The sequence below is a fragment of the Vibrio sp. Y58_MX_L22 genome (assembly GCF_024181865.1).
Taxonomy (GTDB): Bacteria; Pseudomonadota; Gammaproteobacteria; order Enterobacterales; family Vibrionaceae; genus Vibrio; species Vibrio alginolyticus.
The window spans coordinates 57,672-100,164 of the sequence record NZ_JAMZAN010000012.1; the positions used below are offsets into that span (position 1 = coordinate 57,672).

Genomic DNA, 42,493 nt, shown 5'->3' on the forward strand with positions numbered 1-42,493 from the left:
TCCGCGTCTTCACGAATAACGTCAACCACGTCATCGATGGTGATACGACCGACCAAATGCAAGTTTTCATCAACAACAGGTGCAGATACCCAATTACGGCGTTCGAACAGACTCGCAACATCTGAGTCGCTAGTATCGACGGTGATGGCCTCGTCCGCGTCTTCCATTACATCAATGATTTTTACGTCTGGCTGAGTGGTAATAAGCGTCGTGATCGGCAGTTCACCGATGAGCTTACTCTCTTCATCGATCACATACAGGGCATCCGTAGCTTCTGGAAGCTCGCCTTTCATACGTAGATAACGCAAAACTACGTCCACATCGACGTCACCACGAATTGTGATGACGTCGGTGTTCATCAGTCCACCCGCAGTGTCTTCTGGGTAGGATAGGGCGGTTTCGACCCGTAGACGGTCAGAGGAGTCCATTTGCGACAGGACTTCGCGTGACAGGTTGTCAGGCAAGCTACGCAGTACGTAAGCCACGTCATCGGTATCCATGCCTTCTGTCGCTTCTGCAAGCGCTTCTGGTGCCATTTTGGATACGAGGCTGTCTTTGACGTCTTCGTTCAGCTCGTCAAGGATTTCACCATAATCTTCAGGGTCGGTGAGTTGCCAAAGAACTTCACGGCTCTTACGTGGGGAGGCTTCTAAAAGGTGAGCGATATCCTCAGGTTCCATGTCCTGTAATTGACGACGAACATGGACGAAGCGGCCATTTTCTAGCGCTTCTGTGACTTCTTGGAGGGCTTGGTGAGCTTGGTCGAATTCAATTTGCTCTGCCATTCATTCCTCCCAATTCCTGATATTTACAATGCGTTGAATAATAACTTAATTCTAGGCGCCTTTTAATAACAACTTATGATACTAAGCAAATTTATTTATTAGGTCAGGGAAGAGAAAGATAATGGGAGGTAAGAAAAAAGCGAGTAAACTACTCGCCTTCATCAAATTTATCTTCGATCAAGTGGCAAACGGCATCCAGTGCTTCTTCCGCTTGCCCACCCGTTGCGTGGATCGTGACGTATTGTCCTTGAGCGGACTCTAGCATTAACAGGCCCATTACGCTGTCTGCTGTGGCGGTTTTGTCTTCTTCATTGTCGATGGTGATGACCGCTTCAAAGCTCTGTGCCAGTTCGACCAGTTTGACTGCTGCACGAGCATGTAAGCCAAGGCGGTTTTGAATCAATACTTTACGACTTAACTCCACGGCTACTCCTTAGCGTTTTTCTCTAGTGAGGTATGGCGAATTTGTACTTGGTGTCCTTTGTTGGCGAAGTATTCACCGATTTGCTGAGTTAAGTACACCGAGCGGTGCTTACCACCAGTACAACCGATTGCAACGGTCAGGTAGCTGCGGTTGTTTTTCTCAAGCAGAGGTAACCAATTCTCTATAAAACTTTCAATTTGATATTTCAAACTTAACACCGATTGGTGTTGCTCTAAAAATGCGGCGATAGGAGCATCCAGACCTGTAAGCGGGCGTAGTGCTGGTTCCCAATGTGGGTTAGGTAAGAAGCGAACGTCGAATACGTAATCGGCATCGGAAGGCAGGCCGTATTTAAAACCAAAAGACTCAAATACCATAACGAGCCCTTTGCGATCTCTGCCTTCAACGCGCATACGCACGGTTTCACTCAATTCATGCAAAGACTGCCCACTACTATTTAGGACCAGATCTGCATGCGCTTTGAGTGGCGTCAAAATTTGCTTCTCACGCTCGATGGCTTGATCGAGCGAGAGGGAGGTGCCACCTAAAGATAACGGGTGAATTCGGCGTGTTTCACTGTAGCGTTTGAGTAGCGTTTCTTTATTAGCGTCCAAGAAAAGCACGGTCACATCAAGCTCAGTTTTTAACTGTTCTAGTGTACTCGTCAGTTCTTTTAGCTTTTTAGGAATATTGCGAATATCAATGCTGACTGCAACATTCTGTTTGCTGTCAGCAACAGAATGAACAAATGCGTCTAGCAAGTTAACTGGCAGGTTATCAACACAGTAGTAACCTAAGTCTTCCAGTACACGAAGCGCAATACTTTTACCGGCACCTGAGTGCCCGCTAACAACGATTAGTCGCATGGAGTTAGTCCTGCTTATTGGTGAATCATGATGTCGTAAAGTTCTTCATCACTCTGAGCATTACGCAGTAGTTTTAATACTTGCTTATCGCTCAGACGTTCTGCCATAGAGGATAGAGTCTTGAGGTGCTCTTTGCACTGTTCTTCTGGTACAAGGAGCGCAAAAAGAAGATCGACAGGTCGATTGTCAATCGCATCAAATTCGATTGCTTCATCACATTGCAGTAAGACAGCAATGGCCTTGTCGCTTGATTGCATTCTCGCGTGAGGGATCGCAATACCGTTTCCGATACCGGTACTGCCCATTTTTTCTCTATTGAGCATGCATTCGAACAGCTCGGTAGAATCTTGGCCCGTTTGATCAGCCACGATACGGCTGATCATTTCAAGGGCGCGTTTTTTACTCGTGCAGTGGACCGCACTTTTGGTGCAGTCCAATGACAGTATTTCGCTCAGTTGCATGATTAATGACTGTTTAGTTTTTCTTTGTGCTTATTAAGTTGGCGAACCAATTTATCTACCAGCGAATCGATCGCGGCATACATATTTTCGTCATCGGCTGATGCGTGGATTTCGCCTTGATTTATGTGAAGCGTAGCTTCCGCGATTTGAGTAATTTTTTCAACTTTTAGTACAACATGCACTTGATTGATGTGGTCGAAGAACCTTTCGAGCTTCTGAAACTTAGAATTTACATAGTCTTGCATTGAATCGGTAAGATCAACGTGATGGCCTTGAATATTGATTTGCATAGACTTTCCTTTTCAGTTAGTGCCTTATAATAGGCGTTTACGCTGACTTGAAGGGGCAATTCCCAAGGATTCGCGATATTTGGCTATCGTACGTCTTGCGACCTGAATCCCTTGGTCAGCCAGAAGAGCAGCAATCTTGCTATCACTCAGTGGTTTGGCAGTATTCTCTGCTGCGACCAGTTTTTTAATGAGTGCACGAATTGCTGTTGACGAACATTCTCCGCCGTTGTCAGTACTAACATGGCTAGAGAAGAAGTACTTCAATTCAAAAATACCACGTGGTGTATGCATAAATTTTTGCGTTGTTACACGAGAAATCGTGGATTCATGCATGTCCACAGCCAAAGCGACATCATTGAGCACCATTGGCTTCATGGCTTCCTCACCATACTCGAAGAAATCTTGTTGATGTTCAACAATACATCTTGCAACTTTGAGTAGCGTCTCGTTTCTACTCTCTAAGCTCTTAATTAACCATTTGGCCTCTTGCAAATTGCTGCGGATGTACTGGCTATCCGCGCTATTACCTTTGCCTAATTGAGCATATTGTTGATTTACTTTTAATTTTGGCACGCTATCCGGGTTTATAGAAACGGTCCATTTGCCATTGTCTTTAAAAACGGATACGTCTGGAATTACGTACTCGGTATCATCAGGAGTGATGCGACTACCTGGACGAGGATCTAACTGTTGGATAAGCTTTAAGACTTCACGAAGATCGGCTTCTTTCAGCTTAGTCTCTTTGATGACGAGCTTGTAGTCTCGGTTGCCTAGGTGATCAATATGATCCGCAAGTATCATTTTGGCTTCAGCAAGCCACGGCGTGTCTTCTGGGAAGGTCGTCAGTTGCAGTAACAAACATTCTTGTAAGTTACGCGATGCAACGCCAAGAGGATCGAATTGTTGAATGCGTTTACGAACAGCTTCTACTTCGTCTAACTCTATCTCTTCATTATCGAAGCTCTCATGAATCTCTTCAGGCGACAAAGTTAAATAGCCGTAGTCGTCAACAGCGTCAATAATCGCTAATGCAATCGTGCGGTCGGTTTCACTGAATGGTGTTAGGTCAAGCTGCCACATGAGGTAATCATGTAATGATTCAGTGGTTTCGCCCTGGTAGACGGGCATATCATCATCAAGAGCTAAGCCAGTGCTACCAGTATTCGCGCTGTAGACGTCATCCCAAGTCGTGTCGATTTCAAGTTCAGAGCTAATTTCTGATTTCTCTATCACATCGGAGCTATCTGGAACGTCAATTTCTGTTGGTTCGCTAGCACTGTTGCTATCAGCAGCCTCGACCGCTGACTTATCTTCACCGTTTGCTAGAGGCTCGTCTTGGCCTTCTTCAACTTCCAATAATGGGTTTGAGTCCAACGCTTCTTGGATTTCTTGTTGAAGATCGAGTGTCGACAATTGCAATAAGCGAATCGCTTGCTGCAACTGTGGCGTCATGGCTAACTGCTGACCTAGCTTGAGTTGTAATGAAGGTTTCATTCAGTGTTACTTACCTTGTAATGCTCAGAATCTTACCGTTCCTAATATAATCATAGACGGAATTGTTCGCCGAGATAAACTTGTTTCACCTGTTCATTATTGAGAACTTCTGCCGGAGTTCCCGATGCAATTAGGTGCCCTTGGCTCACGATATAGGCTTTTTCACATACGTCCAGTGTTTCACGTACATTATGGTCAGTGATTAACACTCCGAGACCACGATCGCGCAGATGCTCAATGATTTTCTTGATGTCATTAACCGAAATTGGGTCAACACCAGCGAAAGGTTCATCCAATAAAATGAACTGAGGGTTAGCCGCTAAAGCTCGAGCGATTTCCACCCTGCGTCGTTCACCCCCTGATAGTGCCATACCAGCACTGGTTCTGATGTGCTGGATGTGGAATTCTTCCAACAAATCTTCCAGTTTATCTTGGCGCTCTTCCCTCGTCATTTCTTGACGAGTTTCAAGTACGGCCATGATGTTATCTTCTACTGAAAGCTTACGGAAAATCGACGCTTCTTGCGGAAGATAGCCAATGCCAAGGCGTGAACGGCTATGCATCGGTAAAATACTGATGTCATTGTCGTCAATGGTAATGGTGCCCTCATCACGAGGTACTAAGCCGACAATCATGTAAAACGAGGTGGTTTTACCCGCACCGTTTGGACCGAGTAGCCCAACAATCTGACCAGATTCAACTTCTAAGCTAACATCAGTGACGACTTTGCGTTTTTTGTAGCTTTTCGCCAAGTTTTTCGCACTCAGTACTGCCATATTAGTTCTCTATCTGATTGGGTTGCAAAATGGTCGTAACGCGCTCTTCCTTAGAGCTATCTGCGACTAGCTTTTGTTTACCAATTTGGTAACGAATCGAAGAACCTTTGATGGTGTTGTTGTCTTGTGCCAGCTGCGCTTGACCTTTCATGGTCAGTTCGTCTGTAGAAATACGGTAATCCAACTCCGTAGCTTGACCACTAAGTGTTTTACCATCGTCCATCAGCTGAGAAAACTTCGCAGGTTTACCAAATGCTTGAATCTGTTTAATTGCTTCGGTTTTAGGATCGCGAGTTACCACGATTCTATCAGCATCGATATTGATGCTCCCTTGCTTAAGAGATACATCGCCTTCAAAAACAACCTGGTTACTCTTCATATCAACCTGTTGGGTGTCAGAGTTTATGTAAACCGGCTGTTGAGTATCCGACTTGAGTGCCAGCGCTTGAGGCGCCGCCAATACCAGTGCCAGTAGGCTAAGGTGTAACGGTTTCATATCGACCTTGAACTTCATCTGTCAGAGTCGCAGTATGCTGTTTTAGGTTACCTTGCATTGCGCCTCCAGTAGTTTCAAATTGTGGTCCAACCAACATTACTTGTTGGTCAGCTTTAAAATCACGATTGGTTAGATTAATGACCAATTTGTCTGTTGCCATGGTATCAAAACTCGCACCAGGCAGAAGATTTTGCATTAAGACTTTGTCATATAAAGTCAAAACTTGGTCTTCATCTAACACTGCTCTTGTGGCAGTCACCTTCCATTCAATGACGCTTCCTTCACGGTAAACCATCAAAGTCGGGTTATTAAAAATAGTATCTCCACTCTTAGCATAATGGTCTAAGTTAGTGGAGCGAATGATGTAACTGCGGACACCATCTTCACCGTAGGTGATGTTTTCTAATCCAGAACCACTGAACATGGGCAGTTCAGAATCTGGTGCTACTTGAATTGCGTCGTTGCCTTTAGGGGTTAGTAGGTAATAACCGCACCACGCTACAACGAAGATCAAGAGCAAATAAATAAGGCGAGTAAAACTCATATAATGAAGGCCTATCGTTTAGCTCAGTACTTCCCTGACCATTGCCTTTATTCGTCTAATAAATGATTTAAATGTTTGTGCTGATATTACATCACGCCAGCTTTTAGTAAATCGTGCATGTTCAGTGCACCCACAATTTTTTCGTCTTTACATAAAATCAGAGCGTTAATGTTTTTATTCTGCATCAAGTTCAAACCTTCAACCGCCAGCATATCAGGGTGTGCTGTGGTTGGGTTTGTCGTCATGACCTCGCCAATTGCCGTCGTATGAATATCGATACGCTTGTCTAAGGTACGACGTAAATCACCATCGGTGAATATACCAAGCATAGCATCGTGCTCATCGACGATGGCTGTCATGCCTAACCCCTTTTCTGAAATTTCAAGCAGGGCATCGCGAATTAATGCGTCAGGAGAAACTTTAGGTAACGCTTCTCCAAAGTGCATAATATCAGACAACTTAAGTAGCAGTTTTCTCCCCAGTGCACCACCTGGGTGAGATAGGGCAAAATCTTCGGCAGAAAAACCACGAGCTTGAAGCAGAGCTACGGCTAATGCATCTCCCATCACTAATGTGGCAGTCGTACTGCTAGTTGGCGCCAGGCCTAACGGACAAGCTTCTTGAGGTACCGTAATTTGCAGGTGTAAGTCAGACAGCTTGGCCATATTTGATTCTGGCTTACCTGTCATGCTGATGATCTTAATATTCAGGCGCTTTAATACTGGAAATAGAGACAGAATTTCGTTTGATTCACCAGAGTTAGAAATTGCCAGCACAATGTCACCAGGGCTAATCATACCCAAGTCACCATGTGCGGCTTCGCCTGGATGAACGAAAAACGCCGAAGTCCCAGTGCTTGCCAGAGTGGCGGCAATCTTGTTACCAATATGGCCTGACTTGCCAATACCCATAACGACAACTTTGCCGTTGTTGGAAAGGATAAGTTCACACGCTTTTTCAAATTGATCATCAAAGTAGGTATCTAGCTCTTGCAGAGCAGCAACTTCGATATCAAGAACTTGTTTAGCAGCAGCGCGAAAATCAAATTGATTGGACATATCAGATCTCTACTTATTGATCGTGGTAATTAAGCGGTCATGTTTGCGAATAAGTACACTTGGTAACCTAAGAAGCACACAAACAAGATGGCACCTTCAATACGGTTAATACTGCGTGATTTACCCAAACACATCGCGACAAGTAACAATGAAACGCCTAACATGACCCAGAAGTCACGTCCCATCGCGTACTCACTGAGCACCGATGGATTAATGATGCCAGGAATCCCCATTACCGCCAGAATGTTAAACACATTCGAACCGATAATGTTACCGACAGCCATGTCGTCTTCACCCTTTAAAACTCCGGCAAGTGATGCGGCCAGTTCAGGCAGGCTAGTGCCAATGGCGATAATAGTTAGACCGATAACAAGGTCGCTCATACCAAAGTGTTTAGCAATAATTACCGCGTTATCAACCAGCATGCTGGCTGCCAAAGGAAGCAGTATCAAGCCAATAACCACCCACATGATTGCTTTAGGGTTACTGACGCCTTCAGGGATCTCTGACTCTTGGTCATCAAGAAAAACATCACCTGATTTTTGCTCTTTGCGGCTGATTTGCAACATAGCAAATAAAAATGCCCCAAAGAGTACAAACAATAAGACACCCTCATAAAAACCGAGATGGCTATTCCAAAGCAGAATACCAGCGAGTACGGTTACGGCTATCATGAGTGGAAGTTCTCGGCGGATGACGGCGGAGCTAATCGACAAAGGCTTGATCAGCGCTGTAATACCTAGGATTAACGCAATGTTCGCTATGTTTGAGCCTAATACGTTACCCACCGCTGTATCTGTTTTACCATCCCAAGCAGCGGTTGCAGATACCATCATCTCAGGGGCAGATGAGCCCATCGCAAGGATTGTCATGCCGATGACAAGCGGGGAAATACCGACGTTGCGGGCTATCGCTGCAGAGCCAAAAACAAGTTTATCTGCACTCCAAACAAGCAAAACAAGACCGACTATAAGCAACGCAACGGCTTCGAGCATGAGAATTCCTAAGTATTAAATAAGTAAAATGAATAACCGCTAATTTTGACCTTTTGCGGCCTAAAATGGAAGATAAACGAAGAATAAATTAAAGGTTAGTAACGAAAATGTATGTAAATCTCACTCATTTAAATGAGCAATTCTGGTCTAGGATTTAAACACTTCGTGCTAATTAGGTCATAAACCATGAGAAATTGCAGGGATATAGTCGACTTTATTTAATTGAACAGTGCTTTAAATTCAACGCCAATGTGCTTATGATTGCAGCCTAATAAATGTACCGACGTTACTTTATTAAACGTAGAATTCAACTCCGATGAGTATCTGCTTGATGATTCCGTGAGTTGCAACGCTCCTACAGTAGAAGAGATGATATGTCGAACAACGATTTAGTCACCGTGAACAACCTCACTTTTTCACGGGGAGAACGCATGATCTTTGATGATATTGATCTGCATGTTCCTGAGGGCAAAGTGACGGCCATTATGGGACCATCGGGAATTGGTAAAACAACACTGCTGCGTTTGATTGGTGGTCAGTTGTATCCCGAGCAAGGAGAGATCTGGTTTGATGGCGACAATATTCCCTCTCTCTCGCGTAAAAAACTCTACCATGCTCGAAAGAAAATGAGCATGTTGTTCCAGTCAGGGGCTTTATTCACTGATTTGAATGTTTTTGATAATGTCGCCTTTCCATTGAGAGAGCATACCGATTTATCGGAAGATTTGATTCGCACCATGGTGTTACTCAAGCTCGAAGCTGTCGGTCTGCGCGGCGCGGCGCAATTAATGCCGAGTGAGCTTTCAGGTGGTATGGCAAGACGCGCTGCTTTGGCTCGTGCAATCGCACTTGATCCTGACCTGATCATGTACGATGAGCCGTTTGTGGGGCAAGACCCAATCACTATGGGCGTTTTGGTTGAGCTAATTAGCAATCTAAACCAAGCGTTAGGTTTGACCTCTATTGTGGTTTCTCACGACGTACCTGAAGTCATGAGTATTGCTGACTGGGTATACCTGATGGCCGATGGAAAAATCATCGCCTATGGTACGCCAGAAGAGCTGACTCAAAACTCTGATCCTCGTGTCCAGCAGTTCTTACAAGGTGATGCCGACGGTCCTGTACCGTTTCGTTTCCCTTCTCAAAGTATCGAAAAGGACTTATTTGATGGTCGATAACTTCATTCACTTTGTCGCCTCGCTGGGTCGACGCACGCTTTCTATTTGCGGAGCATTTGGTCGTGCGACTTTCATGTTGATTGGGGCGCTATTTTCTAAGCCACAACCGATCAGAAGCTTTCCTCTGCTTGTTAAGCAACTTTATTCTGTTGGTGTTCAGTCGCTGGCGATCATCGTCGTATCTGGTCTGTTCATTGGAATGGTTTTGAGTCTACAAGGCTATGTTGTGTTGGTGGATTACGGCGCAGAAGGCAGTTTGGGGCAAATGGTAGCGCTTTCGTTACTCCGTGAATTAGGACCCGTTGTTACTGCACTTTTGTTTGCTGGTCGTGCCGGTTCTGCGTTAACCGCAGAGATAGGTCTAATGAAAGCAACGGAACAACTGTCTAGCCTTGAAATGATGGCGGTAGACCCATTGAAACGAGTGATTGCACCACGGTTTTGGGCTGGGGTTATCTCAATGCCTTTACTGGCTATGATTTTCATGGCTGTGGGAATTTGGGGCGCTCAGCTTGTTGGTGTTGACTGGAAAGGCGTTGATCACGGCAGTTTTTGGTCAGCGATGCAGTCCTCTGTTGAGCTAGGGCAAGACATTGGTAACAGTATGATCAAATGTTTTGCGTTTGCAATTACGGTTACTTGGGTCGCTCTATTTAACGGTTATGATGCTATTCCAACATCGGAAGGGATCAGCCGAGCAACTACGCGCACTGTTGTGCATTCTTCTTTAGCAGTACTAGGATTAGACTTTGTACTGACCGCATTGATGTTTGGGAATTAATCATGCAACAAACACGTAAAACTGAATTATGGGTTGGCAGCTTTGTATTAGCGGGAATTTGCGCGATTCTTGTGATGATTTTTCAAGTTGCTGACGTAAAAAGCATTGGCTCTGGTGATACTTATACCCTCAAAGCCGAGTTCGATAATATTGGCAGTTTAAAAGTTCGTTCGCCCGTAAAAGTGGGGGGCGTTGTGATTGGTCGAGTAAGTAGTATTTCGCTTAACCCAGACAACTTATTGCCAGTTGTAACACTATCTATCAATAGTAAATACAATCAGTTCCCAGAAACGTCGAGCGTACAAATTTTGACATCTGGCCTGATTGGTGAGCAATACATTGGTTTAGTACCTGGCTTCGTTTTTGATGATGAAGTCATGCTGGTGGATGGTGATACCATCGAAGACACCAAATCGGCGCTTGTGCTTGAAGACTTAATTGGTCAAGTACTATACAGCGTAGGTGGTTCAGACGACTCAAGTAAGGAATAACTATGTTAGCGAGATTACTACTTTCAGTTTGTGCTGTGTTTAGCGTATTTGGAGCAACAGCAGCAGAGGTGGATAAAACTGAACCTTATAAGATGATGAAGCAGGTAGCTGAAGTCACGTTCGAAAGATTGAAAGCCGAACAGCCGAAAATCAAACAAGATCCAAATTTACTTAAAGTGATCGTTGAAGAAGAGCTAATGCCTTACGTCAACTACCGCTATGCAGGGTTAAAACTTCTTGGTCCAAACTTAAAAGGTGCTAAGCGTGAAGATGTACTTGAGTTTATCGATGCATTTCGTGCTTACCTGATTGCGTCTTATGCACAAGTGTTGACGCAATACTCTGACCAAAAAATTGAGTTTGGTCCTGAGCCTAGCATTGATGACTCTAAGCGTATTACAAGCATTAAAGTTGATATCATCGATACTCCGCGTCCAAACATCAAACTTGAGTTTAAACTGCGTAAAGACAACCAGTCTGGTGAGTGGGAAGCATTCGATATGATTGCAGAGGGCATTAGTTTGCTTTCTAGTAAACAATCCGAATGGAACAGTAAAATTCGTCAAGAAGGCATTCTATCTGTTGCTAAAGACTTAGAAAAATTGGCCGCAGAACCGATCCGCTTCGAGGCGAAGAAATAATGGCCCAGACTCCCGCTCAGTGGCAATTGGATCAAAACATTCTTAAGCTAACAGGGGCACTTGATAGAGACACAGTGCCTTCATTGTGGGCCTATGCACAGCAATGGCAACCTGCTCAATCGGAGCTGGAATGCTCGCTAAAAGAGATAGAGCGCGTCGACTCTGCAGGAATGGTGATGTTAATCCACTTATTAGAGCATGCAAAAAAGCAAAACTGTCATATAATGCTCAGTTTCGTGCCGGCGCAACTGCGCACTTTGTTTCAACTGAGCAATGTTGAATCTTTAGTGGCCAAACACATACAGAATTATCAGGGGTAAATTGTGGATAGCGCAAAAGTACAACAGTTATTAGAAGAAGCACTAAACCTTCAAGAAGTGCATGTGAAAGGTGAAGGTAGCCACTATGAAGTGGTTGCTGTTGATGCTTGTTTCGATGGAATGAGCCGCGTTAAGAAGCAGCAGCTAATTTATGCTCCTCTGATGGAATACATCCAGCGTAACGACATTCACGCATTATCAATCAAAGCGTTCACACCAGAAGAGTGGGCTCGTGATAAGAAATTGATGTCGCTTTAAGGTTTATTGATGGAAAAGTTTCGAGTTATTGGGTCAGATAAACCACTAGTTGGTGAAGTGACCATTTCAGGTGCAAAAAACGCAGCACTGCCGATTTTATTTGCGTCTATCTTGGCGGAAGAGCCAGTAGAAGTGGCAAACGTACCACACCTTCGTGATATCGATACAACCATGGAATTGCTTAAGCGTTTAGGCGCGAAAGTAAGCCGCAATGGCTCTGTTCATGTTGACCCAAGCAGTATTACAGAATACTGCGCGCCTTATGATTTGGTGAAAACCATGCGTGCTTCTATTTGGGCTTTGGGTCCTTTGGTGGCGCGCTTTGGTCAAGGTCAGGTTTCTTTACCAGGCGGTTGTGCCATCGGTGCCCGTCCTGTGGATCTGCATATTTCTGGTTTAGAGCAGCTTGGCGCAACCATTACATTAGAAGATGGTTATGTGAAAGCAGAAGTGGATGGTCGTCTAAAAGGCGCGCACATCGTGATGGATAAAGTCAGCGTAGGCGCGACGATCACCATCATGTGTGCGGCAGCGCTGGCGGAAGGCACAACAACACTAGATAACGCTGCGCGTGAGCCTGAAATCGTCGATACCGCTGATTTCCTAAATAAGCTTGGCGCAAAAATCTCTGGCGCTGGCACAGATACCATTACGATTGAAGGTGTTGAGCGCCTAGGCGGTTGTAAACACAACGTGGTTGCTGACCGTATTGAGACGGGAACATTCCTTGTCGCAGCAGCAGTATCTGGCGGTAAAGTGGTATGTCGCAACACTAATGCTCATTTGCTTGAAGCGGTTCTCGCCAAGCTGGAAGAAGCTGGCGCGCTTGTCGAAACGGGTGAAGATTGGATCTCCGTTGATATGACCGACCGCGAGCTAAAAGCGGTAAGTGTACGTACTGCGCCACATCCTGGTTTCCCGACGGATATGCAAGCTCAATTTACGCTTCTGAACATGATGGCGAAAGGTGGCGGCGTGATCACAGAGACTATCTTTGAAAACCGCTTTATGCACGTACCAGAACTCATGCGTATGGGCGCTAAAGCTGAGATCGAAGGCAATACGGTTATCTGTGGTGATGTTGAGTCACTCAGCGGTGCGCAAGTGATGGCAACCGATCTACGAGCTTCGGCTAGTTTGGTTATTGCAGGTTGCATTGCTAAAGGCGAAACCGTCGTTGATCGTATTTACCATATCGACCGTGGTTACGACAAAATCGAAAATAAACTGGCTGCACTTGGCGCAAATATTGAGCGAGTGAGCTAGGCAAGTTAAACTGCACCGCAGGTAACTTGGATATCAAGAGAGCCGAAACCTGAGTTTCGGCTTTTTTATATCACTCTCATGACCATATTTTCCCTTTATGGAAAGAGAGATATTAATAGCTGTATCTGGCAAAAGCCGGTTCCTGGAGAACAAGAATGATTGCACTGTTACGTGTATTTGCTGTCGCTATCTTTGCGATTGTTATGTTTATTGGTGGTTGTGGTTACTGCCTATTAAGCCCTAGAAATCCTAAGCACGTTTTCACTTTTGGCCGTTTGTTTGCCAAGATGTCTCGTGTGTTTGGGATTAAGTTAGAGTTGCGTATCCCTGAAGATGCGTATTCACGCGGCCAACATGTTTACATTGCTAACCACCAGAACAACTGGGACATGTTTACTGTTTCTGCGGCTGTGACTCCGAAAGTTGTGACAGTAGGTAAAAAGAGCTTGGCTTGGATGCCACTGTTTGGTCAGCTTTACTGGCTTACGGGTAACATTCTGATTGACAGAGCGAATCGTTCTAAAGCAAAAGGTACTATCGATCAGGTAGTGAGCAGCATGAAAGAAAGTGATGTTTCGGTGTGGATGTTCCCAGAAGGCACGCGTTCTCGTGGGCGTGGTTTGCTGCCATTCAAAACAGGTGCTTTTCATGCGGCAATTGGTGCAGGTGTGCCAATCATTCCTATCGTATGTAGCTCGACGAATAAAATTAAGCTGAACCGTTGGAACAATGGTCATGTGATTGTTGAAATGCTACCTCCAATCAGCACTGAAGGCTATGGTAAAGAGGGCATTCGCGAGTTAGCGAATATCTGTCGTGAACAGATGAAAGAGAAGCTTGAATCGTTAGATGAAGAAGTCAAACAGCGTAATGCTGCTTAAGTTTTACTGCGATATCATCACGAAAAGACAATAAAAAACGGGTAGCCTGAGCTACCCGTTTTTTTATGTTTGTCAGCAAGTGCAATTATTTGCGAACAGCGATTGCTTCAATCTCGATGCCAACATCTTTTGGTAGGCGAGCCACTTCTACACAAGAGCGTGCAGGGTAGTTTGCTACGCCGTGCTCATCAAAGAACTTGCCGTAAACTTCGTTCACTGTGCCAAAGTCATTTAGGTCTTTAACAAAAACCGTTAGCTTTACAATATCAGATACTTTAAGACCTGAAGATTCAACTACAGCCTTTACGTTTTCTAGAGACTGACGAGCTTGTTCTGCGATATCAGCAGACACTTCACCTGTCGCTGGGTTTACTGGGATTTGGCCTGAAGTAAGAACCATGTTACCTAGATCTACGCCTTGAACGTAAGGACCGATTGCTGCTGGTGCAGACTCAGTGTGAAGTACTTTCGTCATTTGATTTTTTCCATCAGTTGTAGGGAATAAAGATTCTCAGTTTGCCTCTAAACCCTCGGTAGGTAAAGAGCAAAATACCCTGACATTGCAGGGTATTTTAAACGTATCACAGCCTAGTCGTGCGGCGTGTTTATCGCTCGGTTACGATCTCGCGTGAGAACACTTTCTCGCAGTATTTACACTTTAGGCGGATTTCTTGTTTCTTCTCGAACACGCTAAAGCTGCTTTCTACTGGTTCATTATGAGAAATACAGTTTGAATTCGGGCATTCAAATACATCATTGATGCGCTCAGGAAGCTCTAACGCGAGCTTTTTCACCACTTCATAATTCTCGATTTGATTCACGGTCGCGTGAGGAGCATACAACGCTAGCTTGCTCGCTTGCTCTTCATTGATAAACACATTTTCGATTTTGAGTAGATCTTTATGACCGAGTGCTGATGATGGCAAGTTCAGTCCAATCGTTACGCGTTGTGATGAATTGTGCATATCGAACAGTCTTAATACTTTGATGCCGATTTGCGCAGGGATGTGGTCGATGACCGTACCATTTTTGATTGCTTCTACCTGCAATTGAGTTTCTTTAGCCATGATTTTTCCCCTCGATTACAGTGTTTCGTTTAGAACAAGCGCCAGCAGTGCTTGGCGAGCATACACGCCATTTTGAGCTTGCTGAAAGAAGTAAGCATGAGGCGTTTTATCAACATCAGTTGTGATTTCATCCACACGTGGTAGTGGGTGCAGTACTTTCAAGTTCTCACGCGCGCCTTCTAGTAGTGCCGCCGTTAGGATGTAAGCCGACTTAATATGTGCGTATTCCGATTCGTCAAAGCGTTCTTTCTGTACGCGTGTCATGTACAAAATATCCAGTTCAGGAATCACACTTTCCATGTCTGTGTGTAGGCTATATTGAATGCCAGCTTCGTCTAGTTCTTCGCAGATGTAATCTGGCATTGCCAGCGCATCTGGTGCAACAAAGAAGAAGCGGATGTTGTTAAACTTTGCTAATGCTTGAGTCAGTGAGTGCACTGTGCGGCCATATTTTAGGTCACCTACGAATGCGACGTTCAGGTTGTCTAGACGCCCTTGTGTTTCCGCTATGGTGTATAGGTCGAGTAGCGTTTGAGTTGGGTGTTGGTTTGCACCGTCGCCCGCGTTGATCACTGGCACGCCATTTGAAAATTCAGAGGCCAAGCGAGCGGCGCCTTCTTGTGGATGACGCATCACAAAGGCATCGACGTAAGAAGAGATGACTTGTACTGAATCTGCGAGTGTTTCGCCTTTTTTCGCCAGAGAGGTATTACCATCATTATCAAAGCCAATCACGTCACCACCAATGCGCTGAATCGCTGTTTCAAACGATAAACGTGTACGTGTTGATGGTTCAAAGAAACAACTTGCAACGACTTTGTTTTTAATCAGTTCTGGTCGAGGTGCTTTTTTAAGGCTACCTGCTGTTTCTACGATAAGTTCCAGTTCTTCGCGTGAAAGCTCTGGAATAGAGATGATGTGCTTCTGGTAAAGCGAGTTCGCCATGATCTTCTTCCCTATAACATTGATGACTACATCCAAATAACCGAAAGGAATTTTGGACATAAAAAAACCTCCCCAATGGGGAGGTTTTAAAATTCAATAGAATTAACGAAAATAACACCACGTAAGCGTAGTCGCTTAGCGAGAGCAAATCGCGTTTTTACGTCAGCAATCAGCGTGGTCATTTCTTAATCCTCAGACAAATTGCCGAGCATTATACGCTTAACTTTCGTGAGCGCAAGCGATTACATCATGGTTTTTATCGGCTGTTTTTGCGCGCTGGTTTAGCTTCCTAGCGTCGCAACCATCACGGCTTTGATGGTGTGCATACGGTTTTCAGCTTCGTCGAATACGATGGAGTATTCTGATTCAAATACCTCTTCTGTTACTTCAAGGCCTTTCATGCCGTATTTTTCAGCGACTTCTTTGCCGACGGTGGTTTCATCATTGTGGAAAGCTGGAAGGCAGTGCATGAATTTCACATGTGGATTACCCGTTTGCTTAATCACGTCCATATTGATTTGATAAGGTGTCATTAACGCTACACGTTCATCCCATGCCTCGGCAGACTCACCCATAGACACCCAAACGTCGGTGTATAGGAAGTCACAACCTTTCACACCTTCCTCAACGCTTTCTGTTAACGTGATTTTTGCTCCGGTTTGTTGCGCGATAGTTTGACAAGTTGCCACGAGCTCTTCTTCAGGCCAGAACGCTTTTGGCGCGACAAGGCGAATATCCATGCCCATTTTCGCTGCGCCCACCATAAGTGAGTTACCCATGTTGTTGCGTGCATCACCTAGGTAAGCGAAGGTTATTTCATGTAGCTGTTTACCACGGCCGTGCTCTTGCATGGTCAGGAAGTCAGCAAGGATCTGGGTTGGGTGGAACTCATCCGTTAAACCATTCCACACTGGAACACCAGCATAAGTACCAAGCTCTTCAACAATGGATTGGCCAAAGCCTCGGTATTCAATCCCGTCGTACATACGACCAAGAACACGAGCGGTGTCTTTCATTGATTCCTTATGACCGATCTGCGAGCCAGAAGGGCCGATGTAAGAGACTTGAGCACCTTGGTCAAAGGCAGCGACTTCAAACGCACATCGGGTACGAGTCGAAGATTTCTCAAAGATTAGTGCGATGTTTTTACCTTGAAGTGTCTTCTGCTCTGTTCCTGCATATTTAGCTTTTTTCAGCTCTGCAGACAGTTCGAGCAAAAACTGGATTTCTTTGGTTGAGAAGTCCAATAGCTTCAAAAAGTTGCGGTTACGTAAATTGAAAGCCATAGCTCGTCCCTTAGTACATGTGATTAGATTAATAGAATCCATTAAAACATATAAATGCTTTTATTGTGAATAATTATTTTCAACTGAAGCTAAAAAAGGTTGATGTATTCACATCAACCTTAGTTTTGATTCACCTAATGTAAAGGGACGAGTAAGTTATATATCGTCTCGTTCTATTGGACAGCTCATACAGCGAGCGCCACCGCGACCACGACCAAGCTCGTTACCAGGTACTGTCAGTACTTTGATGCCAGCTTTATCGTATTTTTCGTTGGTGTATACGTTGCGTTCGTAACCAATTACTACGCCCGGTTTTACAGTTAGAACGTTATTGGCATCATTCCATTGTTCGCGTTCCGCTTCATAACTGTCGCCACCAGTGGTGATGATTTTCAGCTGATCTAAGCCAAGAGCGGACTCAATCGCGTGCAGATAGTTATGTGAGGCTTCAACATGCATTTCACCGTTGCCTTTTGGTGTTAAGCGCCATGTGTCGAGATCTTTGCGCATGATCTCTGGGTAGACAGAGAAAGTATCTACATCCATATGGGTCATCACAGTGTCTAAATGCATACATGAGCGGTGTTTAGGCAGATCAATTGCAATAACTTCGGTAGCTTGGCCTGCTTTAAATAGGCTCGCTGCAAGGTTCTCTACACCTTGAGCAGTCGTACGCTCAGACATACCGATAAGAACTGCACCTTTACCAATAACCAACACATCACCGCCTTCGACATTCGCATTATCATAATGCAGATCATCGTCACCGAAGTATTTGATAAAATCTTGGCCAGCAAAAATTGGGTGCCAACGATAAATCGCACGTAAGTGGTTTGTTTCACGTTGGCGTGCAGGCATCATCATTGGGTTGAGCGATACACCACCATAAACCCAACATGAGGTATCACGAGTAAAGAGGTGATTAGGCAGTGGCTCAATAACAAAGTCGAGAGGACGCTTCATTTTTGGCAGCATAGAAGATGAGGAGATCGGTAGCTCTGAGTAAGCTAAGCCACCTAAAAAGATGCAGGCAAGATGTTCATCATCCATTTCTGAAAAGTATTGGCGTAGGTCTCGCGCAAATGTTGGCCCGTAGCGAAAGTCAGAAATCTGAGTGTTCAGCAGCCATTGTTTTGCTTCTGGAACGGCGAGGGTTTCGACCAGTAAATCGTGGAGGAGAAGCACTTCAACGTCTTGCTCGCGCAGCGTACGTGCGAATGCATCGTGCTCTTCACCTGCCGCTTCTACAGCAAGAACGTCATCAAATAGCAACTCATGACAGTTTGACGGAGTTAAGTGGGTTAGGGCGCGTTCAGGGCGATTTAATAGAACTCGTCGAAGTTGACCAACTTCTGATCCAACGTACAGCTTGCTCATTTTGTATCCTTACAAATTTTCCAGCCATTAGTTATGACAAGCTTCCTAGAAAGATGCAAGTTATCAAGCTTTGTTTATATTCTGGTGTTTCTGGTTTTGTGAGTTTTTTATTTTTATTTTGATTCTTATGAAATTTATTATTAGATATAAATGCTATTTTACTAAAATTAGAGTGCGTGCGTTTTTATTCTAATTTTCCCGTTGAGAAAGAATACACGCACAGTGCATAAAACGTGCATTTTTATTCTAAACTATGCATTATTAAAGTGAATTTATTCGTTATGCTTCTTCGTTTTACACGTGAGTGTATTCAAGAAAGCATCATAAACACGCATAGAAAGAGAAAATAACCACATTAAGTGTCAATTAGGATGTTCTGAATATTAAAAAATGCCATTCTTTGTTAATTTTTTGTTTCTTTGTGTGGTCGGTTTAATATTTAGATTCAAATAACCGATAAGAATCGCAGTGGTATGATGTTTGTTTGTGGCTTTTCATCGCAATCCATGCCATATTTCACCGGATCAGCATACTCAGTATCGGGTATTGTGTTTCCATCAAGTAACTAATCTGGAGCCAAAACATGTCTCACGAAGATGAATATCTATCAGTAGAAGAATTAATTGAGATTCAAAAGGAAGAGACTCGCGATATCATTGCAGCATTGCTAGAAGATGGCAGCGATCCAGATTCGCTATACGAAATTGAGCACCACCTGTTTGCAGAAGATTTTGACACGCTAGAAAAAGCGGTAGTTGAAGCATTCAAGATGGGCTTTGAAGTTCTTGAAGCAGAAGAAACTGAAGATGAAGATGGTAACAAGTTGCTTTGCTGTGATGCGACTATGGAGTCCGCACTTGACGCAGAAGCAATTGATGCGCAAGTTGAAAAATTGATTCACTTGGCAGAAAAATACGACATCATCTATGACGGTTGGGGTACGTACTACGAAGGCGAAGATGCGCTTTACCCTGAAGAAGATGAAGACGGCGAGTAATCAAAGCTCACTACTTTTGGAAAAACCAGCGTTTAACGCTGGTTTTTTTATACCTTGAAAAACTGACGAATGTGGAGACGATAAATAATTCACATTGAGTTTATAGGGGATTTCTCCCTATAATGCGTGAAAATTGATCTAGCTCAAGGTGTATATGCAACTCTCACTCGCCGGTTTATGGCAAGTCTCTCCACTGACGGACCTTTCTATCCCACAGGATGACATTACTTTCCCTGCTCCTTTGAGTCAGGTATTGCCAGCTGAACTGACAGAAGAAGCAATTCGTCAGCAAGAGTGGCACCTGATGCATGACATTGAAGTGGACGAATCCATGATGGCATTCCCAGCGGTAGAAATGGTGTTGGGTGGTGTGGATTACCATGCAGAAGTGCGTTTGAACGGAGTAGCATTGTTTGACTGTGACGGTTCTCAAAATGTCTACAAGAAAGACATTCGCCCGTTCATGCAGATGGGGCGCAACCGTTTTGAGATCCTATTCCTTGAGGAAGAAGAAGATCTTCTGTTGGATGAGGATAAACCGGAGTTGTGTTCACTTGCAGATCATGAATACCAAAAGAGTGACGAGCGCTTAGGGGTATGGCAAGAGCCGTATCTGCAGTTTATTCGCAATGTGCGTTTAGACCGCGTGGCTACCGAACAGATTTGGCACCACGGTGGTGGTTGTGAGTTTAAGGTGGATTTGTACTACCAAACTTTTGCGCCGGGTTTAGTATCGGCATCGGTTAAGTTCAATGGCATGACTTACCATATTCCTATTGATGTCCGAGCGGAGCATGCGAGCGCTTTATTCCAGATCGAAGCGCCAAAGTATGCCGATCTTACTGATCCTGATCCAAGTGATCTCTACCAGTTGTCTGTTGAGTTGGATGGGCAGCACCAAAACTTCACTGTTGCCTTGAGCCAGGAGCTTTGTGTTACCCATGTTGTGCTTTAACGTCTAATAATATTATCTATTACAGCATCTTAAGCATTACGACTTCACATGCATCATGCCCTGTTTGTCCAAGCGGGGCATCGAGATGCTCAAAGCCTAGCTTTTCATACAAGCTTACCGCTTCTCTCAGACATTCAGTTGTCTCTAAATAGCACTGCTGATACCCAAATTGTTTCGCCAATTGTAAGCTCAATGCGACGATGCGTTTGGCTAAACCGTGTCCTCGTGTTTGAGGTAAGAAGTACATCTTTTGTAGTTCACACACATTTGGCTCGCCAGCTAAAGGGGCAAAGCCACCGCCACCAACGATCTCTCCGCGATGTTCAATGACCCAATAGGCGGCCCTGTTTTGATTGTACACCGAATACATATCATCAAGCGTTGGATCGGCCACACCATAACCTTTGTCTGCGGTTAAGCCGTATTCTGCAGAGACTTTACGAATCACATCTGCGACTTGCGGGTTGTCTGCTTTAGTAAGAGGTCGAAGAACGTATTCCTCCGCCTGACACACTTTTGTTAGCCCTTTTAGGTAAGTCTCTAGACCAAGTTTGAGTTGCTCTTGCTCGCTGTCATCGAGTTGGGTAAGCAGTTGTTCAAAGAAGTGGTTTTGCTGTTGGTCCAGTTGCGATAACGCCTGTTGGCCTTGCTCTGTAATCGCGACGAGTTGACTACGTTTGTCTTTTGGGTTTTCGATGCTCTCGACCAAACCTAATTTAATCAAACCAGTAACGGTTCGGCTCGCGTTGGACTTGTCGACATTAAGCTGCTGTGCCAGCTGATTGATGGTCAATGGCTGCAATTGGATTTCACCCAATGCGTGCGCTTGCACTGGAGTGAGAGCGACATCGCCGCATTGTTTATCAAGCATACCAAGCAATCGGACGGCTTGACGGGAGTAGTGTCGAAGTTGACGAGCGTTCATTATCACTTACCTCTAAAAATAAAGTTGCGCACCGCAATTAAATTAATTGCGGTACGCAACCTTGTCAATGGTAAATGTCATTTTTCTTGTTAGGAGACGTAGTGAGCCTCCATGTTTAAGCGTGGTGATGTAAACAAAACTGCGGTGCTGGAGCTTTTTCTGATGATTTACGCATCCATACTTTCTCGTGGAAGTAGTAAGCCACCGTGTTCAAACTCGGCTCTAGCATCGCCATTACGCCGCCGACAAATGCATCACCTGTTAGTAAGTAAACCACGGTAAAAGCGACGCTGAAGTGCACGGTCGCAAAGCTTGCGGTTTTTAATTTGGTCATCCACTGACGAGCTTTAAGTGCTGGGACTTTTGCCCATGCCTTTTCATGAAAGTAGAAGGCTACGGTGTTCACTGAAGGCTCAATCATGGCAATTAAACTACCAATTAGAATGTCGCCTGTGAGTACGTAAGCGACACTAAATGCGATAGTAAAATGCAGTGCTGCGAAAGTTAGTGTCTTTTTCATGATAATTACTCAATCGTGTTTGTTTCGATGAGTCCATTATCGATAATAATTCTCATTAATGCTAATGGATGATGAGTATTGTTGCGATAGGGGAAAGCTATTGATGATGGTTTTTGGTGAAAGATATACAAAAAAGGTTGACCATGATGGCCAACCTTTGGATTCAAAGTGAGAAGTGTTAGTTCTTCTCTTTCACTGAGGCTTAAAGTGCAGCGATCGTTGTCTTCTGCTCTTCTAGCTTAGCTAGTGTCTCTTTGTAGCCTTCAAGCTTCTCACGCTCTTTAGCAACAACAGCTTCAGGTGCTTTCGCTACAAAGCCTTCGTTGCCCAGTTTGCCTTCGATACGCTTGATTTCGCCGTGCGTCTTCTTGATTTCGCCATCTAGACGAGCAAGCTCAGCATCTTTGTCGATCAGACCTGCCATTGGGATCATTAGCTCAGACTTAGCAACCAATGCTGTTGCACACGCTGGCGTTTCTTCGTCAGCAGCAAGTACGCGTACAGATTCTAGTTTCGCTAGAGACATTAGTACTTGTTTGTTTGCTTCTAGACGCGCAGCGTCTTCTGCGTTTGCTGCTTTCAGCATAACGTCAAGCGGCTTACCAGGGTTGATGTCGTATTCAGCACGTAGGTTACGGATGCTGGTAATGAACGCTTTCACCCATTCGATATCACCTAGCGCTTCTTGGTTGAAGTTTGCTTCGTCGAATTGAGGCAGTGCTTGCAGCATGATTGTCTCGCCTTCTACACCTTCAACTAATGGCTTGATGCTTTGCCAGATAGTTTCAGTGATGTAAGGAATCACTGGGTGAGCTAGACGTAGCGTCTTCTCAAGAACCGTGATGAGTGTACGGCGAGTACCACGCTGTTGCGCTTCAGTACCTTTCCATAGAACGGGTTTAGTTAGCTCTAGGTACCAGTCACAGAATTGGTTCCAGATGAATTCGTAAAGCGTGTTCGCAGCCATATCTAGACGGAAGTTGTCGATATGGTTGTTGAACGCTTTCGCTGCAAGTTCAAACTGAGACTCGATCCATTTGTCTGCTAGTGAGTATTCAATCTCACCACCGTTGAAGCCACAATCTTGCTCTTCTGTGTTCATCATTACGTAACGGCTTGCGTTCCATAGTTTGTTACAGAAATTACGGTAACCCTCAAGACGCTTCATATCCCAGTTGATATCACGACCTGTTGATGCCATTGCTGCAAGAGTGAAACGCAGTGCGTCTGTACCGTATGCTTCGATACCGTTTTCAAACGTCTTACGAGTGTTCTTCTCGATCTTCTTCGCTAGTTGAGGCTGCATCATGTTGCCACAACGCTTCTCTACGAGAGACTCTAGGTCGATACCATCGATCATGTCGATTGGGTCAAGTACGTTACCTTTCGACTTAGACATCTTGTCGCCGTTTTCGTCACGGATTAGACCAGTAACGTAAACCGTTTTAAATGGTACTTGTGGCTTGCCGTTTTCGTCTTTCACGAAGTGCATGGTCATCATGATCATGCGCGCAACCCAGAAGAAGATGATGTCGAAACCAGTTACTAGAACGTCTGAAGGGTGGAATACTTTCAGATCGTCAGTTTGCTCTGGCCAACCTTGAGTACCGAACGTCCATAGTGCAGAAGAGAACCACGTATCCAGTACGTCTTCGTCTTGGTGAAGTTCAATGACAGACTCTAGGTTGTTGTTCTTACGAACTTCTTCTTCAGTGCGACCTACGTAAACATTACCTTGGTTGTCGTACCAAGCTGGGATGCGGTGACCCCACCATAGCTGACGAGAGATACACCAGTCTTGAACGTCACGCATCCAAGAGAAGTACATGTTTTCGTATTGCTTAGGAACGAATTGGATGTCGCCGTTTTCTACTGCTTCAACTGCGGTTTTCGCTAGAGGCGCAGTACGTACGTACCATTGGTCAGTTAGCATTGGTTCGATAACCACGCCACCACGGTCGCCGTAAGGAACTTGTAGATCGTGATCTTTCACTTCTTCAAGTAGGCCTAGCTCGTCGAATTCAGCAACGATAGCTTTACGAGCGGCAAAACGCTCCATACCGTGGTATTTAGCTGGTAGCTCAGTGCTGTAAGCGTCGCTTGCTTCGCCGTTAGTGTTGAATACTTCTGCTGAGTCGCGGATGTTCGCGTCGAAAGTCAGAATGTTGATCATTGGTAGCTGGTGGCGCTTACCAACTTCGTAGTCGTTGAAGTCGTGCGCAGGTGTGATTTTCACACAGCCAGTACCTTTTTCCATATCTGCGTGCTCATCGCCCACGATTGGGATGCGACGATCAACGATAGGAAGGATGATTTCTTTACCTATAAGATCTTTGTAACGTGGATCTTCTGGGTTAACTGCAACACCCGTATCGCCTAGCACGGTCTCTGGACGAGTCGTTGCAACAACGATGTAGTCTTTGCCATCCGCTGTTTTAGCGCCATCTGCTAGTGGGTAGCGGAAGTGCCACATGTGACCTTTAGTGTCTTTGTTCTCTACTTCTAGATCTGAAATCGCTGTGTGTAGCTTTGGATCCCAGTTAACCAGACGCTTACCGCGGTAGATTAGATCGTCTTCGTATAGACGTACGAAGACTTCTTGAACGGCGTTAGATAGACCATCGTCCATCGTAAAGCGTTCACGATCCCAGTCTACAGATGCGCCAAGACGACGAAGCTGCTTAGTGATAGTGCCGCCAGATTCGCCTTTCCATTCCCAGATTTTGTCGATGAAAGCTTCACGACCGTAATCGTGTTTTGTTTTGCCTTCTTCTGCAGCGATCTTACGCTCAACAACCATCTGAGTTGCGATACCAGCGTGGTCAGTACCTACTTGCCAAAGGGTGTTTTTACCCTTCATACGTTCACAACGGATAAGCGTATCCATGATCGTATCTTGGAACGCGTGGCCCATGTGTAGGCTACCAGTGACGTTCGGTGGCGGGATCATGATGCTGTATGATTCTTTAGTAGTGTCACCGTGTGGCTTAAAGTAGCCTTTCTCTTCCCAAGTCTGATACAGAGCTTGTTCGATTGAAGTTGGGTTGTATGTCTTTTCCATAGCGCTCTTTTAATGGATACGTTGATGGTTGAATCTTAGTCAATCTTTATAAGTGAGGGATCTTAACAAGATCGCCTTAACTATAAGGATTGACCGTTAAGGATATTGAATTTCGATCGTTTGCAGCTGGTAACCTGCTTGACGGTAAATTTTATATCTTTCTCTTGCGAGTTGTTTAGCTTTTTCTTCGCAGGGCACGAAGTCTACCACTTGAGCAAACTTGTTCGCAAAGGTTGTCTCATTTTCCGCCAAATTAATTACCAGCTGACGGTTCCAATTAGGTTTTACACCTTCATGGCCGATTTCAATATTGGTGGCGTATTTCGGTCCCTCGCCTACGAGGTTATGTGCCATGAACTTGTCTGCATCAACTTGCCAAAAGGCTTCAGCGAGCTGCTCGGCGTGTGGTTTGTCTTGGCAGTTTAAATACACTTTAGCGCCTTGGCGAGCAAAGTGCTGAGCCAAAAACACGATGTATTCTTCAAAGCCAGCCACCGTTGCTTGCGGGCTCTCTTCGTTAATGATGTAGAAGGTTGCAGTTTGCATCATTCTCTCACTTGCCTTGGGTCTCTTCCTAAGACCATCTTAAGTCCCACTTTCATTTTAGAAAATTAGGATAATAAAAAAGGGCCTTGCGGCCCTTTTAGATTCTGTTCAGAAATTACTCTTCTGTCTCTTGGCCGCTGCGGTTCAAAAGGAATTGGACAAGCATTGAGACAGGACGGCCCGTTGAGCCTTTCGCTGCGCCTGATTTCCACGCGGTACCTGCGATATCGACGTGTGCCCAGTTATACTTCTTCGCGAACTTAGATAAGAAGCAACCCGCAGTAATTGTGCCACCAGGGCGACCACCAATGTTTGCCATATCCGCAAACGGGCTCTTCAACTGTTCGTGGTACTCGTCTGCCATTGGTAGACGCCATGCACGGTCACTCGCTTGCTCAGAAGCGTTTACTAGCTCATGAGAAAGAGGGTTGTGGTTAGAGATTACACCGCTGATATGGTGGCCTAGTGCGATAACACAAGCACCAGTTAGCGTTGCAACGTCAACCACGCAGTCTGGTTCGAAACGCTCTACGTAAGTCAGTGCGTCACAAAGAACAAGACGGCCTTCAGCATCCGTGTTCAGAACTTCTACAGTTTGACCAGACATGGTCGTTAGGATGTCACCTGGACGGTAAGCGTTGCTGCCAGGCATGTTTTCACAGCCCGCTAGAACACCAATAACGTTGATTGGTAGGTTTAGCTTCGCTAGCGCTTTCATTGTACCGAATACCGATGCCGCACCACACATGTCGTACTTCATCTCATCCATACCTTCGCCCGGCTTTAGAGAGATACCGCCTGAATCGAAGGTTAGACCTTTACCTACGAGCACAATCGGTTTTGCATCTGAGTCAGGGTTACCTTTGTACTCGATGATAGACATCATAGATTCGTTTTTAGAACCACGGCCTACTGCTAGGTAAGAGGTCATACCCAGTTTTTCCATCTCTTGCTCACCAATAATTTTGGTGGTTACGGTTTCGTAATCGTCCGCTAGACGACGAGCTTGAGAAGCAAGGTAAGCTGGATTAGCTACGTTTGGCGGCATGTTGCCAAGGTCTTTTGAGGCTTTGACACCTGATGCGATAGCAAGACCATGAGTGATTGCTTTTTCACCCAAGTTCAATTCACGACGCGTTGGTACGTTGAAAACAAGCTTGCGCAGTGGGCGGCGAGTCTCAGGTTTCACGCTCTTGAATTGATTAAATGTGTATAGACCATCTTTAGTCGCTTCTACAGCCTGGCGCACTTTCCAGTATGTATCACGACCCTTAACATGCAGTTCAGTTAGGAAACATACCGCTTCCATTGAGCCTGTCTCGTTAAGTGTGCTGATCGTCTTTTGAATGATTTCCTTGTACTGGCGCTCGCCAAGTTCACGCTCTTTGCCGCAACCGACAAGTAAAACGCGCTCTGACAAAACACCTGGTACTTGATGCAGTAGCAGCATCTGACCAGGTTTACCCTCTAGATCACCACGGCGAAGTAGTGAACTGATGTAACCGTCACTGATTTTATCAAGTTGTTCGGCTACTGGAGAAAGGCGACGTGGTTCAAACACACCAACAACGATACATGCGCTACGTTGTTTCTCTGGACTGCCACTTTTTACACTGAACTCCATGCGTACTCCTACATCCTGAAGACAAATTGCTCTAAATGTTAGATAATGATCGCTTACTTGTTGAATTTTAGCTCCAGGCTTACATGCAGAGCTGATTAAGCGACTAACATCTAGTTTATAATTTTTAAAAAAATAAATGGTTCAACGGGAAACTATAGTGATTCGACCAAAAAAACAAGTTTTGTATAGGTAATTTCAGCGTGATTATTGTTAGATATTTGATCCGCGAAACACTCAAGAGCCAATTTGCGATTTTTTTCGTACTTTTTTTGGTGTTTGTAAGCCAGAAATTCATAAGTGTTCTTGCTGATGCTTCTGATGGGGATATTCCTGCTGGATTGATTTTCTCGATTGTTGGTTTGAACATGCCAGCAATGGGTCTGTTAATGCTGCCTTTAAGTCTGTATATCGGCATATTGATCACATTTGGTCGTCTGTATGCAGAGAGCGAAATTGTCGTAATGAACGCGACAGGTATTGGTAATAAATTCTTGGTTCAAGCGGCCTTATACCTAGCGTTGATTACTTCAGCGGTGGCGGCTTTCAATGCGTTGTGGCTATCGCCGTGGTCTCAAGACCGCGTTGAACAGCTTTATGAGCAGGTAGCGTCAGAAAACAGCGTTGACCTACTTAAAAAAGGTCAGTTCCAAGGTACACCAGACGGTTCATCGGTTGTGTTCATCGATGACATTAAAGACAATACCTTGAGCAACGTTTTTGTTGCGCAGATGCGCCCTCGAGATTCAGTGTTACCGAGTGTGATGTTCTCATCTTCTGGTGAAGTAAAAGAGCTTTCGGACGGTCGTCAGATCATCACTATGAAAGAAGGTACGCGTTATGAAGGTGTGCCTACTCGCGTTGAATATATGATCACGAAATTCGATGAATACGAAGGTGTTATCGGCCAACGTGAGGTCAAAAAGAAAGGGCGAGACTGGGAAGCATACCCAACGGTTGACTTGATAGGTCACCCAGATCCAGAGGCGCAAGCGGAGCTACAATGGCGAATTTCGTTATTTGTGTGTATTCCACTCTTAACAATGCTCGTTATTCCTTTGTCTGCGGTGAATCCGCGTCAGGGACGGTTTGCCAAAATGGGGCCTGCGATTCTGATCTACCTAGCGTATTTCTTGGCGATCAGTGCAACCAAATCTGCATTAGAAGATGGTGACATCCCGGCTGCTATTGGTATGTGGCCAATCAATGCGATGTTGCTGATTGTTGCTATCATGACGAATATGATGGACAGCGTTGCTGCTAGACGAATAAAAGACAAATTCCGCAAGAAGAGGCTCGCGTAAGCTGTGTTCAAAATCTTAGACCTTTACATCGGTAGAACCATCATCTCTACCACTGCCTTGGTTTTAGCGACGTTTGTTGGCTTATCGGGCATCATCAAATATGTAGAACAGCTACGTAAAGTAGGGCGAGGTGTGTACGACCTCACTCATGCGTTGTACTTTGTGTTACTCAGTGTGCCGCGTGATATCGAAATGTTCTTTCCAATGGCGGCATTACTCGGTGCCCTGATCGGCTTAGGTATGTTGGCTTCAAGCTCTGAGCTGGTGGTGATGCAAGCTGCTGGTTTCTCTAAGCTGGATATCGGGTTATCGGTACTAAAAACGGCCGTCCCGCTCATGATTGTCGTTATGGCGTTAGGTCAATGGGGCGCTCCTGAGGCCCAGAAGATGGCCCGTGACTTACGTGCGTTTGCGATATCAGGTGGTAGCATTGTGTCTGTGCGCTCAGGTGTGTGGGCTCGTGACGCAAACGACTTTATCTTTATCGGTAAAGTCGAAGACGACAAGCTTTATGCTTTAAATATGTGGCGTTTTGATGATGATAAGAATCTACAAAAAGTTATTTTCGCCGAAGAAGTCGACTACCAACAAGATAACAACTGGCTGATGCGCTACGTACAAATTACGGACATGGAAAATGAAAACGTAATTTCAAAGCAAGACATCGAACAGATGGAGTGGCACACCTCTTTGGCACCAGATAAGCTAGCTGTGGTGACCGTGAAGCCAGAAGAACTGTCACTGAGCGGTTTGTATGATTATGTGACTTACCTAAAAGCATCGGAACAAGATGCATCTCGCTATGAGTTGGCGTTTTGGCGTAAGTTGACTCAGCCGCTTTCAATTGCTGTGATGATGTTAATGGCGCTATCTTTTGTTTTCGGTCCACTCAGAAGCGTGACCATGGGGGCAAGGGTATTGTCGGGCGTGGTTGCCGGGTTTACTTTTTACATATCCAGTGAGTTCTTTGGCCCATTAAGCTTGGTGTATGGCATATCCCCAGTGTTTGGTGCTTTGGCCCCGAGTTTGGTGTTCTTAGCTATTGCGATTGCATTGCTACGAAGAAAGCTATAACTGAAGCATCATCGAATAAACCAAGTTTTACCGAACCAAATGTAAAAGGAAGGCATTACGCCTTCCTTTTTTGTGTTCCTAGACAAGTTAGTTTGCCTTGGGTAATACAACTACCTCTGTTTTGGCCCAAATGTCGTGGAAACCACGTTTCTTCGGATCAATCGGTACAGTCAGATTTGCCAAGCCAAAGCCAGATGTCGAAATACGAATCAGAGCTTGAGTTACCGTAATTGGTGCTCCGTCTTTGGCATTGCGAACTCGAAGCTTCCAAGCGCGCATCCCAAGAGTTTGTCCTGCTCGCGTCCAGAAGAACACAAAGAAATATATCCACACACCCGCAAGATAAAGTGTAAATAGAGGGCTCAATACAGGGTGCTTTCCGAGCATATCTGCGGCATCAGCGTACTCGCCATAGCTCAACAATCCTGCTGCATTTAGTGCAAACACAACGGCCATAACAATACCAGCGGCCATCATTTCAATTGCGATAATAATCAATGTGTCGTAAATCAACGCTGCAAGTCGACGAAAGAGACCTGCAGGTGGAAGAGTTGTAGACGTTGTCATTATTCCATCACTTACCTTAAAAATTGTGCGTCAGAATATAGATTCCCTCACCAAGAGAAAAGAGACCTAACGCACAGAGTCTTTAATTGTGTATAAACGAAGAGACTTTTCTGCCTTACGTTATCAGCACATGTCATGATACACGAGGCCGTGCAGCAATATGTTTCAACTGAATTCGACTCTCTTAACCATTGGCTTTTTGGTCTGTGACCAGATTAGATAGCTGAGAGAGTTGGTGTTTCTCATCTTCGGTATAATGTTGGCTTAATGAAAGCTCTAAAGCTTTTTCTGACAGCTTGATTGCTGGTGACAAAAATAACTTAGGGTGCATACTAGAGAGAGCTAGCAAGGCCTTTTGTAGGCGAATCTGTATTTGGAGTTGCGCTGCACCATCGTGTGCTATCGGCAAAAAGACATCATCAAACAAATCCTGGCAGCTCAATGCGGGCACAAATAGTCTAGGATATCGAGTTTTGGTAGGCGGCTCACTGAGCAGGTCTCCCCATAATGAAAGTGCTCGTACAGAACGCCCAAGAACGTCAATCGCGGTGCCATTATCATTTACAGCCGGAGATAGTGCTCGTGAGGCGATTTCCGCCATAACGACTAAACCAAAGCGAGGGTCCTGATCATATGAACGCTCCGTTCGAATCGTGAAGGCTGCCGTTACTTCGCTTTCGTCTGGCAATTCTCCACAAACCCAAGCCAATGGTTGACCTACGTACACAAAACTTCCCGGTTGTCGCTCAAGGTAGATGGTGCATTGGTTTGCTTCAGCAATACTATCGAGATGATGCATATCAACATGCTGTAAGTAGCCAATTTCTTGGCTCAAAATAGGTTTACTTCCTCTGGGTTTATGTTCTGGGTGGCTCCACGGGTGAGCACCTAGCCAACGCTCTTTGCCCCGTTTTCTTATCGCATCTAACAAGGCTTGCTCCACGTATGAAGTGGTTTCACTGACCCTTCCTAGTACGGAAAGGTGCTGAATCCAACGTAGCAGAGTGAGTATGATCATCACGATTACGGCGATAGTCACGATGAATAGATAAATTTGTGCTTGTTGATGATAGGCCCCAATACCTAGCGCGATAATTCCTACCAAACTAAATAGAAAAGAGCCAAGAAAGGTTGCTAAGGCATTTTGTGTTGTGCTGTCTTCCATCAACAGTTTTGTCGCTCGCGGCGTTACCCCTGCACTAGCGGCACTGTACGCTGAGACCATAATATTGAGAGAGAATGTAGTCACTGCAAGCATGGAGGTTGCGAGGATATTTAATATGTTGTTCAACAAATCCTTGCTGACGTTGATGGCAGGGGGCAGAGTAATGAACTGGTTTAAAACAATCGACATTAAGGCGGTAGCAACAGCTAGTAATGCGTAGAGTGACGTCCGGACCCACAGTTTTCGTGTCATCTGTTTCAGTAACCACTGCCATTTTGACCCAGTCATTCTTTGCTCCTATTCAGTTCTCACTAGAAAGTCGATAGAAAATTCAGAAAGTTATTCTTGCTTAAGCATAGGTTAAATGCCCGTCGTTCTGCTTGATATTTCATGCATCACGAAAGTAAGAAAGCTGCTTGCTTCAAAGAATGGTGCTCTTGAGGTGTGAATTACCACGATTCTGTTACCTTAATTGATAGATGAATTAAAAGTATGTGATTGAAAAGAGGTAGCGCATGATTGTAATTACAGGTGCAAGTAGCGGCTTAGGTGCGGAACTAGCAAAGCGTTATGATGCGGAAGGCAAAGAGACGTATGTAATAGGAAGAAATACAGAAAAACTATCCGCACTAGCAAAACAACTCTCTCATAACGTTGGTTATCAAGCTTGCAACCTCTCATCGCACCAAAATGTGAAACAGCTCTTTGATGGGGTGAAACAGTCCCCTGAAATGGTCATTCATAGTGCGGGAAGTGGTTATTTTGGCTTACTGGAAGAGCAGGAGCCGAAAGAGATTCAAAAGTTGATTGATAACAACCTGAATTCTGCGATTCATGTGCTAAGAGAGTTAGTAAAGCGTTACAAAGATCATCCAATAAAAGTGGTCATGATCATGTCCACAGCCGCGCAACAACCTAAAGCGCAAGAGTCTACGTATTGTGCAGTGAAATGGGCCATCAAAGGATTAATTGAGTCGGTTCGTTTGGAGCTAAAAGGAAAACCTATGAAAATTATCGCGGTTTATCCTGGTGGAATGGATACGGAATTCTGGAAAACAAGCGGCAATACGATGGACACGAGTCACTTCATGCAAGCAGAAGATGCCGCAGAGATGCTCCATAATGCGTTGTCGAGCATTGGGAATGGTTATGTTTCTGATATTACAGTGAATAGAACTTAAAAAGAGTTTCGTATACTCATTTTCATCTGGAAGAGTAGTAGAAAATGGAGCGTACGTTTCTTATGAGTACAGCTTTGTCACACTTTGTGGCGAAATTATCAGCAAACGATAGTTATTTAAGGTATTTCTGCTTGCGCAGGTCAAAAGCTTACGTATAATGCCAACCATCAAAGGGCAATAGCCCAAAGATGCCGGTGTGGTGAAATTGGTATACACGACGGATTCAAAATCCGTTGCCTTCGGGCGTGGCGGTTCAAGTCCGCCCACCGGTACCATACATAGAAAGGTCGCTTTTATAGCGGCCTTTCGTCGTTTTAGGTGTTCGTAAATATCAAAAGAAAGTTAGCGTTGCCTTCGCGGTGGCGGCAGGAATGCCAGTCCAATCAACTCCGTCCACCGGTACCATATTTTAAGACAGAGCCTCGATGAAAGTCGGGGCTTTGTTGTATCTGGATCTTCAAAACAAAAAAGCGCGAGGGGTATGCCTCGCGCAAACTACTACATGGTGATAGTAGGAACAGCCTATAGAGCTGTGAACAAGGTATTCTGAGTGTTCGGAGTCCAGTCTGCTTGGGACACGTGCGGTACATCAACTAGATAACGCAAACCTTGATAAGTCACCACATCACCTTGTTTATAGGAAACATTCTGAGTCCAGTTAGTGGCTGGGTCCGCATTTGTCCAGAGGCTAGAGGTTGGAGACGGTGCCCAATCTTGTTGTGCAGTATGGTTTGTTACAGCCTGGTATACAGTACCTAGGTGTAAGACGTAATCGCCAGCGTCGTAGTTATGACCAACTTGCCAGTTCGGTGTGTAGTTATCCATTGTGTCGAAGTCATAACCCGCTTGTTTTGCTAACTGTATAAACTTAGCGAGCTTAGGTAAGTTTTGCGTTGCACCCATGCCACGCTTACCATCTTCAAATAGGAACTCGTGAGTTAATACGATAACTTTATCGGCGTGTAAAGGTGTACCACATGGGAACTCTTGAGCTTTGGAGTTGATCGGGTTAATCGTTGTTGGTGCACAAGTGTTTAACGCGGAATCCACATATCCAAGAAATGCTTCTGCTTCTGTAAGGCTGTTTGCTGGCATTTCAATGCCCCAATTTTCAGGTGCCCAGTCCACATCCCAACCGTGAGTTTGATAGCCGTTATTCGCTAGGATATTTTGAACCTCGATAGCTGCTTTTACACTGTTGGATGGGTTGGATGTATCGCATACATATCCTGGTTCCCAAGGTTTCAGGCCATCAGACGTGGCACATAACCCATCTGCTTTGAAGTCTTTCGTCACTCGCCAACCGTTGGTGTAGGGCAGTCTAGCAAACTCTGTTGCCTTGTAGTTCGGGTAGCTTGTAATGTTCGGCAAATACTTTGCTAACACAGATAAGTTTTCCGTAAACATTGAGGCATCGTAAACAGGATCTTGATACGAGTTAAGCTGGTGGTCCCCGGTCGCATTACACTCCGCAGCACTGTTCGGTCCAAAATCATCCACGCAGTTGTGCACCATGTGATCGTAACTGTGGTTCGCAACAATATGACCAGTGTCTAATGCGAGCTTTAAGGCTTCTAGGGAACGGTCTTCATTCTCATCACCAATTCCATCTAAATGCCAAGCATTAAAGTAAAACGTCGCTTTGATATCTTCCTGGTTAAGTACTTGAATAACGTCAATAGATGCATTGATTGGTCCATCATCAAACGTTAGATAAATGGTGCCTTTAGAGTCGGTTTGAGCAAATGAGTGTTGTGATAGTGCGGCACTTACAAGCGCTGCAATAGCCAATTTATTAAATTTCATTCTCTATTCCTTTTAAGAAATTAATAACGACGTTGTCAGTAGTAAAATATTGATAATTTGAAACTTAATGTGATGTCTTAAATTATTTTATGACTTTTATCCTAGACCTAAATAATTACAAAAAAATAGGTAGTATTTTCTAAATTGGGATTGTGTTCACGAATAATGCAACCGGTTGCGCTTTTTTGTCTTGGTTATTTTTGCTACAGTTTTTACTGGTTGAAATTTACACAACGGGAGTAAGGCTATGAAAAAGATCCTTTTATGCTGTAGCGCAGGGATGTCCACCAGTATGCTTGTTAAGAAAATGGAGCAAGCTGCTGAAAATAAAGGAATTGAGTGCAAAATTGATGCAATGTCAGTGAATGCGTTTGAAGATGCAATTAAAGAGTACGATGTTTGTCTTCTCGGGCCTCAAGTACGTTTTCAGCTAGAAGAGCTAAGAAAAACGGCGCAAGAGCATGGTAAAAACATTGATGCTATTTCTCCTCAGCATTATGGAATGATGAAGGGAGAAGAAGTACTAGAGCAAGCATTAGAATTAATTAACTAAACTATAGTTTTAAATTAAAAAGATAACTGTACATCAAATATAAATATTTGATGCGGGATTCTTTTGCCTAAAATAAGGATGGATTCTATGAAGCTTTATGACGCAATTATAGGCGCAGTCGAAAAGCATATAGCCCCTATAGCAGCTAAAGTGGGGAATCAGCCCCATGTTCGCGCAATGAGAGACGGTTTTATTGTCGCAATGCCGTTTATTATTGTCGGTAGTTTCATTTTGATTTTTGCATTCCCCCCATTTGCCGAAGATACAACCTTTACTTTTGGTCGAATTTGGCTCGATTTCGCCACTACACATTTTGATACCATAATGATGCCCTACAACATGTCGATGGGGATCATGACCATTTTTGTTTCGCTGGGCGTTGCTTATAGTTTAGCGAAGGCTTACAAGATGGATGGGATCACGAGTGCTGTATTGTCACTAATGTCTTTTTTACTCATTGCGGCCCCAGCTAAAGATGGCGCGTTGTCTATGTCTCACATGGGCGGAACCGGGATCTTCACCGCAGTGATGTGTGCATTTTTCTCGGTGGAGCTCTACCGTTTTATGAAAAAGCACAATATTACGATTCGCATGCCAGAGCAGGTGCCACCGGCGATTGCGCGATCATTTGAAGTATTGCTACCAGTCTTAGCGATATTCATTACCTTATATCCACTTAGCCTTTTCGTACAAACCCAGTACGACATGCTGATTCCAGATGCTGTTATGGCTATCTTTAAACCGCTAATTAGTGCGTCTAACTCATTGCCTGCCATTATTGGCGCTTTATTGCTTTGCCAGCTACTTTGGTTTGCGGGTATTCATGGTGCTGCAATTGTTGTTGGACTGCTTTCTCCAATCTTTTTGACCAACATTGGTGCCAACATTGAAGCCTTTGTTGCAGGTGAACCGATTCCAAACGTATTTACTCAACCGTTCTGGGATTTTTACATCTTTATTGGCGGCTCTGGTGCAACACTTGCTCTTGTTATGCTGATGTCGTTTAGCCGTTCTGTTCACCTTAAGAGCATTGGTCGAATGAGTGCGGTGCCTGGCTTTTTCCAAATCAACGAACCTGTGATCTTCGGTAGCCCAGTTGTGATGAACCCGACCTTGTTTATCCCGTTCGTCTTCGCTCCAGTCATCAACGCTACGATTGCGTATTTTGCTGTGCATGTCGGCTTTGTGGGTATGGGTGTCGCTACAACACCTTGGACAACACCGGCACTGATAGGTGCTTCGTGGGGTAGCGGTTGGACCTTTGCGCCAGTATTGCTCGTCATTGGCTTATTAATTCTTGATCTAATCATCTACTTCCCATTCTTCAAAATGTTTGAGAAGCAAATGTTGGAGCAAGAACTACCAACGACGAAGGAAACTAAAGGTGACACGCACCCGTCAGGCGAAGGCGTTACTGCTTAACTGTGCTTAATGGGCCGCAATTACCGCGGCCCGATTTTCGGAGAGAAAATGATGGAACAAGAATTGGTTGTAATGGAGATCATTTGCAATGCTGGTGAAGCCAGAAGTTTAAGCTACGAGGCATTACGTTTATCTCGAGAGCAAGATTTTGAAGCGGCTGACGAGAAGCTCTCTCAAGCAAGAGAGTGCATTAATAAAGCCCACTTAATACAGACTCAGCTTATTGAAGAAGATCAGGGAGAAGGGAAAGTCCCGATGACGTTAGTGATGGTGCATGCTCAAGATCACCTGATGACTACGATTTTGGCTCAAGAGATGGCTGTAGAAATCGTCGCACTGAACAAAAAAATCTCGAACAAGTAAAGGGGGATGAAAATGTCTAGAGAGGCGATCAAACTTGCCATTATTGGCGGTGGTAGTAGCTATACCCCGGAATTGGTTGAAGGGGTTATTAAGCGCTTAGAATATTTACCCGTTAAGAAAATCCATTTTGTGGACATTGAGTCAGGAGCTGAGAAGCTTGAGATCATCAAAGGATTGGCTCAGCGAATGGTCGATAAAGCCGGAGCAAAAATTGAGATAAAAGCCGGTTTCGATCGCCGTGCTGCGATAAAAGATGCGGATTTTGTGATGACGCAGTTTCGTGTTGGTGGCCTTGCTGCTCGCGCTAATGATGAGCGAATCCCAATCAAGTACGACGTCATCGGCCAAGAAACAACGGGCCCTGGTGGTTTTGCTAAAGCACTGCGAACCATTCCGGTCATTCTTGATATCTGTAAAGACATTGAAGAGTTGGCTCCAAACGCATGGATGCTCAATTTCACCAACCCAGCGGGTTTAGTTTCCGAAGCGGTCAGTAAGTACACCAAAGTAAAGAGTATTGGTTTATGCAATGTGCCCGTTTCAATGGAAATGATGATTGCAGAAATGATGGAGTGCGAGCCAAAAGAGCTACAGCTTGAGTTTGCTGGGTTAAACCATCTCGTGTGGGTACACAAAGCATGGCTCAATGGGGAAGATATTACTCAAACGGTATTAGAGAAAGTCGGTGATGGTGCCAACTTCAGTATGAAGAATATCTGGGAAGAGCCGTGGGATCCGGCATTTCTAAAAGCACTGGGGGCGATACCATGTCCTTATCATCGTTACTTCTACCAAACTGATGCCATGCTTGCTGAAGAGAAACAAAGTGCCGATGAAAAAGGCACTCGTGCTGAGCAGGTAATGGAAACAGAAAATGCGCTGTTTAAGCTCTATCAAGATCCTACCCTCGATCATAAGCCGAAAGAGTTAGAGGAGCGGGGTGGTGCTTATTATTCTGATGCATCACTGAACCTAGTTGATTCAATTTATAACAATCGTAATAGTATTCATGTTGTTAACGTTTTAAATAATGGAGCGATCAACGGCCTACCTGACGATGCTGTGATTGAATGTAGTGCGGTGATTGGTAACTGGGGGGCGAAACCTCTTGCGGTTGGCGAGTTGTCAAACAATATCAAAGGATTACTCCATCAAGTTAAAGCGTATGAGCAGCTAACAATAGAAGCTGCTGTCGAAGGCAATTATGACAAGGCGCTTATGGCATTAACCAATAACCCATTGGTGCCTGACATTGGCCGCGCCAAGTCAATCCTGGATGATATCCTAGCGGTGAACGCTCCGTATTTACCTCAATTTAAACTAACGACGTTGTAGTACTAAGGAAGGACGCCAATGAAAGTCATTTTTAATGCTGATGATTTTGGTTTAACGAGAGGTGTAAATAACGGCATCGTTAAAGCTCATCAGCAAGGTGTGGTTCATTCAACCACCATGATGGTGGGTATGGATGCTGAGCAACATGCCTTAGAACTAGCTCGCCATAATCCAGGCTTGAAAGTTGGCGTTCATCTTAGGTTTACAGCAGGTGTGCCTATAACGAAGCATCCTAACTTGACCAACGGCCGAGCGCACTTTATCAACTATGACGAACTTTGGAGTAAGCAGGACTTCGAAACTCAGGTCGTTTATGATGAAGCAAAAGCTCAGGTGGAACATTTTTTATCGCTTGGGTTAGAGCTAAGCCACTTAGATAGCCATCATCACGCGCATACTCACCCTCAAATTTTGCCCGTTATTAAAGAAGTAGCGAATGAATACCGAGTGCCACTGCGGGGCACTGGCTTGTGTCAAGAATCGATGACAATCAGGTATATCTTTACTGATGAGTTTTATGATCAAAAAGTGAGCTTGGATGGCTTAATGGCACATCTATTGAGCTTAAAAGCTGACTATGACTTGGTTGAGGTGATGTGCCACCCGGCAGAGGCCGATCAGGCGCTTATCTTAAAGAGTGGTTATGCGCTTCAGCGAGAGCTAGAGTTACAAGTTCTTACCTCTCCCATTTTAAAAGAACAGTTAGCTCATCATGGTATAACTGTCACGGATTACTCTGAGCTTGTTTCTACCAATCAAATGGTCAGTGTATGATTAAAGGCTGCCAGCTTCGCCCCCTATAGCACCTTACGAATTGCTGGCAGCCGTTCTATACAAACGAATATTTAATAACAATTGCAGTTGGACCCAATAGCATTATGGCAAGGATTAAAGATGTAGCCGAACTCGCCGGTGTAAATCGCTCTACCGTTTCTCGAATTATTAATGGAGAGGGGAAATTTCGCGAGGAAACTCGAAAAAAAGTAGAGCAAGCTATGGCGCAATTGAATTATCGTCCCAGTGCAATTGCTCGTTCACTCGCAACCTCATCCAGTAATATGGTTGGGTTATTGGTGACTTACTATACGGGGGGCTTCTTTGGCGAGATGATGGAGCAGGTTCAGACCGAGCTGGATATTCATAAGAAGTTTTTGATTACAGCTCAAGGCCATCATTCTGCACAAGGTGAAAAAGAGGCAATTCAGCGTTTTAATGATTTACGTTGTGACGGCTATGTACTTCATAGTCGTTATTTGTCAGATGATGACTTACGTGAATTAGCTAAACAGCCTACACCTTTCGTTCTCCTGGATCGCTACGTGGAAGGAATAGAAGAGCGTTGTGTTACCTTTAACCATCATCATGCAAGCCGTATTGCCGTTGAGCACCTTTTAGCTGGTGGTCATCGAAAGATTGCTTGTATTGCCGGTCCATCCCAACGTCATAACAGTGTATTGAGAAAGCTTGGGTATATTGATGCAATGAAGGATGCTGGTATAGATATTGATGAAAGCTGGTGTGAAGAAGGGAATTATGGTCGGCAAAGTGGTTATGATGCAATGGCTGCAATTTTACAACGACACCCTGATGTGACGGCTGTCTTTTCGTGCAGTGAAGAAATGACGGTTGGCGCAATGCAGTACTTACACGAGCACAGTATTTCTGTACCAGAGCAAATCTCATTAACTAGCTTTGACAGTGTTGATCTTTGTGAAAGTCTTTACCCTACAGTATCAGCAGTGCACTTTCCTATCAGTGACATGGCCCGTGTAGCGGTACAAACGTTAATGGGGCTAGTCAAAGATCAAGAAGTAATAGACAAGCCAGTGTTCGAGGCCAAGCTTAAAATACGCAAAGCAGATCGCTCCTTAAAGTAGCTTACTTCTATCTAATTAAGTGAGTCGCTTAGAAATAACGGTTTGATGTTTTGATAGTTACTGATGAATTTATTCACAAAATTTACTAGTATTCTAACTCTCTTAAGAAATATAAATCAGTAGTGAATAAGTGGCAGCCATTAAACTAACGGTCGATCGTATTCAACCCGGATTACATATCCGTCTTCCGCTAAAGTGGAACGATCACCCCTTTCTACTCAATAGCTTTAAGATTAAAGACCAAGAGCAAGTCGAGATGATCCGCCACCTCGGCGTAAAGTTCGTTTACTTTAATCCAGAGCAAAGCGATGCCGTTCCACTCCCTGTTGATCAAAGACAAGCTGACAGAGTAACAAATGAAGCGTCGTTAGATCATGAAACTCAAAAAATGTGGCAAGAAAAACAGAACCGCATAGAAAAGTTAAGTGCATACCGTCGACGCGTGATTCAGTGTGAAAAAGAGTTTGAGCGCTCTCTGGCACGTATGCGTTCAGTCATGACTAAAATCCGTAACCGTCCGACAGCAGCAGTTGATGAAGCAAAGCTTCTTATTGAAGATATCGTCGAGAAGTTAATGTGCGATGATAATGTTACGTTACACCTGATGAACGGAAAAAATGAGTTTGAAGATATTTATTTCCACTCATTGAACGTGGCTGTTATCTCGATGATGATTGGCCGTGCTAAAGGGTACTCAGCAGCACAGTTGAAAGAGCTTTCCTTCTCCGCACTATTCCATGATATCGGGAAAATAAAAATCCCGACTGCAATATTAAGAAAGCAACTACCTCTAACAGAGCCAGAAACCAACTACTTAAAGTTGCACACTAAATATGGCGTCGATCTTGCGAGTCAAATCGAGGCTTTTCCCGAAGTCGCGAGAATTGTGATTGCGCAGCACCATGAGCTAAGAGATGGGTCTGGTTATCCTAAAGGCCTGAAAGGAGATGAGATCAACGAGTTTGCTCAAATTATTGCTGTAGCCAATGCGTTTGATAACTTGTGTCATACACCGATAGTCTCAGATCAAAAGATTCCTTATACCGCACTCTCTCATTTATATAAGAACTGTAAACACCTATATAAAGAAGAGAACCTGAACATCCTAATTAAGTTTATGGGCGTGTTTCCTCCGGGTACCGTAGTTCAGCTTTCTAATAATATGGTCGGCCTGGTTATCTCAGTGAATGCATCGCATCTATTATTCCCGAATGTCTTGGTTTACGATCCATCAGTACCAAGGACGCAAGCGCCAATCATTGATCTTGCCTCAAAAGATATAAAGATAGTTAACGCGATTCATCCGTCAAAATTACCGGATAAAGTAAAAGAGTATCTAAATCCGCGTTCGCGTATTTCTTATTTCTTTGATAGTGATGAGTAGTTATCCACAGCTTTTTGTGGGTAAATTGTATAAATCCTGAGTGTTATTTCTGGGTAATTTTAGGGTTGGATGGAAAGTATCCATTTGGCATGTTTTTTTAGAAAAAATGCACTTTTAGTATTGCCAAAGAAAATCTTCTCCCTATAATGCGCATCCATCGACACGGCAGACGCCACAAGGCTTTAGCAGGGTCGAAGAGGTAAAAAGCTTCTACAAAAAATTAGTTTAAAAAAGTGTTTGACACTAACGACTAAATCGCTAGAATGCACCTCCGCTTTGAGATAAAAACTTCTCGCAAAGCAAGCTCTTTAACAATATAGACCTATCAATCTGTGTGGGCACTCGTTGATGATAATCCAAATAGTTTCTTCGGAAACAATTTAGGTTTCAATGATACGAAGTGACCATTCGAATTGGGAAGCAGCCTTGAGCTGTTTTGTTTTACTTTTTCAAAAGTAAAAACCAATAAGAGCACAGTCAATTCAAACATTACTTCTGCTATTTATTAGCGAAAGGAATGTTCAGTATTCATTGAGCCGAACAAAATCTTAAATTGAAGAGTTTGATCATGGCTCAGATTGAACGCTGGCGGCAGGCCTAACACATGCAAGTCGAGCGGAAACGAGTTATCTGAACCTTCGGGGAACGATAACGGCGTCGAGCGGCGGACGGGTGAGTAATGCCTAGGAAATTGCCCTGATGTGGGGGATAACCATTGGAAACGATGGCTAATACCGCATGATGCCTACGGGCCAAAGAGGGGGACCTTCGGGCCTCTCGCGTCAGGATATGCCTAGGTGGGATTAGCTAGTTGGTGAGGTAAGGGCTCACCAAGGCGACGATCCCTAGCTGGTCTGAGAGGATGATCAGCCACACTGGAACTGAGACACGGTCCAGACTCCTACGGGAGGCAGCAGTGGGGAATATTGCACAATGGGCGCAAGCCTGATGCAGCCATGCCGCGTGTGTGAAGAAGGCCTTCGGGTTGTAAAGCACTTTCAGTCGTGAGGAAGGTAGTGTAGTTAATAGCTGCATTATTTGACGTTAGCGACAGAAGAAGCACCGGCTAACTCCGTGCCAGCAGCCGCGGTAATACGGAGGGTGCGAGCGTTAATCGGAATTACTGGGCGTAAAGCGCATGCAGGTGGTTTGTTAAG

General features: G+C 44.6%; 45 protein-coding genes, 1 tRNA gene and 1 rRNA gene (1 of these 47 running past the window's edge). 22 read left to right on the forward strand and 25 right to left on the reverse strand.

All coding sequences use genetic code 11. From position 1 onward, the window contains the following. The 11 genes from mgtE to NL626_RS20435 all read right to left on the reverse strand — a co-directional run. Positions 1 to 785 carry the 5' portion of a magnesium transporter gene (mgtE, locus tag NL626_RS20385; RefSeq protein ID WP_253657689.1) on the reverse strand. The gene continues 574 nt to the left of window position 1, outside the view, so 785 of the gene's 1,359 nt are visible here — the first part of the coding sequence; its start codon is at positions 783 to 785; the stop codon falls past the left edge of the window. A gap of 148 nt (positions 786 to 933) precedes the next feature. Beyond that, positions 934 to 1,209, reverse strand: coding sequence for an HPr family phosphocarrier protein (locus NL626_RS20390; RefSeq protein ID WP_005381120.1), 276 nt, complete (start codon positions 1,207 to 1,209; stop codon positions 934 to 936). Positions 1,210 to 1,211: 2 nt separating this feature from the next. Beyond that, entirely contained in the window at positions 1,212 to 2,075 is an 864-nt protein-coding gene (gene rapZ, locus NL626_RS20395; RefSeq protein WP_005381118.1) for an RNase adapter RapZ, read from the reverse strand. 14 nt (positions 2,076 to 2,089) lie between these two features. After that, the gene (gene ptsN, locus NL626_RS20400) at positions 2,090 to 2,536 is read right to left on the reverse strand and encodes a PTS IIA-like nitrogen regulatory protein PtsN (protein WP_005381116.1); all 447 of its coding nucleotides are present in this window, start codon (positions 2,534 to 2,536) and stop codon (positions 2,090 to 2,092) included. 2 nt (positions 2,537 to 2,538) lie between these two features. Further along, on the reverse strand, positions 2,539 to 2,826 hold the full coding sequence (gene hpf, locus NL626_RS20405) for a ribosome hibernation promoting factor (protein ID WP_005381114.1): 288 nt from the start codon (positions 2,824 to 2,826) through the stop codon (positions 2,539 to 2,541). A gap of 24 nt (positions 2,827 to 2,850) precedes the next feature. Continuing rightward, on the reverse strand, positions 2,851 to 4,320 hold the full coding sequence (locus tag NL626_RS20410; RefSeq protein WP_005381112.1) for an RNA polymerase factor sigma-54: 1,470 nt from the start codon (positions 4,318 to 4,320) through the stop codon (positions 2,851 to 2,853). A gap of 50 nt (positions 4,321 to 4,370) precedes the next feature. Next, positions 4,371 to 5,096: an LPS export ABC transporter ATP-binding protein gene (gene lptB, locus NL626_RS20415; protein ID WP_005381111.1), complete on the reverse strand. Its 726-nt coding sequence runs from the start codon at positions 5,094 to 5,096 to the stop codon at positions 4,371 to 4,373. A gap of 1 nt (position 5,097) precedes the next feature. After that, on the reverse strand, positions 5,098 to 5,592 hold the full coding sequence (gene lptA, locus NL626_RS20420; RefSeq protein WP_005381109.1) for a lipopolysaccharide transport periplasmic protein LptA: 495 nt from the start codon (positions 5,590 to 5,592) through the stop codon (positions 5,098 to 5,100). Further along, complete coding sequence (lptC, locus tag NL626_RS20425) at positions 5,573 to 6,136, reverse strand: LPS export ABC transporter periplasmic protein LptC (protein WP_005381106.1); 564 nt, start codon at positions 6,134 to 6,136, stop codon at positions 5,573 to 5,575. The genes lptA and lptC overlap by 20 nt, the downstream gene beginning before the upstream one ends. Positions 6,137 to 6,222: 86 nt before the next feature. After that, positions 6,223 to 7,194, reverse strand: coding sequence for an arabinose-5-phosphate isomerase KdsD (gene kdsD / locus NL626_RS20430; protein WP_005381104.1), 972 nt, complete (start codon positions 7,192 to 7,194; stop codon positions 6,223 to 6,225). Positions 7,195 to 7,223: 29 nt separating this feature from the next. Next, positions 7,224 to 8,189 (reverse strand): calcium/sodium antiporter, encoded by a 966-nt coding sequence (locus NL626_RS20435; RefSeq protein ID WP_005381102.1) that lies wholly within the window; start codon positions 8,187 to 8,189, stop codon positions 7,224 to 7,226. Positions 8,190 to 8,563: 374 nt separating this feature from the next. Between NL626_RS20435 and mlaF the strand changes: the two genes are divergently transcribed. The 8 genes from mlaF (at position 8,564) to NL626_RS20475 (ending at position 14,005) form a co-directional block, all read left to right on the forward strand. Next, the gene (gene mlaF / locus NL626_RS20440) at positions 8,564 to 9,367 is read left to right on the forward strand and encodes a phospholipid ABC transporter ATP-binding protein MlaF (RefSeq protein WP_005388422.1); all 804 of its coding nucleotides are present in this window, start codon (positions 8,564 to 8,566) and stop codon (positions 9,365 to 9,367) included. Further along, positions 9,357 to 10,148: a lipid asymmetry maintenance ABC transporter permease subunit MlaE gene (gene mlaE, locus NL626_RS20445; protein WP_005381100.1), complete on the forward strand. Its 792-nt coding sequence runs from the start codon at positions 9,357 to 9,359 to the stop codon at positions 10,146 to 10,148. The genes mlaF and mlaE overlap by 11 nt, the downstream gene beginning before the upstream one ends. Positions 10,149 to 10,150: 2 nt before the next feature. Next, on the forward strand, positions 10,151 to 10,639 hold the full coding sequence (mlaD, locus tag NL626_RS20450; protein WP_005381099.1) for an outer membrane lipid asymmetry maintenance protein MlaD: 489 nt from the start codon (positions 10,151 to 10,153) through the stop codon (positions 10,637 to 10,639). A 2-nt stretch (positions 10,640 to 10,641) separates the two neighbouring features. Next, positions 10,642 to 11,280 (forward strand): phospholipid-binding protein MlaC, encoded by a 639-nt coding sequence (gene mlaC / locus NL626_RS20455; protein ID WP_005381098.1) that lies wholly within the window; start codon positions 10,642 to 10,644, stop codon positions 11,278 to 11,280. Continuing rightward, the gene (locus NL626_RS20460; protein ID WP_005381093.1) at positions 11,280 to 11,600 is read left to right on the forward strand and encodes a lipid asymmetry maintenance protein MlaB; all 321 of its coding nucleotides are present in this window, start codon (positions 11,280 to 11,282) and stop codon (positions 11,598 to 11,600) included. The genes mlaC and NL626_RS20460 overlap by 1 nt, the downstream gene beginning before the upstream one ends. A gap of 3 nt (positions 11,601 to 11,603) precedes the next feature. Next, a complete protein-coding gene (gene ibaG, locus NL626_RS20465) occupies positions 11,604 to 11,858 on the forward strand; it encodes a BolA family iron metabolism protein IbaG (RefSeq protein WP_005381092.1) in 255 nt (84 codons plus the stop codon). A 9-nt stretch (positions 11,859 to 11,867) separates the two neighbouring features. Next, complete coding sequence (gene murA / locus NL626_RS20470) at positions 11,868 to 13,124, forward strand: UDP-N-acetylglucosamine 1-carboxyvinyltransferase (protein WP_005388419.1); 1,257 nt, start codon at positions 11,868 to 11,870, stop codon at positions 13,122 to 13,124. A gap of 155 nt (positions 13,125 to 13,279) precedes the next feature. Beyond that, positions 13,280 to 14,005, forward strand: coding sequence for a 1-acylglycerol-3-phosphate O-acyltransferase (locus tag NL626_RS20475; RefSeq protein WP_005381088.1), 726 nt, complete (start codon positions 13,280 to 13,282; stop codon positions 14,003 to 14,005). Between the two features lie 85 nt (positions 14,006 to 14,090). Here the strand turns inward: NL626_RS20475 and NL626_RS20480 are convergent, their stop codons facing one another. The 6 genes from NL626_RS20480 to arcA all read right to left on the reverse strand — a co-directional run bounded on the left by NL626_RS20480 (position 14,091) and on the right by arcA (position 18,680). Continuing rightward, a complete protein-coding gene (locus tag NL626_RS20480) occupies positions 14,091 to 14,480 on the reverse strand; it encodes a RidA family protein (protein ID WP_005381087.1) in 390 nt (129 codons plus the stop codon). Positions 14,481 to 14,610: 130 nt separating this feature from the next. Then, a complete protein-coding gene (pyrI, locus tag NL626_RS20485) occupies positions 14,611 to 15,072 on the reverse strand; it encodes an aspartate carbamoyltransferase regulatory subunit (RefSeq protein ID WP_005381086.1) in 462 nt (153 codons plus the stop codon). Positions 15,073 to 15,087: 15 nt separating this feature from the next. Further along, positions 15,088 to 16,017: an aspartate carbamoyltransferase gene (gene pyrB / locus NL626_RS20490; protein ID WP_005381085.1), complete on the reverse strand. Its 930-nt coding sequence runs from the start codon at positions 16,015 to 16,017 to the stop codon at positions 15,088 to 15,090. 86 nt (positions 16,018 to 16,103) lie between these two features. Further along, complete coding sequence (locus NL626_RS20495) at positions 16,104 to 16,199, reverse strand: hypothetical protein (RefSeq protein WP_005381084.1); 96 nt, start codon at positions 16,197 to 16,199, stop codon at positions 16,104 to 16,106. A 99-nt stretch (positions 16,200 to 16,298) separates the two neighbouring features. Next, complete coding sequence (locus NL626_RS20500; RefSeq protein ID WP_230238644.1) at positions 16,299 to 17,303, reverse strand: ornithine carbamoyltransferase; 1,005 nt, start codon at positions 17,301 to 17,303, stop codon at positions 16,299 to 16,301. A gap of 156 nt (positions 17,304 to 17,459) precedes the next feature. Continuing rightward, positions 17,460 to 18,680, reverse strand: a complete 1,221-nt coding sequence (gene arcA, locus NL626_RS20505) for an arginine deiminase (protein ID WP_005381082.1) — start codon at positions 18,678 to 18,680, stop codon at positions 17,460 to 17,462. 583 nt (positions 18,681 to 19,263) lie between these two features. Between arcA and rraB the strand changes: the two genes are divergently transcribed. After that, positions 19,264 to 19,677 carry a ribonuclease E inhibitor RraB gene (gene rraB, locus NL626_RS20510; protein ID WP_005385523.1) on the forward strand — a complete coding sequence of 138 codons (414 nt, stop codon included), beginning with the start codon at positions 19,264 to 19,266 and terminating at the stop codon, positions 19,675 to 19,677. A 154-nt stretch (positions 19,678 to 19,831) separates the two neighbouring features. Next, the gene (locus NL626_RS20515) at positions 19,832 to 20,632 is read left to right on the forward strand and encodes a hypothetical protein (RefSeq protein ID WP_104975633.1); all 801 of its coding nucleotides are present in this window, start codon (positions 19,832 to 19,834) and stop codon (positions 20,630 to 20,632) included. 19 nt (positions 20,633 to 20,651) lie between these two features. Here NL626_RS20515 and NL626_RS20520 read toward each other — a convergent pair whose 3' ends face one another. From NL626_RS20520 to pepA, 5 genes are all read right to left on the reverse strand, one after another. After that, positions 20,652 to 21,557, reverse strand: coding sequence for a bifunctional helix-turn-helix transcriptional regulator/GNAT family N-acetyltransferase (locus NL626_RS20520; RefSeq protein WP_017636182.1), 906 nt, complete (start codon positions 21,555 to 21,557; stop codon positions 20,652 to 20,654). Positions 21,558 to 21,672: 115 nt separating this feature from the next. Then, positions 21,673 to 22,077, reverse strand: a complete 405-nt coding sequence (locus NL626_RS20525) for a DUF2061 domain-containing protein (protein WP_005381078.1) — start codon at positions 22,075 to 22,077, stop codon at positions 21,673 to 21,675. Between the two features lie 202 nt (positions 22,078 to 22,279). Continuing rightward, a complete protein-coding gene (locus tag NL626_RS20530) occupies positions 22,280 to 25,138 on the reverse strand; it encodes a valine--tRNA ligase (RefSeq protein ID WP_253657690.1) in 2,859 nt (952 codons plus the stop codon). A 96-nt stretch (positions 25,139 to 25,234) separates the two neighbouring features. Continuing rightward, a complete protein-coding gene (locus tag NL626_RS20535) occupies positions 25,235 to 25,684 on the reverse strand; it encodes a DNA polymerase III subunit chi (RefSeq protein WP_031777270.1) in 450 nt (149 codons plus the stop codon). A gap of 115 nt (positions 25,685 to 25,799) precedes the next feature. Then, positions 25,800 to 27,308, reverse strand: a complete 1,509-nt coding sequence (gene pepA / locus NL626_RS20540) for a leucyl aminopeptidase (RefSeq protein WP_005381073.1) — start codon at positions 27,306 to 27,308, stop codon at positions 25,800 to 25,802. 200 nt (positions 27,309 to 27,508) lie between these two features. On the opposite strand from pepA, the gene lptF reads away from it, so the two are divergent. Next, positions 27,509 to 28,609, forward strand: a complete 1,101-nt coding sequence (gene lptF, locus NL626_RS20545; RefSeq protein WP_253657691.1) for an LPS export ABC transporter permease LptF — start codon at positions 27,509 to 27,511, stop codon at positions 28,607 to 28,609. A 3-nt stretch (positions 28,610 to 28,612) separates the two neighbouring features. After that, positions 28,613 to 29,683, forward strand: a complete 1,071-nt coding sequence (gene lptG, locus NL626_RS20550) for an LPS export ABC transporter permease LptG (RefSeq protein WP_005381071.1) — start codon at positions 28,613 to 28,615, stop codon at positions 29,681 to 29,683. Between the two features lie 87 nt (positions 29,684 to 29,770). On the opposite strand, the gene NL626_RS20555 is transcribed toward lptG, so the two are convergent. Beyond that, a complete protein-coding gene (locus tag NL626_RS20555; protein ID WP_005381070.1) occupies positions 29,771 to 30,250 on the reverse strand; it encodes an RDD family protein in 480 nt (159 codons plus the stop codon). 184 nt (positions 30,251 to 30,434) lie between these two features. Continuing rightward, entirely contained in the window at positions 30,435 to 31,703 is a 1,269-nt protein-coding gene (locus NL626_RS20560; RefSeq protein WP_005385537.1) for a DUF2254 domain-containing protein, read from the reverse strand. Positions 31,704 to 31,930: 227 nt separating this feature from the next. Between NL626_RS20560 and NL626_RS20565 the strand changes: the two genes are divergently transcribed. Together NL626_RS20565 and NL626_RS20570 are read left to right on the forward strand one after the other, a co-directional pair. After that, positions 31,931 to 32,596: an SDR family NAD(P)-dependent oxidoreductase gene (locus NL626_RS20565; protein ID WP_253657692.1), complete on the forward strand. Its 666-nt coding sequence runs from the start codon at positions 31,931 to 31,933 to the stop codon at positions 32,594 to 32,596. 190 nt (positions 32,597 to 32,786) lie between these two features. After that, a tRNA-Leu gene (locus tag NL626_RS20570) sits at positions 32,787 to 32,871 on the forward strand. A gap of 247 nt (positions 32,872 to 33,118) precedes the next feature. On the opposite strand, the gene NL626_RS20575 is transcribed toward NL626_RS20570, so the two are convergent. Then, positions 33,119 to 34,402, reverse strand: coding sequence for a carbohydrate-binding protein (locus NL626_RS20575; protein WP_253657693.1), 1,284 nt, complete (start codon positions 34,400 to 34,402; stop codon positions 33,119 to 33,121). A 247-nt stretch (positions 34,403 to 34,649) separates the two neighbouring features. Here NL626_RS20575 and NL626_RS20580 point away from each other — a divergent pair, with 247 nt between their 5' ends. From NL626_RS20580 to NL626_RS20615, 8 genes are all read left to right on the forward strand, one after another. After that, positions 34,650 to 34,955 (forward strand): PTS sugar transporter subunit IIB, encoded by a 306-nt coding sequence (locus NL626_RS20580; RefSeq protein ID WP_025767645.1) that lies wholly within the window; start codon positions 34,650 to 34,652, stop codon positions 34,953 to 34,955. A gap of 87 nt (positions 34,956 to 35,042) precedes the next feature. After that, complete coding sequence (locus NL626_RS20585) at positions 35,043 to 36,377, forward strand: PTS sugar transporter subunit IIC (protein ID WP_213872891.1); 1,335 nt, start codon at positions 35,043 to 35,045, stop codon at positions 36,375 to 36,377. A 51-nt stretch (positions 36,378 to 36,428) separates the two neighbouring features. Then, the gene (locus NL626_RS20590; RefSeq protein ID WP_031777269.1) at positions 36,429 to 36,740 is read left to right on the forward strand and encodes a PTS lactose/cellobiose transporter subunit IIA; all 312 of its coding nucleotides are present in this window, start codon (positions 36,429 to 36,431) and stop codon (positions 36,738 to 36,740) included. A gap of 12 nt (positions 36,741 to 36,752) precedes the next feature. After that, positions 36,753 to 38,075: a 6-phospho-beta-glucosidase gene (locus tag NL626_RS20595; RefSeq protein ID WP_253657694.1), complete on the forward strand. Its 1,323-nt coding sequence runs from the start codon at positions 36,753 to 36,755 to the stop codon at positions 38,073 to 38,075. A gap of 18 nt (positions 38,076 to 38,093) precedes the next feature. Continuing rightward, the gene (chbG, locus tag NL626_RS20600) at positions 38,094 to 38,849 is read left to right on the forward strand and encodes a chitin disaccharide deacetylase (RefSeq protein ID WP_137282378.1); all 756 of its coding nucleotides are present in this window, start codon (positions 38,094 to 38,096) and stop codon (positions 38,847 to 38,849) included. A gap of 104 nt (positions 38,850 to 38,953) precedes the next feature. After that, positions 38,954 to 39,952, forward strand: coding sequence for a LacI family DNA-binding transcriptional regulator (locus NL626_RS20605; protein ID WP_005381031.1), 999 nt, complete (start codon positions 38,954 to 38,956; stop codon positions 39,950 to 39,952). A gap of 130 nt (positions 39,953 to 40,082) precedes the next feature. Beyond that, a complete protein-coding gene (locus NL626_RS20610; RefSeq protein ID WP_005381029.1) occupies positions 40,083 to 41,336 on the forward strand; it encodes an HD-GYP domain-containing protein in 1,254 nt (417 codons plus the stop codon). A gap of 550 nt (positions 41,337 to 41,886) precedes the next feature. Beyond that, positions 41,887 to 42,493: ribosomal RNA gene (locus tag NL626_RS20615) — 16S ribosomal RNA — on the forward strand; the annotation flags it as partial.

Coding starts and splice junctions, on each gene's coding strand:
- rapZ (WP_005381118.1), bottom strand. CDS start 2,075: ATGCGACTAATCGTTGTTAGCGGGCACTCAGGTGCCGGTAAAAGTATT.
- ptsN (WP_005381116.1), bottom strand. CDS start 2,536: ATGCAACTGAGCGAAATACTGTCATTGGACTGCACCAAAAGTGCGGTC.
- hpf (WP_005381114.1), bottom strand. CDS start 2,826: ATGCAAATCAATATTCAAGGCCATCACGTTGATCTTACCGATTCAATG.
- NL626_RS20410 (WP_005381112.1), bottom strand. CDS start 4,320: ATGAAACCTTCATTACAACTCAAGCTAGGTCAGCAGTTAGCCATGACG.
- lptB (WP_005381111.1), bottom strand. CDS start 5,096: ATGGCAGTACTGAGTGCGAAAAACTTGGCGAAAAGCTACAAAAAACGC.
- lptA (WP_005381109.1), bottom strand. CDS start 5,592: ATGAAACCGTTACACCTTAGCCTACTGGCACTGGTATTGGCGGCGCCT.
- lptC (WP_005381106.1), bottom strand. CDS start 6,136: ATGAGTTTTACTCGCCTTATTTATTTGCTCTTGATCTTCGTTGTAGCG.
- kdsD (WP_005381104.1), bottom strand. CDS start 7,194: ATGTCCAATCAATTTGATTTTCGCGCTGCTGCTAAACAAGTTCTTGAT.
- NL626_RS20435 (WP_005381102.1), bottom strand. CDS start 8,189: ATGCTCGAAGCCGTTGCGTTGCTTATAGTCGGTCTTGTTTTGCTTGTT.
- mlaF (WP_005388422.1), top strand. CDS start 8,564: ATGTCGAACAACGATTTAGTCACCGTGAACAACCTCACTTTTTCACGG.
- mlaE (WP_005381100.1), top strand. CDS start 9,357: ATGGTCGATAACTTCATTCACTTTGTCGCCTCGCTGGGTCGACGCACG.
- mlaD (WP_005381099.1), top strand. CDS start 10,151: ATGCAACAAACACGTAAAACTGAATTATGGGTTGGCAGCTTTGTATTA.
- mlaC (WP_005381098.1), top strand. CDS start 10,642: ATGTTAGCGAGATTACTACTTTCAGTTTGTGCTGTGTTTAGCGTATTT.
- NL626_RS20460 (WP_005381093.1), top strand. CDS start 11,280: ATGGCCCAGACTCCCGCTCAGTGGCAATTGGATCAAAACATTCTTAAG.
- murA (WP_005388419.1), top strand. CDS start 11,868: ATGGAAAAGTTTCGAGTTATTGGGTCAGATAAACCACTAGTTGGTGAA.
- NL626_RS20475 (WP_005381088.1), top strand. CDS start 13,280: ATGATTGCACTGTTACGTGTATTTGCTGTCGCTATCTTTGCGATTGTT.
- NL626_RS20480 (WP_005381087.1), bottom strand. CDS start 14,480: ATGACGAAAGTACTTCACACTGAGTCTGCACCAGCAGCAATCGGTCCT.
- pyrI (WP_005381086.1), bottom strand. CDS start 15,072: ATGGCTAAAGAAACTCAATTGCAGGTAGAAGCAATCAAAAATGGTACG.
- pyrB (WP_005381085.1), bottom strand. CDS start 16,017: ATGGCGAACTCGCTTTACCAGAAGCACATCATCTCTATTCCAGAGCTT.
- NL626_RS20495 (WP_005381084.1), bottom strand. CDS start 16,199: ATGACCACGCTGATTGCTGACGTAAAAACGCGATTTGCTCTCGCTAAG.
- NL626_RS20500 (WP_230238644.1), bottom strand. CDS start 17,303: ATGGCTTTCAATTTACGTAACCGCAACTTTTTGAAGCTATTGGACTTC.
- arcA (WP_005381082.1), bottom strand. CDS start 18,680: ATGAGCAAGCTGTACGTTGGATCAGAAGTTGGTCAACTTCGACGAGTT.
- rraB (WP_005385523.1), top strand. CDS start 19,264: ATGTCTCACGAAGATGAATATCTATCAGTAGAAGAATTAATTGAGATT.
- NL626_RS20515 (WP_104975633.1), top strand. CDS start 19,832: ATGCAACTCTCACTCGCCGGTTTATGGCAAGTCTCTCCACTGACGGAC.
- NL626_RS20520 (WP_017636182.1), bottom strand. CDS start 21,557: ATGAACGCTCGTCAACTTCGACACTACTCCCGTCAAGCCGTCCGATTG.
- NL626_RS20525 (WP_005381078.1), bottom strand. CDS start 22,077: ATGAAAAAGACACTAACTTTCGCAGCACTGCATTTTACTATCGCATTT.
- NL626_RS20530 (WP_253657690.1), bottom strand. CDS start 25,138: ATGGAAAAGACATACAACCCAACTTCAATCGAACAAGCTCTGTATCAG.
- NL626_RS20535 (WP_031777270.1), bottom strand. CDS start 25,684: ATGCAAACTGCAACCTTCTACATCATTAACGAAGAGAGCCCGCAAGCA.
- pepA (WP_005381073.1), bottom strand. CDS start 27,308: ATGGAGTTCAGTGTAAAAAGTGGCAGTCCAGAGAAACAACGTAGCGCA.
- NL626_RS20555 (WP_005381070.1), bottom strand. CDS start 30,250: ATGACAACGTCTACAACTCTTCCACCTGCAGGTCTCTTTCGTCGACTT.
- NL626_RS20560 (WP_005385537.1), bottom strand. CDS start 31,703: ATGACTGGGTCAAAATGGCAGTGGTTACTGAAACAGATGACACGAAAA.
- NL626_RS20565 (WP_253657692.1), top strand. CDS start 31,931: ATGATTGTAATTACAGGTGCAAGTAGCGGCTTAGGTGCGGAACTAGCA.
- NL626_RS20575 (WP_253657693.1), bottom strand. CDS start 34,402: ATGAAATTTAATAAATTGGCTATTGCAGCGCTTGTAAGTGCCGCACTA.
- NL626_RS20580 (WP_025767645.1), top strand. CDS start 34,650: ATGAAAAAGATCCTTTTATGCTGTAGCGCAGGGATGTCCACCAGTATG.
- NL626_RS20585 (WP_213872891.1), top strand. CDS start 35,043: ATGAAGCTTTATGACGCAATTATAGGCGCAGTCGAAAAGCATATAGCC.
- NL626_RS20590 (WP_031777269.1), top strand. CDS start 36,429: ATGGAACAAGAATTGGTTGTAATGGAGATCATTTGCAATGCTGGTGAA.
- NL626_RS20595 (WP_253657694.1), top strand. CDS start 36,753: ATGTCTAGAGAGGCGATCAAACTTGCCATTATTGGCGGTGGTAGTAGC.
- chbG (WP_137282378.1), top strand. CDS start 38,094: ATGAAAGTCATTTTTAATGCTGATGATTTTGGTTTAACGAGAGGTGTA.
- NL626_RS20605 (WP_005381031.1), top strand. CDS start 38,954: ATGGCAAGGATTAAAGATGTAGCCGAACTCGCCGGTGTAAATCGCTCT.